This is a genomic window from Methylobacterium sp. Leaf361 (genome assembly GCF_001424445.1).
GTDB lineage: Bacteria > Pseudomonadota > Alphaproteobacteria > Rhizobiales > Beijerinckiaceae > Methylobacterium.
In genome coordinates, this window is sequence record NZ_LMPY01000021.1 from 1 (window position 1) to 52,635 (window position 52,635).

The window sequence follows — 52,635 nt, forward strand, 5'->3', positions numbered from 1 at the left end:
CAGCCACCGGGCGGGCCCCCGAAGGACGCCCCGGGATCGCTCCCGGGCCGCCGCGGACAGGTGCGGTCAGGAAGCACAAAATAGGAACATTGTCAAGGCAAACTGAGCCGCGCGCCGCGGTCGACGACGCTTCTCCGTCATCGCGAGCGCAGCGAAGCGACCCAGGGCGGCGCACCATCGGCAAGGTCGCCCTGCTGGCTCGCTTCGCTCCGCTCGCAAGGACGTCGGTGCCGAGAAACCATCGGCCGCGGGCACCGTCACATGGGCCGAGCCCTGCCGTCACTCCGGGACGCCGCGGCGCGACTTCGGGATGACGGGCAAGCCGTCGCATCTGCTATGTCGGCACTCCGACCCTCCACCGAACGCGACGCCCGTGGCCATCGACCATATCGATCTCAGCCGGATCGACCTGAACCTGCTGGTCGCCCTCGACGCGCTGCTCGACGAGCGCAGCGTCACGCGGGCCGCCGCGCGGGTCGGGATCGGCCAGTCAGCGATGAGCTCGAGCCTCGCCCGCCTGCGCCGCCTGTTCGACGACGAGCTCCTGACCCGGGCGCCGGACGGGATGCGGCCGACGCCCCGCGCCCTCAAGATCGCCGAGCCGCTGCGCGCCACCCTCCGGCAGGTGCAGGCGCTGGTGCACCGGGAGGAGCGGTTCGATCCGGCCACCGTCGCGCGCACCTTCACGGTGAGCCTGCCGGACAGCGTCGAGGCGCTGCTCGGGCCGCGGCTGATCGCGCAGCTCCGGCGGGACGCGCCCGGCATCCGGCTGCTGCTGCGCTCGGTCGACCGGACCCGGATCCTCGACGAGCTCGACGCCGACCGGGTCGACCTCGCCATCGGCCTGTTCTCGGAGGGGCAACTCCACCACAAGCAGCGCCTCCTCTACCGGGACAGCTACGTGGTGCTGTTCAACGCCGCCCTGATCGGCCTGGAGCCGCCGATCGGGCTCGACGATTACCTGCGCTTCCCCCACGTGCTGACGTCCCTGCGCGAGACCGCCCACGGGGTCGTCGACGACGCCCTCGCGCTGATCGGGCGCTCGCGCACCCTGGCGGTGACGACCCCGCGCTTCCTCGTGGTCCCGTTCATGGTCCGCGCGGCGCCGGTGATCGCCACGATGCACGCCCGGCTCGCCACCTCCTTCGCCAGCGCCCTGGCGCTGAGCGTCAGCCCCGTGCCGGTGCCCCTCGACGACGTGCCCGTGTCGATGCTGTGGCACGCCTCCTACGACCACGACCCGGCCCACCGCTGGCTGCGGGACCTCCTGGTCCGGCTGGCCCACGAGCCGCCGGCGCCGGGCATCATCTGAGCCCGGGGCTCAGAGGCAGGGATCGTCCGCGGCCTCCAGGCGGCCGCTCGCGATCGCCGCGCGGAACAGGGCGAAGTCGGCCGCATTGCGCTCCGCGTAGGCCGCGGCCCAGTCGGCGATCGCCCCGCTCAGGTCGTGGTGCTTGCCGCTGCCGCAATAGCCGGCGATCGCCGCCGCGTCCCCGGTCCGCGCATGGGCGCGCGCCAGCAGCGTCCCGTAGGCGTACGAGAAGGTCAGGAGCGGCGCGCCGGACATCCGCGCCAGCGGGATCGCGCCCTTCAGGTTCTTCATCTGGCGCACGTAGAACGGCCGGCCCGCGATGCTGGTCCAGCCGAGCAGCGGGTCGCCCACCGCCTGGAGCAGGCGCTGGCCGTAGATCACCCGCTCGCCCTCGTGCCCGGAGAACGGCGCCGGCACGCCCGGCAGGTACGGCGCGTGCGCCGGTCGGACCGCCTCCTTGACCTGCAGGAAGAGCGCGTCGGCGTCGGAATTGCCGAACAGCAGGGCGAGGTAGGCCCGGGTCCCGACGCTGCCGACGCCGACGACGCGGTGGGCGACGTCGACCACGTGGTAGCGGTCGAGCATGAAGCGCCGCTCCCGCGGCAGGGTCTCGGCGTAGCGCTCCAGGCCGGTGACGACGCCCTCGCGGGTCGCCGCGTCCACGGGCGTCAGGATCGGCGCGTCGGTCTGCAATTGCCAGGTGCCGTCGGTGCGCCGCTCGGCCACCTGGGCAAGCAGGCTGCGGTTGTTGCGACGCCGCGCCTTGTCGACCGCCCGGCGGACCACGGCCCGGGCCTCCGCGTTCATCTGCAGCCCGGCGATGTGCGGGCCGTCGGCGCGGGTCGTCTGGTACCAGACGTCGAGGGAGCCCTGCGGCGCGAGGCGCCGCATCGTGTGCTGGTAGCCGGAGACCGCCTCCATGACGGCCGCCCGCCGCTCGCCCGCCGGCAGGCCCGCGTCGTCGGTGGCGACCGCCAGCCCGGCCGCGAGGCGCTTGAGGTCCCACTCCCACGGGCCGATCGTGACCTCGTCGAAATCGTTGAGGTCGAGGACGATGTCGCGCTGCGGCGTGCCGAACAGGCCGAAATTGTCGGTGTGCGCGTCGCCGTTCATCACGACGTCGATGCCGCTGCGCGGCCCGCGCGACAGGTCCCAGGCCATGACGTGCGCGGCCCCGCGCAGGAACGCGAAGGGCGAGCTCGCCATCCGGGCGACCCGCAGCGGGATCAGGTGCGGCTGGCGGCCCGCGTGGGCGGCCTCGATCAGGGCGACCGGGTCGGGCCGGTCGGGATCGGAAGCCAGCGCGGCCTGGCCCGCGTGGGGCACCTCGGCGCGCAGCCGCTTGCCGGCCTTGCGCCGCTTGTCCCAGGCCTCGACGCCCGCGCGGAGGTCGATCCGCGGGAAATCGGCGACCGGTGCCAGCACCGAGTCCACGGCCGGGGCATCCGCCTCCCGGTCCCCCGGCGGCACGGTCTTGTCGCTCTCGATGCGATCCATCGCTATTCCATCGCGGCAGCCGGGTCGGCCCCGCCGGTGCGCTCGACCGGCCCGAAGCCGGGGCGGCGGACCGCACGTTAGCATCCGGCCGGCTCTGTGACGTCACGGGCCCGGACGGCCCTTGACCACCCTACAGGGGGGCCCTCTAACGAACCGAGTATTCGGGGGGTGTTCCTCCGTCTCGTGTCGTTCACGGCCTCGCGATCACAGTGCCGGAATCGACCCGGACGGCCGGGGAACACCGTTACATCAGCGAGACGTCGCATGCCCAAAGGTTCAGATCTCCTCGTCGCGGCCCTCGAGAACGAGGGCGTCGACCGCATCTTCGGGATTCCCGGGGAGGAGAACCTCGACGTCGTCGAATCTCTGCGCAACTCCAAGATCGAGCTGGTCCTGACCCGCCACGAGCAGGCGGCGAGCTTCATGGCCGCCACCCACGGCCGGCTCACCGGCCGCCCCGGCGTCTGCCTCTCGACGCTCGGCCCGGGCGCCCTGAACTTCTCCACCGGCGCGGCCTACGCCCATCTCGGCGCCATGCCGATGATCATCATCACCGGCCAGAAGGGCATCCTGTCCTCGCGCCAGGCCAAGTTCCAGATCGTCGACGTGATCTCGTCGATGAAGCCGATCACCAAGATGGCCCGGCAGATCGTCTCGGCCTCCTCGATCCCCACCATCGTGCGCGACGCCTTCCGGGTCGCCACCGAGGAGCGCCCCGGCCCGGTGCTGCTGGAGCTGCCCGAGGACATCGCCTCCGAGGAGGCCGAGGCCGACCTCGTCCCCTCGCACCCGATCGACATCCCGGTCGCGCATCCGACCGCGATCGCGCGCGCCGCGGACATGATCCTGAAGGCCAAGCGCCCGCTGATCATGCTGGGCGCCGCCGCGAGCCGCCCCCGCGCCACCGGCGAGCTCGGCGGCTTCGTACAGCGCACCGGCATCCCGTTCTTCACCACCCAGATGGGCAAGGGCACGGTGGCGGGCGGGACCGACCTCTACATGGGCACCGCGGCCCTCTCCGAGCGCGACTACGTCCACGAAGCAATCGACAAGGCCGACCTGATCATCGCCATCGGCCACGACACGATCGAGAAGCCGCCCTTCTTCATGGGCCAGGCCGACCAGAAGGTCGTCCACATCGGCTACATGCCGGCCAACGTCGAGCAGGTGTACTATCCGGATGCCGAGGTGGTCGGCGACCTCGGGCCGACGCTGAAGCTGCTGGCCGACAAGCTCGACGGCAAGCTCCCGAACGCGGGCGCGCTGCTGCACCTGCGCGAGCACATCCTCGGCCACATCGCCGACCGGGCCGGCGAGGACCGCTTCCCGGTGACGCCGCAGCGCCTCGTGCGGGACGTGCGCCGGGTGATCCCGGAGGACGGGATCGTGTGCCTCGACAACGGCATGTACAAGATCTGGTTCGCCCGGAACTACCGCACCTACGTCGCCAACACGCTGCTCCTCGACAACGCGCTGGCCACGATGGGCGCGGGCCTGCCCTCGGCCATGATGGCGGCGATGCTCTACCCGAAGCGGCGCGTGATGGCCGTGTGCGGCGACGGCGGGTTCATGATGAACAGCCAGGAGATGGAGACCGCCGTCCGGCTGAAGCTCAACCTCGTGGTGCTGGTGCTCGACGACTCGGCCTACGGGATGATCCGCTGGAAGCAGGCGGTCGACAAGTTCGCCGATTACGGCATGACCTTCAGCAATCCGGACTTCGTCCTCTACGCCAAGTCGTACGGGGCGACCGGCCACCGGGTCGAGTCGGTCAACGACCTCGTGCCGACGCTGGACCGGGCGTTCGCGGCGGGCGGGGTGCACCTCGTGGCGGTGCCGATCGACTACTCGGAGAACACCCGCGTGCTGGTCGACGAGCTGCGCGCCAAGGTGAAGGATTTCGAGCCGGCCGAGTGAGGCCGGTTTCGCAGATGGTCGGCACGCAAGACAGGGCAGCGCGATGAACCCGTTCACCTTCCAGACCACGCCGAACGTGCTGTTCGAGGCCGGCGCCGCGAAGAAGCTGCCCGAGATCGTCGGCAGCTTCGGGGCCAAGCGCGTCCTCCTCGTCACCGACAAGGGCGTGCGCGGCGCCGGCCTCACCCAGGCCGCCGAGGCGGCCCTGGCCGCCGCGGGCGTCACCCTCGACGTCTACGAGGACGTGGTCGCCGACCCGCCCTCGACGGTGATCGAGGCGGCGGCCAAGCGCGCCCGCGAGCTCGGGACCGACCTCGTCCTGTCGATCGGCGGCGGCTCGGCGCTCGATACCGCCAAGCTCGTGGCCTACCTCGCCAAGTCCGACGAGCCGCTCGACGCGATCTACGGCGTCGGCCTCGCCAAGGGCGACCGCCTGCCGCTGATCCTGGTGCCGACCACGGCCGGCACCGGCTCGGAGGTGACGCCGATCTCGATCGTCACGACGCCGACCACCGAGAAGAAGGGCGTCGTCGCCCCGAAGCTCCTGCCTGACTGGGCGGTGCTCGACCCGGAGCTGACGCTCGGCCTGCCGTCGCACGTCACCGCGGCGACCGGCATCGACGCCATGGTCCACGCCATCGAGGCCTTCACCAGCAAGAACAAGAAGAACCCGATCTCCGACCAGCTCGCCAAGCAGGCCCTGGCGCTGCTCTCGGCCAACATCCGGACCGCCTGCACGGACGGGAAGAACCTCGAGGCGCGCTCCGGCATGCTGCTCGGCTCGATGCTGGCCGGCATGGCCTTCGCCAACGCGCCGGTGGCGGCGGTGCACGCCCTCGCCTACCCGGTCGGCGCGATCTTCCACGTGCCGCACGGGCTCTCGAACGCCCTGGTGCTGATGGGGGTGATGCGCTTCAACCTCTCGCACGCTGAAGGACTCTACGCGGAGCTCGCGCCGATCCTCGACCCCGCCGCCGCGGACCTGCCGCGGCCCGAGGCCGCCAAGCGCTTCGTCGAGAGCCTCGACGCGATCTGCCGTGACTGCAAGGTGCCGGCCTCGCTCGCCGAGGTCGGCGTCGCCCGGCAGGACCTGGAGCGCATGGCCACCGACGCGATGAAGCAGACACGCCTCCTCGTGAACAACCCGCGCGAGGTCACCTACGACGACGCCTTCGCGATCTACGCCGAGGCGCTGGGAGAGGCGCGCCCGGCGGCGTGAGCATGACGACGGCGGTGATGCTGGGGCTGTCGCCCGATCAGTCCAGCCCACACCGTCATCGCGAGCGCAGCGAAGCGACCCAGGGCGGCGCGCCCTCGCCGAGCGTGGCGCTGCTGGATTGCTTCGCTTCGCTCGCAAAGACGGCGGGTTCGAAGACTTCAGCCCTGAGGCTGTGAGGAGAGACGCCAGCATGGACCAGTTCGACGCGTTCCGGGCGATGAGCGAGTTCTGGACCCGGGCCGGCGCGGGCTTCTTCACCCCCGGTGCCGGGCAGGCCGCGCCCGGCTTCGGCTGGCCGACCTTCCCAGGGGGCGACCTCGCGGATCTCGCCGCGGCGCAGGCCAAGCTGACCGAGGCCTGGACCGCCGCCAGCGCCCTCTCGCAGACGCTGACGCGCTCGCTCCAGGGCGGCCCCGGCGCGCCGGACCCGACCGCCGGAGCGGTGCTCGCCCGGATCTTCGATCCGCAGGCCTGGCTCGGCGGCTCGGCCGAGTTCGACGCCGCCCTGACCCGCATGGCCGAGGGCCCGCAGCTCGCCGACCTGTGGCAGACCGAGCGGCGCTACGCCGCGCTGTTCACCGCCTGGGCGAGCCTGCGGCGGGCGCAGAGCGAGCATCAGGCCGTGATGCTGCAGGCCTGGACGAAGGCGGCCGGGACCTTCGCGAAGGAGGCCAATGCCCGCGCCGAAAACGGCGAGAGCTTCGCCTCCGCCCGCGACATGATGAGCCGGTGGATCGAGACCGCCAACGCGGTCCTCCTGGAAGTCCAGCGCTCCGACGCGTTCCTGGCCTCGCAGCGGGCGGTCCTGCGGGCCTCCACGGACCTCCGGCTCGCCCAGCAGGACGTCGCGGCGTTCCTGTCCGAGTTCTACGGCCAGCCGACCCGGGCCGAGCTCGACGACGTCCACAAGAGCCTGACCGAGCTGCGCCGGGAAGTCCGGGCGCTCCGCCGCGAGCGTCGGCAGGCCGGCAAGACCGCGAGAGCCGGCGGTTCACGGGTCGGGGAGGACGCCCATGGCTGATCAGGAGAAGCCGAAGGGGCCGGCCGCCCCGCTGAATCTCACCCCGGCCGCGTTGCTGGCCGAGGTCGGCACCCTCGGCCGCCGCATCAGCGAGGGCGCCAGGCTGTTCGCCGATGTCAGCGACGCCGATGTCGAGATCGCCACCACGCCGAAGGACCTGGTCTGGAGCCAGGACAAGGTCAGCCTCTACCGCTACCGGCCGCTCGCCGAGAGCAAGGGCCTGCCGCCGGTGCTGATCGTCTACGGTCTGATCGGCCGCTACACGATGGCCGACCTTCAGGAGGACCGCTCGCTCGTCCGCAATCTCCTGAATCTCGGCCTCGACCTCTACGTGGTCGACTGGGGCAATCCGGGCCGGGCCGACCGCTACGTCACCATCGACGATTACGTGGACGGCTACCTCGCCGAGTGCGTCGCCTTCATCCAGGAGGCGGCCGGGCGGGATAAGGTCAGCCTGCTCGGCATCTGCGAGGGCGGCGTCTTCACCACCTGCTACGCGGCGCTCTACCCCGAGACCGTCAACGCGATGGTGCTGACCATCACGCCGATCGACTTCCACGCCGACACGCGGGAGAACCGGGCCGGCCACGGCTTCATCAATGTCTGGACGCGGTCGCTCACGCCCGAGGATGTCGACCGGCTGATCGAGGCGCAGGGGTCGCTGCCCGGCGCCTTCATGGGCTCGGTGTTCTCGATGATGACGCCGATGCGGACCATGACGAAGTACAACCTCGACCTGCTCGACGCCCTCGACGACAAGAAGAAGTTCCTGAACTTCCTCCGCATGGAGAAGTGGATCGCCGACCGGCCGGACCATCCCGGCGAGGCCGCCAAGCAGTGGCTGAAGGACCTCTACCAGGACAACAAGCTGGTCGAGAGCGCCTTCGAGCTCGGCGGCCGGAGGGTGGACCTGAAGGCCATCACCTGCCCGGTGCTGAACGTCTTCGCTCAGGACGACCACATCATCCCGCCGGCCACCTCGCAGGCGCTGAAGGATAAGATCGGCACCACCGACTACACCGAGATGGGGCTGCCCGGCGGCCATGTCGGCGTCTTCGTCGGCGGCAAGGCACAGAAGCTGCTGGGCTCCGGCATCGCCGACTGGCTCGGCAAGCGGGGATAACGTGCAGGCTCGGGGGAGTGCCGCATGGGCAGCCTGAAGAACAAGATCGTCAGCGCCGACGAGGCCGCCGCCATTCTGCAGGACGGCGACATGGTCGCGGTCTCGGGCTTCGTCGGGATCGGCACGCCCGACGAGCTGATCCTGGCGCTCGCCCGCCGCTTCGAATCCGGCAACGGCCCGCACGGGATCGGCCTGATGTTCGCCGCCGCCCCCGGCGACGGCAAGGAGCGCGGCCTCAACAAGCTCGCGATCCCGGGCCTCGTCCGCCGCGTCGTCGGCGGCCACTGGGCGCTCGTGCCGAAGCTCGGCGCCATGGCGGTGGCGGGCGAGATCGAGGCCTACAACCTGCCGCTCGGCGTGGTCTCGCACCTCTACCGCGAGATCGCCGCCCACACGCCGGGCCACATCACCAAGGTGGGCCTGCGCACCTTCGTCGACCCCCGTCTGGAGGGCGGCAAGCTCAACGCCGTCACGAAGGAGGACCTCGTCAGCGTGGTCGAGCTCGGCGGCGAATCCTGGCTCCACTACAAGGCCTTCCCGGTCAACGTCGCGCTGATCCGCGGCACCACGGCCGACCCGGCCGGCAACATCACCATGGAGCGCGAGGCGCTCACCCTCGACAACCTCGCGGCCGCCATGGCGGCGAAGAACTCGGGCGGCTTCGTGATCGCCCAGGTCGAGCGGCTCGCCGAGGCCGGCTCCCTCAACCCGCGCGAGGTGCAGGTGCCCGGCGTGCTGGTCGATTGCGTGGTGCTGAGCACGCCCGAGAACCACCGCCAGACCTACGGCACGCCCTACAACCACGCCTTCACGGGCCGCCAGCGCGTGCCGCTGGACCGCGTCGCCCCGATGGCGCTCGACACCCGCAAGGTCATCGCCCGGCGTTGCGCCTTCGAGCTGCCGCCGGGCGGCGTGGTCAATCTCGGCATCGGCATGCCCGAGGGCGTCGCGGCGGTCGCCGCCGAGGAGCGGGTGCTCAAGTACCTGACGCTCACCGCCGAGCCGGGCGTGATCGGCGGCCTGCCGCAGGGCGGCCTGGATTTCGGCGCCGCCCTGAACCCGGCCGCGGTGCTGCATCAGAACCAGCAATTCGATTTCTACGACGGCGGCGGCCTCGATCTCGCCTGCCTGGGCCTCGCCCAGTGCGACGCCGAGGGCAACGTCAACGTCAGCCGGTTCGGCAAGAAGCTCGCGGGCGCGGGCGGGTTCATCAACATCTCGCAGAACGCCAAGAGCCTCGTCTTCGCCGGCACCTTCACGGCCGACGGCCTCAAGGTGGCGGTGGAGGACGGCGGCATCCGGATCCTCAGCGAGGGCCGCTCGCAAAAATTCATCGCCGCGGTGGAGCAGGTGACGTTCTCGGGGGCCTACGCGGCCGAGCGCGGCCAGCCGGTGCTCTACGTGACCGAGCGCTGCGTGTTCCGCCGGACCCGGGCCGGCATGGAGCTGGTCGAGGTCGCGCCGGGCATCGACATCGCGCGCGACATCCTCGGGCAGATGGGCTTCACCCCGATCGTGCAGGATCCGCAGCCGATGGATCCGCGCCTGTTCCGCGAGTCCGTGATGGCGCTGGAGCCCTGGCTGCTGGGCCTCTCGCTGTCGGAGCGGATCAGCTACGACCCGGAGCGCAACATCCTGTTCTCGAACCTCGAAGGTTTCCAGGTCCGGACCATCGACGACGTCGAGCTGGTGCGCCGCGAATACGAGCGCGCCTGCCAGGAGATCGGCCGCAAGGTCCACCTGATCGCCAACTACGACGGGTTCGAGATCGACCCGACGGTGAGCGACGCCTACTTCTCGGCGATCGCCTATCTCGAAAACCGCTATTACGAGACCGCGTCCCGGTATACCACGAGCGCGTTCATGCGATTGAAACTCGGCGCCTCGTTGGCGAGCCGCGACCTGGCTCCCCATGTCTTCGAGACAAAAGCCGAGGCGCAGGCGAGGAATACGGCCCAGAGCGTGCCTCTCAAGCCGCGGCCCGGCATGTCCCAGCCCGACATGCCGCGGCCGCCGAAGGAACCGTTGGATGCCTGAGTTCGAGACCCCCTCCCTGAAGGACCGCGCCCTGCTGGTCGATGCCTGCCTGATCGGCGGCGCATGGTCGAAGGCCGGTTCCGGCAGCATCGACGTCACCAACCCGGCGACCGGCGCGCTGATCGCCAAGGTGCCGAATGCCGGCGCCGACGAGACCCGGCAGGCGATCAAGGCGGCGCACGAGGCCTACCCGGCGTGGCGCGCCAAGACCGCCAACGAGCGCGCCGTGCTGCTGCGCAAGCTCGCGGCGCTCGTGACCGAGCATCAGGAGGATCTGGCGCAGATCCTCACCGCCGAGCAGGGCAAGTCGCTGACCGAGTCCCGCGGCGAGGTCGCCATGTCGGCCGCCTACGTGCTGTGGTTCGCGGAAGAGGCGCGCCGCGTCTACGGCGACGTGGTCCCCTCCCCCTGGGGCGACCGCAAGATCCTCGTCACCAAGGAGCCGGTCGGCGTCGTGGCGGCGATCACGCCGTGGAACTTCCCGTCCTCGATGATCGCCCGCAAGATCGCCCCGGCTCTGGCCGCCGGCTGCCCGATCGTGATCAAGCCCGCCTCGCAGACCCCGCTCTCGGGCCTCGCCTGGGGCGTCCTGTGCGAGCGCGCCGGCTTCCCGGCCGGCACGGTCTCGATCCTCACCGGCTCGGCCCGGGCGATCGGCGCCGAGATGACCGGCAACCCGCTCGTCAAGAAGATCACGTTCACGGGCTCCACCGAGGTCGGCAAGGTGCTGCTGGAGCAGGCCGCCCACACGGTGAAGAAGGTCTCGATGGAACTCGGCGGCAACGCGCCCTTCATCGTGTTCGACGACGCCGACCTCGACAAGGCGGTGGCGGGCGCGATGCTGGCCAAATACCGCAATTCCGGCCAGACCTGCATCTGCACCAACCGCTTCCTCGTGCAGGACGGGATCTACGACGCCTTCGCGGAGAAGATGGCCGAGGCGGCCAACCGCCTGAAAGTCGGCAACGGCGTCGAGGACGGCGTCGCCCAGGGGCCGCTGATCGACATGGCCGCGGTGGAGAAGACCGAGGCCCATATCCGCGACGCCGTGGAGAAGGGCGGTCGGGTGGTGGCGGGCGGCCACCGCCACGCGCTGGGCGGCCAGTTCTTCGAGCCGACGGTGATCACCGGCGCCACCCCCGCCATGGCGGTGGCCCGGGAAGAGACCTTCGGGCCGCTGGCGCCGCTGTTCCGCTTCCGCGACGAGGCGGAGGCGATCCGCATGGCCAACGACACCGAGTACGGGCTCGCCTGCTACTTCTACACCCGCGACCTCGGCCGCACCTTCCGGGTCGCGGAGGCGCTGGAATACGGCATGGTCGGGATCAACGAGGGGATCATCACCACCGAGGTGGCGCCCTTCGGCGGCGTGAAGGAATCCGGCCTCGGCCGCGAGGGCTCGTACCAGGGCATCGAGGATTACCTGAACACCAAGTACCTGTGCGTGGGCGGCCTCGGCGCGTAGGGCCGAGGCACACGCCGGTCCGGATCGGGACCTGACGGGTTCTCCCTCCCCCCACGGCAGCGGGAGGGAGAACCGGCGGGGCCTACTTCCCGCTGGGCGCCGCGCCGCTGCCGGTGGCGCCGTTGCCCGAGCTGCTGCCGGCGGGGGCGCCGGGCGTGCTGACCCGCGGGCCGCCGCTGGTGCCGGGCGCCATGCCGACGCCGGTGGACCCGGTGCTCTCCATCGAGCCGGTCCCGGTCCCGGTGCCGCCCACCGCGCCGGACTTGTTGACGTTGCCCTGGTTGGCGCCGCCGGTCTGCGGCGCCTGAGCGAGCGCCGCGCCGGACGTGGCGAGAACGACGGACGTGGCGAGGGCGAGGATCGTCTTCGACATGGGACCTCCTGACATGACGTTGGTCTGCGGTGTCAGGCCAACCCGGGCGCGCCGGGATGGTTCGGCCGTCCTCAGCGGACGCGCGCCTCGCGCCACGCCGTCCAGGGCCAGCGCAGGGGCTCCCCGCCGGCCGCCGGCGCGATCGAGACCGTCGCGGTCCGGCCGCTCACCAACCGCGGATCCGCCGTGCCGCCGTCGAGGCTGATCCGCACCGGGATGCGCTGGGCGAGGCGCACCCACGAGAAGGTCGGGTTCACGTTCGCGAGCAGGTTGGAGGCGTCGCTGCGGCCGGTCTCGCCGATGCCGCCGGCGATGCTGGCGACGTGGCCGCGGAGCGCCCCGTCCTCGCCCATGAGCTCGACGGTCACGGGCGCGCCGACGCGGATCCGCGGCAGCTTCGTCTCCTCGAAGTAGCCCTCGACCCGGACGGTGTCGCTGTCGATCAGCGCCATGACGCCGCGTCCGGTGGTGACGTAGGCGCCCGGCCTCAGCTCCATGTTGGTGATCCGGCCGTTGACCGGGGCGCGCACCGCCGAGCGCTCCAGGTTGAGCTTGGCGAGGTCGCGATCCGCCAAGCCCTGCTCGTAGGCGGCCCGCGCCGACAGGTCGGCCGCCTTGGCGGCCTCGACCCGCTGCTGCGACACCGCCGCGTCGGAGAGCCTGCTGTAGCGGGCGTAGTCGGCCGCCTCCTGCTCGGCGGTCGCCTTGCGGCCCTCCACCATCGCCTCCGCCTGCCGCAGCCCCAAGCGGAACCGGTCCGGATCGATCCGGAACAGGATGTCGCCCTTCCGCACGACCTGATTGTCCTCCACCAGCACCTCGGTGACGAGGCCGGAGACGTCGGGGGCCACCGCCACCACGTCGGCGCGCACGCGCCCGTCCCGGGTCCAGGGGGCGTCCATGTAATAGTCCCACAGACCGAGGCCGACGATCAGCGCCGCGGTGACCATCCCGAGGGTGACCAGGAGGCGGCCGAGGGCGGAGAACAGGGCGGTCATGGCAGGGTCCGGTGGGCGAGGGTCACGACGCCGCCGAGCAGGACGACGTAGAGGGCGAGGTCGAAGAGCGGCCGGTGCCAGACGAGGCGGTAGAGGCCGGTCGCCGCGAGCAGGCGGCGCAGCGGCAGGCTGAGCGCGAAGGCGGCAGCCATCCAGAGGGCGAGGCCCGGCACGAACACGCCGCAGAGGTCGATCTCGCCCATCATGCCGCCATCTCCCGGTGGTCCAGGGCTGGCGCCGCCCGGTAGGCCGGCGCGTCGGCGAAGAGCCCGCGGCGCAGGCCGGTGAGGCCGATCAGGGCGGCGCGCCGCTCCGGCGACGGGGCCGCGCCCGCGACGGCGTCGAGCGCCTCGTCCAGCGCCGCGAGCAGCGCCGCGTCCGGCCGGTCGGTCCGGCCGCGCAGCTGGCGCGCCGCCAGCGCGAGGACCCGGTCGACGGTGCTGCGGGCCGGGCCCGTCAGCCGCCGGCGCACCCGGCGGACCTCCACGAGGTTGATGCCCACCCGGACATCGGCCAGCAGGTCGCCCACGGAGGCGGACGTGTCCGCGGGCAGGCTCGCGAGCCGCGGCGCGATCAGGCCGACGCGGTCGAGCATGAGGGCCGCGAGTTCGAGCCCGTGGCCGGTGCCGCGCCCGGCCGCGGCGGCCGCGAGGCTGCGGCGGTTGATCCCGATCAGCCGCCGCGCGCTCCAGCCGGCGCCGACCGAGCGGATCACCCGGGTCACCGCGGCGGCGATCCACATGCCCACCACCGAGGCGATCACCCCGTTGGCGAAGGGCGCGAAGTCCCCGCTGTAGCCGTTCTGGAGGGCCAGCAGGGTCGCGCCGTTCAGCGCCGCGCCCATGCCCATCGGGGCGGTGCGCGGCTGCGTTATCATCAATCCGCACAGGATCAGGGCCGGCGCGAGCGCGAGGGCCAGCATCTCGAAGGAGGTGGCGAGCGGCAGCACGGCGAACAGGTAGAGGCCCGCGCCGAGGGCGCCGACGATCGCCGAGTTGGCGAAGCTCAGGATCTGCGGCGCGGGATCGTCCTGCGCGGCGAACAGGCAGCAGGCGACCGCGCCCATCATCGGCGCCGCGGAGCCGTCCGGCCAGCCGGTGGCGATCCAGATGGCGCAGCAGGCGAGCAGGCCCGCGAACACCCCGAAGGCCGAGAACGCGGCCAGCCCGTGGTCCCGGTGGCGGATCGACCGGACGCGGGCCGTGTAGGCGAAGGCGAGCGGCGCGCGGGGCGCGGTGCCGGCCGCGAGGTGGCCGCGCAGTGCCCGCAGATCCTGGCGCAGGTCGATGACGTCGCGCAGGCGCGCCGCGAGGCTCGCGAGGAGGAGCGTGTTCCAGTCCGGCGCCCGGCCGAGGGCGGGCTCGAACCCGTCGATCCGGTCGCGCAGCCGCGCGGCGCGATCCGGATCGTCGACCTCGTCGGCGAGCCAGGCGATGAGGTCCGACAGGAAGGCCCGGACCCGCGCCGGAACAGCGCCGGCTTGCTCGAGGGCGGCGACGCGGTCCGCCACGGCGGCGACGATCGGCAGGACCATCAGCATGTGCTGACGGAGGGGCGCGAAGGCCTCGGCGGCGCGCTCCGCGCCCGTCGCCTCGTTGCGCAGGGCGAGGCCGAGGGCGTCGAGGCCGATCGCGTCCGAGGCGAGGCGCAGGCGCCGGCCCTGGCTCGGCCCAACGGCCTCCGGCGCGCGGGCGGCCGCGAGGGCGCTCCGGATCCAGGCCCGGGCCTCCGCCGACCAGTCGTTCAGCCGTCCGACGATGAGCGGGGCCGCCGATTGCGGCAGGATCAGCGTGGCGGCGAGGCTGGCGCAGACGATACCGAGGGAGATCTCCTCGGCCCGCGCCACCGCCGTGTCGAAGATCGCCCCGGGATCGTCGACGGCGGGGAAACCGATCAGCGCCGCCGTGTAGCCGGCGAGCATCGGCAGGTAGCTCGCGGGGGTCCGGTCGAGGAGGGAGACGTAGAGGCAGAGCGCGACCCAGAGCGCCACCGCGAGGCTCAGCAGGAGCGGCGCGTTCACGAGGTTCGGCACCAGCACGACGCTGACCGCCGCGCCGAGCACGGTGCCGCAGACCCGGTACGCGGCCTTCGCGCGCGTCGCGCCGGAGAGGACCTGGCTGGTGATGTAGACGGTGCCGAGGGCCCAGTAGGGCCGCGGCAGGTCGATCCAGAGCGCGAGGTACAGGGCGAGCATCGCCGCCGCGTAGGTCTTCAGCGCGAAGGCCCAGTCGCGCCATCCGGGGAGGGTCACGGCACCGGCTCCGGCTCGGGCGCGGCCCCGACGGTGGCGCGGCGCCGTTGGCGGCCGGTGGTCAGGAGGGCGTGGGTGTCGATCTGCTGATGTCGCCCGCGCGTCGTCGGACCATCGATGCCGGTCACAACCTGATCCACCGTCGCGAGGAGCCGGCGAGGTCACCGGATCAATCGGCTCGCACGCCGATAGATAGCCTCATATCGATCTCGATTGAGGGGTGCCGCGATGGGTCAGGTCTGCGTCAGATGAATGAGTCGACCAATGACTTGGGTTTGTTCTGCGGCAGGCGCATATGATCCGGTCGCTGCACGGGGCGGGTCCGGACGCGCAGCCGCGGTCTCGGCAATCCCCGAGCCGCAGGCCGGATCCCGCGATCGCGTCGTTAGGCCGAGTGGCTGTTGTGGATCTGGTCGAAGTCGAGGGACGCCGTGTCGATCACGATCTGCGTGCGGCTGATGACCTCGAGCTTGCGCAGGATCTCCGAGACGTGCGCCTTCACGGTCGAGTCGCCGACCTGGAGCTCGTGGGCGATCTGCTTGTTGAGCTTGCCCTGACGGATCATCATCAGGACCCGCAATTGCTGCGGCGTCAGCCGGGCGAGGCGCTCGGCCAGCGGCGCCTTCTTGGACCGGGGCGCGGGCGCGCCGGCCTCGGCGAGCCCGGGCGGCAGGAACAGCGCCCCGCTCATCACCTCGGTGATCGCCCGGGTGAGCGTCGCCTTGTCCATGGCCTTGGGGACGAAGCCCGCCGCCCCGTGCTGCAGGGCCTCGCGGACGATGCGCGGATCCTCGTGGCCGGAGACGACCAGGATCGGGATGCGCGGGAAGCTCGCCCGGATGGTGATCAGCCCGTCGAAGCCGGTCACGCCGCGCATGGACAGGTCGAGGAGCGTCAGGTCGATGCCGCGGTTCGCGGCCAGCACCGCGCAGGCCGCCTCGATCCCGTCGGCCTCGTGCAGCACCGCGTCCGGGTGCGCGAGGCGGATCGTGGCCGCCAGGGCGTCGCGGAACAGCGGGTGGTCATCGACGATCAGGAGATGCACGGAGACCTCGGTCCTTCGCTCGAGATCCTCACAGGATCCGCCGAATACGCGGGCGGGAGGTCCGAAGGTGATCGATGCGGTCCCGGGGCGCAAGCGGGTGTTGAGACGACAGCCCGGCCCCGGGACCTGGGCGTGCCGGCCCGCGGGGACCGGCACGCTTTCGGTTGCGGGCCCTCAGCGCGACGCCACCGTCTTCGGCAGCTTGAACGCCCAGAAGCTGCCGCCCTGGTTGATGCCGGCCGTCGACTTGGCGACCTCGCCGCCCCAGAGCGGGACCGCGCCGCCCCAGCCGGCCGCGACGCCGACCCACTGCTCGCCGTCCTGCTCCCAGGTGATCGGCGAGGAGACCACGCCGGTCCCGACCTGGAACTTCCAGACCTCCTCGCCGGTCTTGGCGTCGAAGGCCTTCAGGAAGCCCTCCGGTGTGCCGGTGAAGACGAGGTTGCCCGCCGTGGTGAGCACGCCGGCCCAGAGCGGGGCCTTGTTCTTGTACTCCCACACGACCTTGCCGGAGGCCGGGTCGATCGCCTTGAGCGAGCCGATATGGTCGTCGAAGACCGGCTTGATGGTGAAGCCGGCGCCGAGGTAGGCGGCACCCTTCTTGTAGTTCACCGGCTCGTTCCAGATATCCATGCCCCACTCGTTGGAGGGCACGTAGAACAGCTTGGTGTCGGGGCTGTAGCCGATCGGCATCCAGTTCTTGCCGCCGAGGAAGCTCGGCACCGCGAAGACCGACTTGCCCTTCTTGTCGTCGCCGGTCGCCTTGCTCGGGTCGCCGGGGCGGTTCTCCTCGTTGTAGATCGGGCGGCCGTTCTCATCGATGCCCTTGGCCCAGTTGATCTTCTCGACGAACGGCGTCGCCGAGATGAACTTCCCGTTGGTCCGGTCGAGAACGTAGAAGAAGCCGTTGCGGTCGGCGGTGGCGCCGGCCTTGATGGTCTTGCCGCCCTTGTTCAGGTCGAACGGCACGAACTCGTTGACGCCGTCGAAGTCCCAGCCGTCGTGCGGGGTGGTCTGGAAGCCCCAGACGATCTCGCCGTTGTCGGGGTTGAGGGCGAGCCGCGAGGAGGTCCACTTGTTGTCGCCCGGCCGCAGCCAGGAGTTCCACGGGCCGGGGTTGCCGGTTCCGAAGTAGATCAGGTTGGTCTCGGGATCGTAGGTGCCGCCGAGCCACGTGGCGCCGCCGCCGAACTTCCACATGTCGCCGGGCCAGCTCTCGTTGACCTTGCCGGTCATGGTCGAGGGCTTGCCGTTGAGCTCGCCCATGTGACCCTCGATCACGGGGCGCTTCCACACGACCTCGCCGGTCTCGGCGTCGCGGGCCTCGATCCGCCCGATCACGCCGAACTCGCCGCCCGACACACCGGTGATGATCTTGCCCTTCACGATGATCGGGGCGGCCGTGTAGCTGTAGCCGGCCTTGAAGTCGTCGATCTCCTTCCGCCAGACGACCTTGCCGGTCTTGGTGTTGAGCGCGACGAGCTTGGCGTCGAGCGTGCCGAAATAGACGTTGTCCTTGTAGAGCGCGGCGCCGCGGTTCACCACGTCGCAGCAGGGCAGGATGCCCTCCGGCAGGCGGGCGTCGTACTCCCACTTCTTCTCGCCGCTGCGGGAGTCGATCGCGTACATGCGCGAGTACGAGCCCGTGACGTAGATGATGCCGTCCTTGACCAGCGCCTGGCTCTCCTGGCCGCGCTGCTTCTCGCCGCCGAACGAGAACGACCACGCCGGGACGAGGCCCTTGATGTTGTCGCGGTTGAGCGTCTTCAGCGGGCTGAAGCGCTGGGCCTGCGGGCCGAGGCCGTAGGTGACCACGTCGCCGGGCGTCTTGGCGTCGTTGATGATGTCCTGCTCGGTGACCCCCTGGGCCATGGCCGGCAGGGCGCCGCCCGCCACGAGGGCGGCGACGCCCACCGCGGCGAGGAACCGGGTCCGCATTCTCATGACGTGTCCTCCGTGGTCGGCCCCGGTCCGTGTGGCCGGGGCATCCGGGTTTCGACGCGGGCCGCACGAGTCGCGGGGCGCCCCCTTGGAGGACGAAGCTATCGGGCTTCTCAGGAAAGTCTTATTGCCCATTGGTCCAATGAGCCGACACTGAATGCTGGCGAAACCGGTGTATTTTTTAGATCAAACCCAAACGTCAGCGAGCCTCTGAGAAATAGCCAACCTGATAGGTAAAACAATGTGAATTGCCGTCATCGCGAGCGCAGCGAAGCGACCCAGAGCAGCGCGACATCGCAAGACGTGGCGCCACCTGGATTGCTTCGCTGCGCTCGCAAAGACGGGTTCTTGAGTAGATCAGGCTACCGAAAAGCCAGAATTGCGATGACTGGTGACCTGGCGTTCCTCAATACCCCTTCGGCGGCGCGTAGGTGACGCCGTAGCTCTCGCAGATCGCCCTGAGCCGACCCTCCGCGTTCAGTGCCGTGATCGCGTCCCCGACCGCGTAGGCGAGGTCGCGGGAATCGGTCTTCACCGCGCCGCCGATCTCCCAGCGCGTTTTCACCAGCCCCGTCGACGGGACCGTGGCGATCGGGTTGTCGTCCTTCGGGGCCTTCGCGGCGGACAGGGCCGCCTCGATCGCCGCGCGGCTCCCGGCCAGGATCGGCGCCTCGCCGGCGAGGTAGGCCTTCGCGGCCTCCTCGAAGCTCCTGTAATGCTTCAGGTTCGGGCGGAAGCGGCCGCCCTGGGCGGTCAGCAGCATCAGGTCGGCGGCGCCCGTGCCCTCGAGCGCGACGCTCCGGTCGCCGATATCGTCGAGGCGGTCGAAGCCGTCCAGCGCGCCCTTCCGGTACGCGAAGGCAATCTCCTGCTCGAAGTACGGCGCCGTGAAGAACACCTGCTCGTTGCGCAGGGCGAGCTGCCGGTCAGTCGGCACGTGCAGCATCAGGTCGGCGAGCGGCGTGCCGGCGAGGTCGCCGCGCCACAGGGTCAGGCGCAGGTCGCCGTCGACGTTCTCGCCGGCGTCGACCACGCGCAGGTCGAGCTTCACCTTGAGCCTGTCGGCGATCGCGCGGGCGAGATCGACGTCGATCCCGCGGGGCTTGCCGGTCTCCTCCCCGGAGAACGGCGCGTTGTCGCCGTAGACCGCCACCCGCAGGGTGCCGTCGGCCACGATCTGGTCCAGGGGGCGCGCGGCCGCCTCCGGCTGGAACCGGAGGGCCGCGAGCAGGCCGCAGGCGAGGAGGAGCCGCGCGCTACTCCTCATGCTTCGACTCGATGTAGCTCCGGATCGCCCAAAGGCCCTCCTGCGAGATCACACCCTCGAAGGCCGGCATCTTGGTCACGCCGTTGATGACGGCGCCGTGCTTCATGCGCTCGACGAAGTACTCGTCGCCCTCCTTGCCCTGCGGCAGGTAGCGCAGGTCCGGGGCGAGGCCGCCGGAGATCATCTCCAGGCCGTGGCAGCGGGCGCAGTTCTGGTTGAAGCCCGAGGCGCCGATCGCGATGGCGTGCTTGTCGTTCTTGTAGGGGTTCTCGGCGACCCACTCGGCGCCCAGGGGCTTGAGGCCGTCGGTGTTGACCGGCTGGGGCTGGACGTCGCCGTGCCCGAGGGCGCCGCTGGCCGCCAGCGCCAGTCCCAGCGCCGCGAGCACGCCGCCCGCCGCCGTCTTCATCGTGCGCATCCGCCCCTCCCGTCGTCGTTGCACGACGGTTAGCAAGTACCGGACGGCGGACCCATTATGCTTTGGTACGGATCGGCCAGATTAGCGCCATCCACCACTTGTGTTGCACTGCATCGAAACCGGTTTGTGCACCTTGGTCTAATATCGGAGGGCGCAACTCCGCTCCTAGACTCCCGGCCAAAGACGAGCGCCGCGGGGCTGGAGGAGACGGGCGGGGATGGTGTCCTCCGGTGCGCGGCGGCCCGGGATGCGCGGCGGGCCATGGGCCGGCCTGCGGCGCGCCGTCGTGCTGGCGGCCGTGGCGACAATGGCGACAATGGCGACCCTGGCGCCGGTCGCGCAGGGGCGGGCCGCGCCCGCGCCGGCAGGCCCGCCCCTGACGATCCGCTACCTGGAGCGGCGGGTCGAGCGGCCGGCGCCGCTAAACAACGAGGACCCGATCCCCGACGACGAGGGCGCCAAGGGCGCGGAACTCGGCCTGCGCGATTCCAACGCCACCGGCCGGTTCCTCGGCCTCGGCTTCGACCTCGGCACCACGATCGTCGAGCCGGGCGCCGACATCCGCCAGGCCTTCCGGGACCTCGCCGACCGCCGCTTCGTGGTGCTCAACGCCCCGGCCGCCGACGTCCTCGCGCTGGCCGACCTGCCGGAGGCGAAGGGCAGCGTGCTCCTCAACATCGGCGCCCCGGACACGCGCCTGCGCGACGCCGATTGCCGAAGGAACCTGCTCCACGTTCTGCCGTCCCGCGCCATGCTGGCCGACGCGCTGGTGCAGTTCCTGGCGTTCAAGCGCTGGTCCCGGATCCTGCTGGTCACCGGGCCGGCGCCGGGCGACGCGCTCTTCGCCGAGGCCCTGCGGCGCAGCGCGAGGAAGTTCGGCGCGCGGATCGTCGCCGAGACGCGCTACGACCCGCAGGGCGGCGACGTCCGCGACACGGCCCTGCGGGAGTTCGCCCTGCCGACCCGCGGGCCCGAGCACGACGTGGTCGCGGTGGCCGACGAGGCCGGCGCGTTCGGCGCGAGCCTCAACTACAACACCGCCTCGCCCCGGCCCCTCGTCGGCACGCAGGGCCTCGCGCCGGCCGCCTGGGGGCGGCCCGTCGAGGCCTGGGCCGCCGTCCAGCTCCAGGGGCGGTTCCGGAAGCTCGCCGGCCGCGCCATGCGGCCCGTCGACTGGGCCGGCTGGATGGCGGTGCACGTCGTCGGCGAGGCGGCCGTGAAGGCGCGCAGCACCGACCCCGCGACGGTCCGCGCCGCCCTGACGGCGCCCGGCTTCGAGATCGGCGGCTTCAAGGGCCGCCCCCTGAGCTTCCGCGCCTGGGACGGGCAGCTGCGCCAGCCGGTCTTCCTGCTCTGGCCCGGGGCCGTCACCGCGACGGCGCCGATCGAGGGCTACCTCCACCACCGCACGGAACTCGACACGCTCGGCCTCGACGCGCCCGAGAGTGCCTGCCGCGCCTTCTCGGGGACGTCAGAATGACCCGGCCCGCCGCCCTCGCGCTGCTGCTCTGCCTCGCGGGCCCCGCGCGGGCGGAAGAGATCTTCGTCTCGAACGAGCGCGACAACACCGTCTCGGTGATCGACGGCGACAGCCTAGAGGTGCTGCGCACCTTCCCGGTCGGCCGTCGGCCCCGCGGGCTGACCTTCTCGCGCGACGGGCGGTCGCTCTACGTCTGCGCCAGCGACTCCGACGCCGTGCAGGTGATCGACCCGGAGACCGGGCAGGTGCGGCACGACCTGCCCTCGGGCGAGGACCCGGAGCAGTTCGCCCTGGCGCCCGACGGGCGCACCCTGTTCATCGCCAACGAGGAGAACGCCACCACCACGGTGGTGGACGCGCAGACCCGCCGGGTGCTGGCGCAGATCGACGTCGGCATCGAGCCGGAGGGCGTCGCGGTCAGCCCGGACGGCCGTACGGCCGTCACGACCTCCGAGACGACCAACATGGTCCACTGGATCGACACGCAGACCCTCGCGGCCGTGGACGCGACGCCGGTCGGGCAGCGGCCGCGCTTCGCCGCCTTCACGGCCGACGGGTCCCGGCTCTGGGCGTCCTCGGAGATCGGCGGCACCGTGTCGGTGATCGACGTCGCCACCCGCGCGGTGATCGCGACGATCGAGTTCGCCGTGAAGGGGATCGCGGCCGACCGGATCCAGCCGGTGGGCATCCAGATGGCGAAGGACGGGCGCCACGCCTTCGTGGCGCTGGGGCCGTCCGACCGGGTCGCCGTGGTGGATACCGCGACCTACCGGGTGGAGAGCTACATCCTGGTCGGCCGCCGGGTCTGGCAGCTCGCGCTCAACGCGGCGGGCACGCGGCTCTTCACCACCAACGGCGTTTCCGGCGACGTGACGGTGATCGACGCCGCGACGTTCCGGCCGATCAAGACCGTGAAGGTCGGCCGCTTCCCCTGGGGCGCGGCGGCGCGGCCGATGCCTTCGGCGCAGGCGACGGACGGGCGCGCCGCCGGTGCGGTGCCGTGACTCGTCCGCAGTCCGGAGCGCGGGTCCCCTGTCCCGTTCGGGAGAGGGACAGGGTGAGGGACGTGCGGCATCCGGGACAGGCTCTCCCGGCCCGCACGTCGACAGCGTGCTCCATCCTCGACGTCCCGATCCCTCACCCTGTCCCTCTCCCGAACGGGACAGATGCCCGGTCGCGCACTGCCGCCGTCGTCCGTGCTCGGTCCGGATGGGTGACCGACGCGGCCAGGGGCGGAGAGAGGGATAAGGCGCGGCCGCTGCGGAGCGCACCGTCTCCCAGGCCGCCCGCGCCGCGCACCGCCCTGGCCCGGGGCGCGGGCCTGCTCCTGCGCGCCGCGCTGCTCCTTCTCGCCCTGCTCCTGTCGACCCTTCCGGCCCGGGCCGGCCAGCTCGATCGCGCCGCCCTCGAGCGCCACTTCCCGCCCCCGCTGGTGGTCGGCGAGAAGGACGACAGGCTCCCGGTCTGGCCGATCCTGAAGCAGCAGGCCGGGTCCTACGAGGTCTTCGCCTACGCGTTCGAATCCGTCGACCTCGCGCCGATCCCGGGCTTCGGGGGCACGCCCCCCGACCTGCTGATCGCGCTCGCCCCCGACGGGACCTTCCGGGACGTGACGGTGCTCTCGCACCACGAGCCGGTCTTCCTCGAGGGGCTCGGCCCGGAGCCGCTCCTCGCCTTCGTCGAGCAGTATGCCGGCCTGTCGGCCCGGCAGGCGATCCGGGTCGGGCGGCCCAACGCGCGGGCCGCCGGCGCCGCGCCGCAGACCACCGTCGACGGCATCTCCATGGCCACCGCCTCGACCCGGGTGATCAACCAGTCGATCCTGGCCTCGGCACTGGCGGTCGCCCGCGCGAAGCTCGGCTTCGGGGCGGCCAATGTCGGCCTGAAGGTCGAGGCGAAGCTCGACCTCTACGAGCCCCTGACCCTGGCCGAGCTTCTTGCCCGGGGCTGGGTCCGGCGGTTGACGGTCACGAACGCGGACGCCGCCGCGGCCTTCCGGGGCACCGGCGTGGCCGATCCGTCCGAGGGTCCGGCCGACGCCGTGCTGACCGACCTCTACGTCGCCGCCCTGGACCCGCCCTCGATTGGCCGCAACCTGCTGGGGCCGTCGCGCTACGACGCGCTCATGCGCGAGCTCGGTGCCGGCAACCACGCCGTGATGGTCGTCAGCGCCGGACCGGAGGACGCGCCCGAGAACCCGGTCGGCGACCGGTTCGTGCTCGGCGCCGTCCCGGACCGGCTGGCGATCGGCCAGGCCGGCCTGATCGTGAACGCGCGCGACATGGCGGTGGAGCGCCGCGACGCCGGCCTCGCCGAGGGGCTGCCGCCCGGCCCCTGGACGATCCTGCGGATCGACCAGGCCGCCGGCTTCGACCCGTCCGCGCCCTGGGTGCTGACCGAGACGATCGTCCGCGAGCGCGGGCAGATCCTGTCGGAGAAGATCGCCCGGACCTTCACGGTCGAGACCGCCCTGCCCGCCGACCTGTTCACGCGGGCGCGTCCGGATGACGGGCCGAGCTGGACCGACCCCTGGCGGGCCCGGGCGCCCGAACTCGCGCTGATCGGGCTGATGCTCGCGGTTCTGGTGCCGGTCCTGAGCCGCCAGCGCGGGCTGGTGGCGGACCAGCGCCGCTTCCCCCTCTTCCGCCTCGGCTTCCTGGCGCTGACTCTCGGCTTCGTCGGCTGGTACGCGCAGGCGCAACTCTCGATCGTGACCCTCGTCGGCCTCGTGCGGGCCGCCACCGTGACCCACGACCTCGCCTTCCTGCTCTACGACCCGCCCTCGCTGGTGCTCTGGGCCTTCGCGCTGGCCGCCCTGGTCGCCTGGGGACGCGGCACGTTCTGCGGCTGGCTCTGCCCCTTCGGCGCGCTGCAGGAACTCGTCGCGCTGCTGGCCCGGCCGCTGCGCATCCGCCCGGTCGCGGTGCCGCCCCGCCTCGACCGGGCGCTGCGGTCGCTGAAATACGTCGTGCTCGCCGGCATCCTCGGTGCCGCCGCCGCGGGGTCGCCCCTCGCCGACACCCTGTCCGAGGTCGAGCCGTTCAAGACCGCCATCACCCTGTACTTCGTCCGGGCGTGGCCGTTCGTCGCCTACGCGGCCGGGCTGCTGGTGCTCAACCTGCTCGTCTACAAGGGCTTCTGCCGCTACCTGTGCCCGCTCGGCGCCGCCCTCGCTCTCCTCGGGCGGGTCCGCGTCCTCGACTGGATCCCGCGCCGGGCGGAGTGCGGCTCGCCGTGCCAGCTCTGCAAGGTCCGCTGCCGCTACGGCGCCATCGCGCCCTCCGGCCGGGTCGACTACGCCGAGTGCTTCCAGTGCATGGAGTGCGTGACGATCATCCACGATCCCGGGCAGTGCGTGCCGCAGGTCGTGGCGCGCAAGCGGGGCCGCCGCGCCGCGCCCCGGCCGGTGACCGTCGGATGAGCGCGCCGCCGCACTTCGCGCCGGCCCGGCGCCGACTCCTCGTCGGGGCCGCGGGGCTGGCCGCGCTCGGCGGCGTCGCGGCGTTCCGCGCCGCCGCGGCGTCGCGCGGGCTGGCGCTGCGCACCCGCGCCGGCCTCGCCTTCGGCACCACCGTGGCCCTGACCGCTGCCGGGCCCGACCCGTCCGCGGTCGAGGCCGCGCTCGACAACGGGTTCGCGGCGATGCGTGCCGTTGAGGCGGCCGCCAGCCTGTTCCGGGCCGACAGCGCCCTGGCCCGCCTCAACCGGGACGGGTCCCTCGAGGCGCCCGACCCGCACCTGCTCGCCCTGCTGCGCTTCGCCCTCGCCCTCGCGGCCGAGACCGGCGGCGCCTTCGACCCGACCGTCCAGCCGCTCTGGCCGGTCTGGGCCGGCGCGGCCGCCCGCGGCGAGCGCCCCGGGGCGGAGGCCCTGCGGGGGGCCCTGTCGCGGGTCGGCTGGCGGCGCGTGCGGGTCGCGACGGACCGGATCGTCCTGGAGCCCGGGACGGCCCTGACGCTGAACGCCTTGATCCAGGGCTACGCGGCCGACCAGGTCATGGCGGCTTTCCGGGCGCGCGGCATCGACGACGCCTTCGTGGATACCGGCGAGTTCGGCGCCGCCGGCGCGCATCCGGACGGCGCGCCCTGGCGCCTCGGTCTGGCCGATCCGCGCGATCCCGGCGCGGTCGCCGCCGTCATCGCCCCGTTCACCGGCTTCGCCGCGACCTCGGGCGACTACAACATGAGCTTCTCGGACGACCGCACCGACCACCACATCTTCGACCCGGCCACCGGCCGGTCGCCGCGCGGCCTGTCGTCGGTGACGGTCACCGCGCCGACGGGGCTCGTCGCCGACGGGCTGTCGACCGCCTGCATGGTCCTGGGCCGCGCGCGCGGCGCGGACCTCGTCGCGGCCCGTCCGGGCTGCGCCGTGCGCTTCACCGGGAAGGGCTGACACATCCGGCCCCGTCGTGCGGGGCGACGCCCGAACCGTGGCGCGCGCCCTGCCCTCGCGGGGCCGATGGCTCTACGGAGGGTCCGATCCGCGGCGCAGGCCCTGCATGCGCCCGGACCGGAGAGGACCGTCAGGAGACGCGCGTGACCGAAGCGACCGGGCCGTACTGGCCGACGGATGACTGGGCGGAGCAGGACCCGGCTGCGGCGGGGCTCGATGCCGGGCGGCTCGCGGACGCGGTGGCGTTCGCGCAGGCCCACGAGAGCGCGTGGCCGCGCAGCCTGTACTATCCCGACGGGCGCTACGTCGGGATCGTCGAGTGGAACGAGACGGGGCCCTGGAGCGCCGTCGACGGGCCGGTGCGCCCGCGCGGCGGCCCGGCGGGCGTGATCCTGAAGGGCGGCCGGCGCGTCGCCGCCTGGGGCGACACGGCCCGCCCGGACATGACCTTCTCGATCGCCAAGAGCTACCTCGCGGTGCTGGCCGGCCTCGCCCACGACGACGGCCTGATCCCCGACGTCGACGCGCCGGTGCGCGACAGCGTACCCGACCCGCTCCTCGACGGCCCGGACAACGGCGCGATCACGTGGCGCCACCTCCTGCAGCAGTCGAGCGAGTGGCAGGGGACCCTGTTCGGCAAGTCCGATCAGGTCGATCATTTCCGGCAGATCGGCCCGAGCGCCGACAACAGCCGCAAGGGCGAGGCGCGGGCGCTGCGGCGCCCCGGCACCTACTACGAGTACAACGACGTCCGGGTGAACCTGCTGTCGTACTGCCTGATGCGCCGCTTCGGCCGGGCCCTCCCGGACGTGCTCCGCGAGCGGATCATGGATCCGGTCGGCGCCTCCCGCGACTGGGCGTGGCACGGCTACGACACGGCCTGGGTCGCGGTCGACGGCGCGCGGGTCCAGTCGGTCCCCGGCGGCGGCCACTGGGGCGGCGGCCTGTTCATCGGGGCCGACGACCACGCCCGCTTCGGCCTCCTCGTCGCCCGCGGCGGCGCCTGGAACGGGCGGCAGCTCCTCTCGGAGCGCTGGATCCGCGCCATGCTGACGCCCTCTCCGACGCTGGACAGCTACGGCTATCTCTGGTGGCTGAACCGCGGCGCGGCCGCCAAGCCGCAGCTGCCGGCCTCGGCCTTCAGCGCCCTCGGGGCGGGCAACAACGTGATCTGGTGCGACCCCGAGCACGACCTCGTCGCGGTCCTGCGCTGGATCGACAAGGCGGCCCTGGACGGCTTCCTGCTGCGCCTCGTGGCGGCCCTGCGCCCTTAGGCGGGCCGGCGGCGCTAGCCGCCCCGGACGTGATCGACGAAGCTCCGGAGCAGCGGCCGCATCTGGCGGCGGCTCGGGTAGTAGAGGAAGAAGCCCGGGAAGGGCGGGCACCACGCGTCGAGGACCCGGATCAGGCGGCCGGCCGCGATGTCGGCCGCCACCTGCGCCTCGAAGAGGTAGGCGAGGCCGGCGCCGCCGCGCGCCGCTCCGGCCACCAGCCCGTCATCGTCGAGGACGAGGGTGCCGGTGACCGGGATCGACTGGGCGATCCCGTCCTTCTCGAGTTCCCAGAGGTAGAGGCCGCCGCTCGGGAAGCGGCGCCGGACGCAGACATGCCGGTGCAGGTCCTGCGGGTCCGCGGGCGTCCCGTGGCGGGCGAGATAGTCCGGCGCGGCGACGATCGCGCCGCGCTGCGGCGGGCCGAGCGGCACCGCGATCATGTCCTGGTCCAGGCTCTCGGCGAAGCGGACGCCGGCATCGAACCCCTCGGCGACGATGTCGCGGAAGCCGTCCTGCGCGCGGATCTCGATCTCGACGCCCGGATGCGCGCGGGTGAACGCGACGGCGAGCGGCACCAGCAGCATCTCGGCGGCCGACCGCGGCACCGAGATCCGCAGCGTCCCGGTGAGCCGCCGCTCCGCGGCGGTCGCCACCTCGACCGCGTCGGCGATCGCCGCGAGGGCGGGCTCGAGACCGTCGAGCAGGCGCTGGCCCGCCTCGGTCGGGGCGACGCTGCGGGTCGTCCGCGCGAGGAGGCGCACGCCGAGGCTCGCCTCCAGGCCGTTGATCGCGTGGCTCACCGCCGAGACCGAGAGCCCGAGATCGCGCGCGGCGCCGCGGAAACTCCGGCGCACCGCGACCGCGGCGAAGAGCGACAGAGCGGGGAGGTCGGCGCGTCTCACTGTTGAGCCGCATAGAACAGCCTGCGCCGCAGGTCACGGATTATCGCCGCCGGCGCCCCGTGCGAAGTCCGGCCCGCATCACGGGAGGCCCGCATGGATCATCGCCGACTCGGAACCGAACTCACCGTCTCCGCCCTCGGCCTCGGCTGCATGGGCATGAGCTACGCCTACGGCGGCCAGCCCGAGGGCGAGGCCACCGCCACGCTGCGCCGCGCCGTCGACCTCGGCATCACCCTCTTCGACACGGCCGAGATGTACGGCCCCTTCGAGAACGAGAAGCTGGTGGGCAAGGCCCTGGCGCCGGTCCGCGACCGGGTGATCATCGCCACCAAGTTCGGCTTCAAGATCTCCGAGACCGGCCAGGGTCCCGACCGGATCATCGGCGTCGACAGCCGGCCCGAGCACGTCCGGGCGGTCTGCGACGCCTCGCTCCGGCGCCTCGGCGTCGACGTCATCGACCTGTTCTACCAGCACCGGGTGGACCCGGCGGTGCCGATCGAGGACACGGTCGGCGCCATGGCCGATCTCGTGCGGGCCGGCAAGGTCCGGGCGCTCGGCCTGTCCGAGGCCGGCGCGGCCACGATCCGGCGGGCCCACGCGGTCCATCCCATCGCCGCCGTGCAGAGCGAGTACTCCCTCTGGAGCCGCGACCCCGAGGCCGAGGTGCTGCCGACCTGCCGCGAGCTCGGGATCGGCTTCGTGCCGTACAGCCCCCTGGGGCGCGGATTCCTGACCGGCGCGATCCGCGACCGCGACAGCCTCGCCGCCGACGATTACCGCCGCACGATGCCGCGCTTCGCGGCGGAGAACCTCGCGGCCAACCGGCAGCTGCTCGACACGCTCGCCGCCCTGGCGCGCGACAAGGGCGTGACGCCGGCCCAGCTCGCCATCGCCTGGGTGCTGAACCAGGGCGACTTCGTCGTGCCGATCCCGGGCGCCCGCAAGATCCGGAATCTCGAGGAGAACGCCGCGGCGGCCGGTCTCGTCCTGGCCGAGGCCGACCTGCGGGCCATCGCGGACGCGATGCCCGCCGAGGCGGTGACCGGCGACCGCTACGGCGCCGCCGGGCTGGCGATGGTCGGTCTCTGAACCGTCAGAGCGCCGCGATGGTCTCGGCCATCGCGCGCGCCCGCGGCACGAGGCTTCCCACCTCCAGGTACTCCTCGGGCGAGTGGGCCTTGCCGCCCACCGGGCCCACGGCGCAGAGCGTGGGGCAGCCGACGCTGGCGGTGAAGCCCGAATCGGCGCAGCCGCCGGCGAACTCGCCGGTGACGGGGTTGCCGCCCTCCGCGCTCACCCTTGCGTAGGTCTCGAACAGGGCCCGCGAGGCCTCGTCCTGCACGAGCGGCAGGAACTCGCCCTTGATGGTGAGATGCGCGGTCGTGTCCGGCACCGTCGATCCGGCCACGATCGCGGCGATCCGGTCCATGGCGGCCTCGCGGTCGGGCGGGGTCACGTAGCGCAGGTCGATCTCGCAGGTCGCCCGGGGCGCCACGGTGTTCACCGACTGGCCGCCGGAGACCAGGCCGACATTCACCGTGGTGCCGCGGTCGAGGTCGGTGAGCGCGTGGAGCGCGACGGTCTTGTGGGCGAGCTCCAGGATGGCGCTGCGCCCGTCGGCGTAGTTGCCGCCGGAATGGGCCGCCCTGCCGAGCACCTCGAGGTGCATGAACACCCCGCCCTTGCGGCCGGTGACGACGTTGCCGGTCGGCCGCCCCGGCTCGGAATTCAGCACCGCGCGGGCGCCCCGGGCGGTCTCCTCGATGATCGGCCGGCAGGCCGGCGAGCCGATCTCCTCGTCGCTGGTGAACAGGCCGACGAGCGGCACCAGCGCGCCGCCGGCCCGGTGGTAGGCGGCCAGCACGAAGGCGTTCATCACGAGGCCCGCCTTCATGTCGGCGACGCCCGGCCCGTAGGCGCGGCCGTCGGCGACCCGGAACGGCCGGCGGGCCGGCTCCCCCTTCGGGAAGACGGTGTCGCGGTGGCCCATGAGCACGACCGGCCGGTTGCCGCCGCCCGATCCGGCCACGCTCGCCTTCAGCGCGTCGCCGTAGCCGTCGACCGGGATCGTGGTCACCGGGATGCCGTGGCCGGCGAGGAACTCCGCGATGCGGATGCCGACCGCGTCGACGCCCGGCTTGTCGTAGGAGCCGGAATCGATGTTCACCAATTCCTCGAGGAGCGCCAGCATCGCGCCCTCCTGCCCGTCGAGCCAGCGGAGGACGTCGGTGTCATGGGCGGTCATGGGGGCCTCATACCGGGGTCAGCAGGATTGCGCAGACCGTCTTTGCGAGCGCAGCGAAGCAACCCAGCGTCGCGCAACCTCTGGCAGCATAGCGCAGACTGGAGTGCTTCGCTCCGCTCGCAAAGACGGCGCCGCGCCCGTACGATCCGCCGATCTGGTCGGCCGCGCCTACTCGACCGTGACCGATTTGGCGAGGTTGCGGGGCTGGTCGACGTCTTTCCCCATGAACACCGCCGTGTGGTAGGCGAGCAGCTGGATCGGCACCGCGTACACGATCGGCGCCACCGTCGGGTCGAGCGCCGGCATGGTGAAGGTCGCGAGCGTGTCGAGCCCGTGCTCGGCCGCGCCCTTGGCGTCGCCGATCAGCACGATGCGTCCGCCGCGGGCGGCCACCTCCTGCATGTTCGAGACGGTCTTCTCGAACACCGCGTCGTGCGGCGCGATCACGATCACCGGCACGCTCTCGTCGATCAGCGCGATCGGCCCGTGCTTCAGCTCGCCCGCCGCGTAGCCCTCGGCGTGGATGTAGCTGATCTCCTTGAGCTTCAGCGCCCCCTCCAGCGCCATCGGGTAGCTGGTGCCGCGGCCGAGATAGAGCACGTCCCGCGCCTTCGCGACCTCCCGGGCCAGACCCTCGATCGCCGCCTCGTGGGTGAGCGCCTCGGCCATCAGGCCCGGCGCCTTGATCAGGCCGTCGATCAGCCGCCGCTCGCCCGCCGCGTCGAGGGTGCCGCGGGCCCGGCCCGCCGCGATGGCGAGGCAGAGCAGCACGGTGAGCTGGCACGAGAACGCCTTGGTGGAGGCGACGCCGATCTCCGGCCCGGCCAGCGTCGGCATCACCACGGAGGATTCCCGCGCGATCGTCGAGGTCGGCACGTTGACCACGCTCAGCGTGTGCTGGCCCTGGGACTTCGCGTAGCGCAGGGAAGCCAGGGTGTCGGCGGTCTCGCCCGACTGCGAGATGACCAGCGTCAGCCCGTCCTTCTCGAGCGGCGCCTCGCGGTAGCGGGCCTCGGAGGCGACGTCGATCTCCACCGGCAGGCGCGCCACCTGCTCGAACCAGTACCGGGCGACGAGGCCCGCGTAGTAGGCCGTGCCGCAGGCGGTGATGTAGACGCGGCTGAGCTTGGCGAAGTCGAAGGGCAGCGCCTCGGGCAGCGCCACCCGCCCCTGCGCCATGTCGACGTAGTGGGCGAGCGTGCGGCCCACCACCTCGGGCTGCTCGTGGATCTCCTTGGCCATGAAGTGGCGGTACTCGCCCTTGTCGATCCGGTAGGCCTGGGTGGCGATCGTCTGCCGGGCGCGCTCGACCGTGGCGCCCGACGCGTCGCGGATCTCGGCGCCGCCCCGGGACAGGATCGCCCAGTCGCCCTCGTCGAGATACGTGATGGCGTCGGTGAACGGGGCGAGCGCCAGGGCGTCGGAGCCCAGGTAGGTCTCGCCCTCGCCGAAGCCGATGGCCAGCGGCGCGCCGTGGCGGGCCCCGATCAGCAGGTTCTCCTCGCCGGAGAAGAGGAAGCCCAGCGCGAACGCGCCGCGCAGCCGCGGCAGGGCGGCGGCTACGGCCTCCACCGGCCCCATCTGCCGGTCCATGTTGCGGCTGACGAGCTGGGCGACGACCTCGGTGTCGGTCTCGGTCTCGAAGACGACGCCGTCGGCCTCCAACTCCTGCTTGAGCTCGCGGAAATTCTCGATGATGCCGTTGTGCACGACGGCCAGGCGCTTGGTGGCGTGCGGGTGGGCGTTGGTCTCGTTGGGCCGGCCGTGGGTTGCCCAGCGGGTGTGGCCGATGCCGATCGTGCCGGTGAGCGGCTCCTGGGCGAGCCTGGCCTCCAGGTTGACCAGCTTGCCCGAGGCCCGGCGCCGCGCCAGCCGGCCGTGCTCCAGGGTGGCGATGCCGGCGGAATCGTAGCCGCGGTACTCGAGCCGCCGCAGGGCCTCGATCACCTGCCCCGCCACCGCGTCGCGCCCGACGATGCCGACGATGCCGCACATAGGAGTGTCTCTCGCTGTCGCGCCCGGATGGCCGCGCGCAGGTCGTGCGCAAGGTCCGGGCCGCCCCGCGCCGTGCGGGGCCGAGCGGGACTTCTACCGGATCGGCCCCGCGCAGGGCCAGCCCCGCCCGCGCGGCGTGTCCGGCCTCACGCCTTCCCGCGCCGCGCCTTCTCGGCCTGCAGCGCCGCGCGCTTCTCCCCGGCCCAGCCCGGCTTCACCGCCTGCCGGCCCCGGGCCACCGCCATGGCGTCGGCCGGCACGTCGTCGGTGATCACCGAGCCGGAGGCGACGTAGGCCCCCTCCCCCACCGAGACGGGGGCGACCAGGGCCGAGTTCGAGCCGATGAACGCGCCCGCGCCGATCGTGGTCCGGTGCTTGAGCACGCCGTCGTAATTGCAGGTGATCGTGCCGGCGCCGATATTGGCCTTGGCGCCGACCTCGGCGTCGCCGAGATAGGTGAGGTGCGCGGCCTTGGCGCCGGCACCCATCCGGGCGTTCTTCAGCTCGACGAAATTGCCGAGCTCCGCGCCGGCCTCCAGCACGGCGTTGCCGCGCAGCCGCACGAACGGCCCGATCTTCACGCCCGTCTCCAGGCTGGTCTCGGTGAGATGCGCGAAGGCCCGCACGGTGCAGCCCTCCGCGACCCGCACGCCGGGGCCGAACACCACGTTGGGCTCCACGATCACGTCGCGCCCCAGCACCGTGTCGTGGCTGAGGAACACTGTCTCGGGGGCGATCAGCGTGGCGCCGCCCAGCATCGCGCTGCGGCGCAGCTGCGCCTGGATCGCGGCCTCCGCGACGCTGAGCTGCACCCGGTCGTTGACGCCCTGCGCCTCGGCCTCGTCCACCGGCACGACCGTGACGGGCAGCCCGTCGGCCACCGCCAGCGCGACCGCGTCGGGCAGGTAGTACTCGCCGGCGGCGTTGTCGTTGCCGATGCGGGTGAGCAGGGCCAGGGCGTGCCGTCCGGCGAGCGCCATCAGCCCGGCATTGCACAGGGTCACGGCCCGCTCGGCCGCGCTCGCGTCCTTCTCCTCGCGGATGGCGAGCACGCGGTCGCCCTCGGTCAGCACCCGCCCGTAGCCGGAGGGTGTCGCCGTCTCGAAGGCCAGCACGGCCACCGCGGCGCCGTCGGCCAGGGGCGCGCGGAGGCGCAGGAAGGTGTCGGCCGAGACGAGCGGCGTGTCGCCGAAGGCGATCACCACATCGTCGTCGGGGTCGGCCAGGATCTCCCGGGCGGCGAGCACCGCGTGGGCGGTACCGAGGCGCTCGGCCTGCGGGAAGACTCGGGCGCCGGGGGCCGCCCGCGCGATCTCGGCGGCGACGTCGTCGCGGCCGGGTTCGGCCACCACGGCGATCCGGCCCGCGCCCGCCGCCTGGACGGCGGCCAGGACGTGGCCGAGCATGCTGCGCCCGGCGATCCGGTGCAGCACCTTCGGCAGGTCCGAGCGCATCCGCGTGCCCTTCCCGGCCGCGAGCACGATGGCGGTGAGGCTGCGCGAGGGCGTTCCGGTCGGGGTCATCGCGGGTCCAGGCATCGATCGAGGGCCAAGACGGATGGGCCGGACGGGCGCCCGGCGCAACCCCGTCCGGGCCGATCAGCGTAGCGCCAGGGCGACGTGCTGGCCCGAACCGTGGGCGAAGCGCTCCCGGCGGCGCTCGATCGAGCTCGGGATCCGCAGGGATTCCCGGTACTTCGCCACCGTGCGCCGCGCGATGTCGACGCCCTCCCCGCGCAGCTTCTGCACCAGGGCGTCGTCGGACAGCACGTCGTCCGGCGTCTCGCCGTCGACGAGCTGCTTGATGCGGTGGCGCACCGCCTCGGAGGAGTGTGCGGCGGCGCCGGCCGCCCCGGGGATCGCCGCGGTGAAGAAGTACTTCATCTCCAGGGTCCCGCGGCTCGTGCCGATGGCCTTGTTGGAGGTGACCCGCGAGACGGTCGATTCGTGCATGCCGATCGCCTCGGCCACGGTCTTGAGGTTCAGCGGCCGCAGGTGGGTGACGCCGTGGACGAAGAACCCGTCCTGCTGGCGGACGATCTCGGTGGCGACCTTCAGGATGGTGCGGGCGCGCTGCTCCAGCGAGCGGGTCAGCCAGTTGGCGTTCTGCAGCGCCTCCGACAGGAAGGCCTTGTCGCCCTCCGCGGCGGCGTTGCGCGAGACGCGGGCGTAGTAGCTCTGGTTCACCAGGACCCGGGGCAGCGCCTCGCTGTTCAGCTCGACCAGCCAGGAGCCGTCCGGCGCGGCGCGCACGAACACGTCCGGGACCAGGACCTCGACGGCGCTCGACCCGAAGGCCCGGCCGGGCTTCGGATCCAGGCGGCGGATCTCGCCCAGCATGTCGACGAGGTCCTCGTCGTCGACGCCGCAGAGCCGGCGCAGGGCCGCGAAATCGCGCTTGGCCACGAGGTCGAGCCGCGAGACCAGCGCCTGCATCGCCGGGTCGAACCGGTCGCGCTCGCGCAACTGGATCGCGAGGCACTCGGCGAGGTCGCGGGCCGCGATCCCGGGCGGGTCGAAGGTCTGGACCAGCGCCAGCATCCGGCCGACGAGGGCCGGGTCGGCGCCGAGCCGCTCGGCCACGCCCTCCACCGTCTCGCGCAGGTAGCCGGCCTCGTCGACGGCGTCGATCAGGAAGCCGCCGATCAACCGCTCGGCCGGCTCCCGGGTCGCGAGGTCGAGCTGGCCCGCGAGGTGCTCGCGCAGCGAGGTCTCGGCCGTGAGGGTCGCCTCGAAATCGGGCGCCTCGGCGTCGAAGCTGCCGCCGGAGCTGCCGTAGGGCGGCGGCGTCAGCGAGAGCATGTCGCCCCCGCCCGCCTCGCGCGCCTGGACGGAGCTCTCGTCGGGAAACACGTTGTCGAGGCGCGTGTCGAAGTCGCTCTCGATCTCGCCGCGGCTCGGGTTGAGGTCGGCCGAGAGCCACGAGTCGGGCTCCGGCGCGTCGAAGCCGTCGGCCCCCGCCTCCTCGGCATGGCTGCCCGATTCGGCGGCGTCACCCGCGGCCGGCAGGTCCGGCTCGGCGCGCTCCAGCAGCGGGTTGCGTTCCAGCTCGGCCTCGACGTAGGCCGAGAGATCGAGGTGCGAGAGTTGGAGAAGCTTGATCGCCTGCAGGAGCTGCGGCGTCATCACCAGGGCCTGGCCCTGACGCACTTCCAGCCGTTGCACCAAACTCATGCGAGGCCCCGATGCCCTTCCGGCGCGGTTCGCCAGCCGGAGCCACGCTGCTCACGGCATGGTTCTTGCTTGCTCCGTCGCACTTTCTGTAACGCGATCCGACCCGCGCGTCAAAGCGCGACCGTGCACGCCGCTGTTGGCAAGTGCTCGGCGCTGCGGGACGCGCAGCGTTCCAGTCACATCCCGATCCGCCGCCCGGCAGTCTGAGGGCAGATCTTAAAGGAAGGTTTGCGCAATCATCCGCGCGCATTTGCCAGGACATCCGAAATCCGCCGGCAAAGCTTTGTCTGGTTGCAGACGCTTCCCCCGCTAGATGCAATATCCGCTCGCTATTCCGTGTTGATCCGAGCATGGCTCGGGGGTGCGCCGCGGTTCCCGCACGAGAGCTGCTGCGCGGAGGTCGATTTCTGCGTACGCGTTTGCCGATGCCGCATCAGAACCGCCTTCTGGCCGCCCTATCCGAGGCGGATGGCGCACTGCTCGGGCCTCATCTGGAGGCGATCGACCTGCCCCTCGGCAAAGTGCTCGTCGAGCCGGCCGCCGCGATCCCGCACGCGGTCTTCATCGACACCGGCCTGTGCTCGGTGGTGTCGACCCTCGCCGAGGGCGGCCGGATCGAGGTCGGCCTGTTCGGACGCGACGGCATGGCCGCACCGGCGCTGCTGCTCGGAACCGACACGATCCCGTACCAGATTTTCATGCAGGTCGCCGGACGAGGGCGCCGGATCTCCGTGCCGGCCCTGCGCGACGCCCTGAAATCCAGCCCGTCGCTGCGCAACCTGCTGCTGCGCTACGTCCAGACCTTCCTGGTCCAAGTTGCCCAGACCGCGATCGCCAACGCGGGCGCGCCCGCCGAGGAGCGGCTCGCGCGGTGGCTCCTCATGTACCACGACCGGCAGGATGGCGACGACCTGTCGGTGACGCACGAGTTCCTGTCGATCATGCTCGGTGTGCGCCGCCCGACCGTCACGGTCGCGATCCACACCCTGGAGGGCGCCGGCCTGATCCGGGCTCGGCGCGGCCGGATCCGGGTCCTGAGCCGCACCCGCCTGGAGGAGGCTGCCGGCCAGACCTACGGCCCGGCCGAGGCCGAGTACGAGCGCCTGATCGGCCCGCTGCGGCGGCCTCAGAGCACGCTGGCGTAGGGGACTTCGGCCACCACCGCGCCGGCCTCGTCGGTGATGACGAAGGTGTCGGCGCGCCAGCCGCGCGGCGCGCCGTAGACATGCGGCAGGCGGCGCATCTCGCGCAGGATGTCGCGGGCGAGGTGCTCGGCCGCCGTCCGATCGGGCAGATCGTCGCCCTCCCGATCGGCGATCAGCGTGCCGTGCCGCCGGACGTTGAGGAAGAAGCGGGGCAGGTGACATCCCCTTCGAGGATCGGCCAGCGGGGCCTTCGGGGCGCCCGTCGAAGACCGCGTGCCGCGCCATCGGGAACGGCGTCGCGGGCCTGAGCGGCGTGTCGGATCGGCGCGAACCACGCCGCGCGGGTTACCGGCCGCCGAGTGTCCGCCGAGACGGGCGGCCCGCGCAAGGGCAGCCCGAGCGAGGGCAACCCGCGCGAGGGCGGCTGCGGCAGTTCGCGCACCGACGGGTACCGGGCGGACCGCGCCGGCCATATCGTACTTTCGGGCAGAGGGTTCGGGGCGGGATCAGTCCGGCCGCACGCGCGGCGTCTGTCCACACTCATACATTTTTCTGAGGGCGGGTGGATCGCGGCCCGCGCGGCCGCGTTCTCCGCGCGGTCGCCGCGGCGCGAGGATCCGGCGGCCCGTCGCGCGAGGCCGTGCGGCGCCCACACACAGGTTAACGACACCGCTCAGGTCGCGGCGCACGCTCCTCAGCTGGCCGTGAGGTTCTGCGCCATGCGCTACTTCACCGATTTCACCGACGACCGCGGCCTGTCCCCCGACGAGGAGGGGCTGCCCTTCGCCGATCGTCACGAGGCGTGCCTGTCGGCGACCGAGGCCCTGATCGAGGCCGTGCATGACCGGCTCCGCGTCCGGGCGGACCGGCCGGCCCCCGGAGATGCCGGCCTGGTGCTGGAGGCGCGGGTCCGCGACGCGACCGGCAGCACGGTCTTCCGCGCCCGCCTCACCCTCGACCTGGACTGGCAGCCCGCCGACGGCTGAGCGCGGGCCCTACCAGCCGCAATTGGGGATCGGCGGCTGCGCCTTGGCCATGGCCGACTTCTCGATCGGCACCATCGCGCCCCAGGCGTATTTCTGGGCGTGGGGCGTGACGTTGGCGAAGAGGCAGCCGAGCTGGAAGTGGGTCGCGCCCATCTCGCCCGCGAAGCCCATGCAGTCCAGGAAGGTCCAGGTCTTCGGCACCGGGGTCATGGACCGCCAGCGCGGCATCGCCACGGGCGAGCAGACTTTGACCGCCCCGGTGCCGTCGTCGGCGTTGAGCGCGTCCCCCTGGCTCTGCGCCGCGGAGGGGGCGAGGCCGAGCAGGAGGATTGCCGCGAGAATCGCTCGGCCGGGGATCAGGGCGTGTCGGCTCATCGGGTCAGCGCATCGTCCACCACAGGGCCGCGAGGATCGCGAAGCCGAGAACGTTGTAGAGGATCGCCCAGATCCAGACACCCAGGACGGCGCGGCTCGGCTGCCGCGGTCGCGACCGGCCGGGGCGCAGGCGGTTCCGGTCCTCCGGTGTCGGCCAGATCGCCGCCCGGGGTGCCTTGAGGAGCCGCGTCAGCGCCTCCGGGAGGTGCGGGCCGTGCGGTGTCTCGCCGGTCATGGCAGTCTCCGATGCGACGATGGCCCGGGCCGGGTCGCGCCCGCCCGGCGCCGGACCTGTCCGGGTGACCCGAGATCCGGCGGCAGTGCCGCTCACAGCACCGTGCCGGGTGCCTGCGGGTAGTATTGGTAGGCCCAGGTCTCCGAGAGCAGCCTCTCCCCGGATCTCAGCTGCAGACGCATCTCCACCGGATCCGGACCCTCGGCGTAGACCTTGAGAAAGACCCGCCAGGGGCTCGGCTTGCCGTAGGGCGCCCAGGTGGCGCCGACTTCCTCGACGCTGCCGCGCGACAGGGTGAGCGCGACCGTGGCCTTCTCGGGATCGAGGCCCGACAGGGCCGCGCCCTCGAATTCCAGCACGAACTGCCGCACGAGGTTGGCCCGGCCCGGGCGTCTGTCGGCATCCGCGAGCCACGCGGCCTTGGTGGCCCGGGTCGCGACGCACCGGGCGAGGTCGGTGGCGACCGGCTCCTTGACGGTCCAGCGCAGCCGGTAGGCGAAGCTGCGGTCCGACCCGGCCTGCGGCGCGTCGTCCGGCACCCAGAGGGCGACGATGTTGTCGTCGGTCTCCTGATGGGTCGGGATCTCCACGAGCTGGACGCTGCCGCGGCCCCAGTTGCCCTGCGGCTCGACCCAGATGTCGGGCCGGTTCTCCTCGAAGCCGTCGTCGATGTAGTTCTCGTAGGCGCGGTCGCGCTGGAGCAGGCCGAAGCCCTTCGGCGACCGGTCGGCGAAGGCGCTGACGCTGAGGCGGGGCGGGTTGTTGAGCGGCCGCCAGATCAGCTCGTCGGCGCCGGTCTGCATCAGCAGCCCGTCGGAATCGTGCACCTCGGGCCGCCAGTCGCTCGCGAGGAAGCGGCTCATGCCCTCCGAGTACCACAGCATCGAGGTCAGGGGCGCCATGCCGAACCGCTCGACCGCCTTGCGCATGTAGACCGTGCAGGCGACGTCGATGACGACGTGCGGCTCCTTCCGGGCGACGAACCGGTAGGCACCGGTGAGGCTCCGGCCCTCGAGGAGCGCCAGCACGGTCACGGCGCCGTCCGCGGCCGGGCTGACGTAGAAGCGCGTGAAGACCGGGAATTCCTCGGTCTTCCCGGGCCCGGGCGCCGTGTCGATCGCGATGCCCCGGGCCGAGGCCCCGTACTGGGCTCCGTCCCCGGCGGCGCGGAAGTACGAAGCGCCCAGGAAGGCCAGCCAGTCGCCGTCGTCGCCCGGCTGCCCGGCGGGCGCCTTCTGGAACCGGAACCCCGCGAAGCCCGCCCCGTCCGGAACGTCCTTGGCCGGGTTGCCCGGCGGGTAGGTGAACAGGTCGTGGCTGTAGAGCACCTCGCGGGCCTGCCCGCCCTCCAGGGCGTAGACCTTCACGGGATGGCGGAAGAAGTTGCCGAGGTGGAAGAAGGTCACCGGGTACGGGCTGTCGGCGAACAGGGCGTGGCCCGGCGGGTAGCGGATCTCCTGGAGCGGCCCGTAGGTCAGGGCGTCGAGGGCCGCCGAGGCGGGCGCCTCCGGCGGCGGCGCGTAGGGCCGGTCCCGCAGCGTCCGGGCGAGATCCTTCAGCCGGTCGAGGTCCATGGGCTCGGGCGGTGCGAGGCGCGGCCCGCCGCCGGCGGCCCGGGCGAGGCCGGGATACGGCGCGAGGGCGAGGAGCCCGATGGCGGTCAGGACGCGGCGCGTGATCAAGCTGGAACCCCCGGATTCGGTCGGGCCTCGCGACCCGCGCCGCCCTCTAGCCACGCCGGCGCGGCGGCGCAATTTCCCGGCCGCGGCTCAGCTCCGCGGACCGCAGTTGCCGGTGCTGCCGTCGGTCGTCCAGAGGTTGGCGCCGCCGCCCGGCGGGCACTGCCCCGGCAGCGCCAGGGTGATCAGCTTCGCGAAGGTGTTGGCCTCGTCCTCGCCGTAGCCGATCTCGCCGACCATGCGGCCGGTCCTGTCGAACAGCGCCACGGTGGCGGAATGCTCCATCGTGTAGTCGCCGTCCTTGGTCGGCACGCGCTTGTAGGCGACGTGGTAGGCGTCGGCCATCCGGGCGACCTGCTGCGGCGTGCCGACGAAGCCGCGGATCCGCGGGTCGAACGAGGCCAGGTACGCCCGCAGGGTGTCGGGCGTGTCCCGCTCCGGGTCGAGGGTGACGAAGACGACGTTGAGGCGGTCCGCGTCGCGGCCCATCCGGCCGAGGGCCGACGCCAGGGTCGCGAGCGTGGTCGGGCAGACGTCCGGGCAGTGGGTGAAGCCGAAGAACAGGACGGACGGCTTGCCGCGGAGATCGGCCTGGGTCACCGGGCGGCCGTCGAGATCCGCCATCGTGAACGGGCCGCCGACCTTCCGGGAATGGCTGAACCGCGATCCCTGCTGGAGGACGATCGCCCCGGTGCCGGTAGCGATCACGGCGACGAGGGCGACGGAGGTGATGAGGGCGAGAGGGCTCGGTGCCATGCTGTGACCTGCGACGGCGCGTCGGGGTGGCCGGTATCGATGCCGCCAATATGGGGTCCGTGTCGACAGGCGTGAGGCCGCGGCCTCCCGTGCGGGGCCGGCCTGGAGAGGCGACGACGTCAGGAACACGCCTGGGAGCGGCCGGTTGGCCAAGGTACGGGCGCTCGCGCCATCCGGCGCCGGGACACTCGGGCCGCGGGCCCGACCGTCCCCTCCGCGACCGTGCACGGGAGCCGCCCCAGATGGCCCAGCAGATCCCCGTCGACCCGCAGGCCCGGGCCGACGATCCCCGCCGCGACGCCGAGCGGGACGACGCCACCCACGCCATCGCCGATGACGTCGCCTATCAGCGCCACGTCCTGGTCAACGTCGTGTTCGTGGGGCCCCCCGGCGCGGGCGACCGGGGTTGGGTCCTGATCGACGCCGGCGTGATGGGCGCGAAGCGCGGGATCGAGGCCGCGGCCCGGGCCCGCTTCGGCGAAGGCGCCCGGCCGGCCGCGATCGTCCTGACCCATGGCCATTTCGACCATGTCGGCGTCCTGGAGGACCTCGCGGAGGACTGGGACGTCCCGGTCTACGTGCACGCCCTGGAGCGGCCCTATCTCGACGGCAGCGCCGCCTACCCGACGCCGGATCCGAGCGTCGGCGGCGGACTCCTCGGCCGCCTGTCGCCGCTGTTCCCGACGAGCCCGGTCGACGTCTCCGGGCGGCTTCGCCTCCTGCCGGAGGACGGTTCGGTGCCGCCCCTGCCCGGCTGGCGCTGGATCCACACGCCCGGCCACGCGCCGGGCCACGTCTCGCTCTGGCGCGAATCCGACCGGACGCTGATCGCGGGCGACGCCTTCATCACCATGGCGCAGGAATCCGCCTACGCGGTCGCGACGCAGGCGCCGGAGCTGCACGGGCCGCCGATGTACCTGACGATCGACTGGCCGGCGGCGCGCGCGTCGGTGCGGGCGCTCGCCGCGCTCGCCCCGGAGCGGGTCATCACCGGACACGGCCGGCCGCTGCAGGGGCCCGAGATGCGCTGCGCCCTCGACGCCCTGGCGGCGGACTTCGACCGGGTCGCGGTTCCGGAGACGGGCCGGTTCGTGGATCACCCGCTCGGGGCCGCCGACGGCTCCGCCTACAGGGCGCCGCGCTGACCGGCGTGATGCGGCCGCGCGAGCGGAATCCCGCGCCTCACGAGGCCCGCGCGAGATCCTGGAACGGGGCCGGGGATCGCGCGGCGGCGAGCACGCCGTCCATCTCGGCCTTCGGCATGGCGTGGCCGAACAGGTAGCCCTGGCCGAAATGGCAGCCCTGTTCGGAGAGCCAGTCGAGGCTGGCGTCGGTCTCGATCCCCTCGGCGGTGGTGGAGAGGCCGAGGCTCGCCCCGAGCTTGATGATGGCGTCGACGAGCTTCGCCCGCTCGTCGCTCATCGTGATGGCGTCGACGTAGCTGCGGTCGATCTTCAGCTTGTCGAACTTCAGTTCGCGCAGGTGGTACAGGCTGGAATAGCCGGTTCCGAAATCGTCCAGCGCGATGCGCACGCCGAGTTCGCGCAGCGACAGCAGGGTCGTCCGGGTCGCCTCCAGGTCCTGGATCAGGGCGCTCTCGGTGATCTCGACCTCCAGGCGCTGCGGCGGGAAGCCGGTCTCGGTCAGGATCCCGAGGATGCGCTGGGCGAGCCACGCGTCCTGGAACTGCTGCGGGGCGATGTTCACCGCGAGGATCAGGTGCGGCGGCCAGGCCCGGGCATCCAGGCAGGCGCGGCGGATCAGGCTGTAGCTGAGATCCGCGATGATCCCGGTTTCCTCGGCCACCGGGATGAACTCGCTCGGGCCCACCACCCCGCGCGTCGGGTGGCGCCAGCGCGCCAGGACCTCGACCCCGACGATCTCCTTCTCGGGGAGCGACACCACCGGCTGGTAGAAGGGCTCGATCGCGCCCGTCTCGATGGCGAGGCGAAGTTCCGTCTCCATGCGGGCGCGGGCGCGCAGCTCCGCGTCCATGGCGCTGCGGAAGAAGCGGACATTGCCGCGCCCGTCCTTCTTGCCCTGGTACATGGCGAGGTCGGCCGCGTGCAGGATCGCGTCGGCGTCCCCGTGCTCGGCCGACACCGCGGCGACGCCGACCGTGGCCCCGACCTTCAGGTCGTTCTGGCTCCACGTCACCGGCTCGGCGATGCGCGCGATGACCGCCTGTGCGAGGCGCCGCAGCGCCTCGCTCTCGTAGCGGAGCGGGACCAGCATGGCGAACTCGTCGCCGCCCAGACGGGCCGCCAGGCCGCCCGACGGCACGAGCTGCTGGAGACGCTCGGCCACGGCGCACAGGACCGCGTTCCCGGCCGCGTGGCCGTAGAGGTCGTTGACCGGCTTGAACCGGTCGAGGTCGATGAGGAGCACCGCCGCGTCGGCGGCGCCCGGCGCGTGCGCCCGTTCCACGGCGTCGATGAAGCGGCGACGGTTCGCCAGACCGGTCAGCCCGTCGTGCCGGGCGATCGCCTCGGCCTGCGCGGCGGCGGCGGCGCGCTCGAGCATGAGCCGCCGGAGGATGATCGATTTGCGGATGCTGGCGCCCCACTGCGCCACGCCCATGCAGGCGGCGAGCAGCAGCAGGTCCGTGAGGTTGTAGGTGGCGACGACGCTGTTCAGATACGCGAAGGTCCCGAGCGTGACGCCGACGAACCAGATCCCGACGCCGATCACGAGGAGGCACAGGGTCTCGTACAGTTCGCCGCGGCCCCAGGCTCTCGACGTCTCGATCGGCATGGTCAGGACCCGGTTTCCAACGTCAGAGCGAAGCATGCCGTCCGCTCACGCGCTGTAGATCAGCTCCGGACGCGGCAGCTTCTCTACATCTTTACGGGTCTTTGTCTTGGTTTAATTTGGATTAAATCGCGCCGCCACGCTGCGCGCGGCTCGGGGGCGCCGGTATGTCCCGTCGCGGGAAGAGATGGACAGGGCCGCGCCGTCACGCCTCGTCGACGGCGTCCGGACGCTGCGCGGCCGCGCGGCTCTCTTGGAGGGTGGCGGCGGCCTTGACGATCGACAGGATCCCGCCGCGGGTCGTCTCGTCGGTGATGCTGGTGAAGGCCAGGACGAGTTCCATGACCTTCGGATCCTCGAACAGGGCCGCGGGTCCGACGCGTCCGCCGCCGTTGTCCCGCGGATCCGCGAAGAACGTGTCCACCGGCACCCTCAGCAGGTCGGCGATGGCCTGAAGACGCCCTGCGCCGATGCGGTTGCGCCCCTTCTCGTACTTCTGAACCTGCTGGAAGCTGACGCCGATGGCCTGACCGAGATCGGTCTGGCTCAGGCCCTGTGCCACGCGGAGTGCCGCGATGCGGCCGCCGATCGAGCGATCGGTCTCGGTGGCGGACTTGGGCTTCGGGGAGGACGACATCGAACGGAAACCTTCAGCATGCTGGATGAGTGGCACTTACCCAGAGTCGCGGAAAAAAACACAACCGAAAACTGCTTAGCGCACCAATAAGTTGCGCAATTCCTAGTTGCACTGGACGCATGGCTTGGCTGTTGGTTGTACGCCCAGGGACGGTGAAACCGCAATGGTCAACTGTATCCGTCACGCAGCGCACAGACGGTTTCCCTCCTGCGCCTGTCTTCGCCGGCTACGGCAGCCTTTCAGTCGCCGTGCGCGACGATACATCGGAGATCGGTCGAAGGGGTGGTAAAGTACCGAGGCCTCCGATCGTCGTGGCGGACGGTGACGGATATGTGATGCGGCCGGCATTGTGGTGGGACTGCGGCCGCGGGTCTCCATCAAGACATCGGCGATGCAATTCACCGGCGCGAATGTCGCGGCCGGCGGGACACACACCCCTGTTTCCGACATCGGGCCGCGTCTATCGCCGGCCTAAACACTTTAAGTCCCGGTCGAGAAAATCTATGAAATGATGTATTCACCGGCCAGGCTCGACGGTAGAGTCGGTCTCCCATCACAGCGCCCTCGTCGATGACCGACCTTCTCGTCACCCTCCAGGAGCCAGCCGAACCCGCCGGGCAGGCCGGGCCGGGATCCGAGACGTCGGCCCTGCGCGCGCATATCGCGCGGATTCTGCGCAGGCTGCCTCCCGCCAAGGCGACGAAGACGACCTGACCTCGACCGCCGGGAACGGCGCCGCGACCTGCCCGGACGGATCATCCGCTCGGGACGGGCGCCCGGTCCGGACGCCCCTTCTAGGCGACGGCCTCCAGCGGCTGCGGCCGGGCGCGGACGCGATCGAGGATGTCGAGGGTGCGGATGCTGTCCGCGAGCGGCATGATCGGGCTCTCGCGGGCGCCGGCGAGCAGGCAGCGATGCACCTCGTCGATCTGATGCCGCAGCCCGAACCCGAGGTACGGCGTCGGGATCAGCGCGACGCGGCGGAAGTCCAGCGGCTGCAGGAGGCGCTTCGCGAAGGCCAGTCGGCCGACGGCCTGGCGGCGCGGCGGGGCACGGTCGGCGGGCGCCGGCGCGGCCGCGGTGCGCACGCGCGTGAGGAAGGGCGGGCACAGGAACTGCCGGTGCAGGTGGATGCGGCCGTGCGTGCCGACGATCACGGCGGCGTTGTCGGCCTCTCCGGTCGAGCCGCAGCTCAGGGTCGCGGTCCTGGCGTTCCAGCCGAGCGCGAGCGCGGCCTGCTGCGCCGCCGCACCGCCCCGATCGAGGCCGACGCCCGAGACCTCGGTGGGTGCGCCGAACAGGTGGAGCGCCAGCGACACGGGGTAGACCCCGAGATCGAGGATCACCCCGCCTTCGGCCGGATCGTCCGTCCGTCCGGGCGGGTTCGGCGCGCGGGGGAAGAACAGGCGGGCGTCGAGATGCAGGGGATCGCCGATCTCGCCCGCCTCCAGCATCGCCTTGGCCCGCACGACGCCGGGCGTGAAGCGCATCCACATCGCCTCCATGCAGAAGACGCCCTTCCGCCGCGCCGCCTCCGCGATGCGCCGCGCCTGCCCGCCCGAGAGCGCGATCGGCTTCTCGATCAGGACCGACTTGCCGGCCTCGATGCAGGCCAGCGCGCTGTTCATGTGGTCGCTGTTGGGCGTGGCGATGTAGACGACGTCGATATCCGGCCGCGCGGCCAGGGCCTCGACGCCGGCGACGGCGGCCGGCGCGCCGGACGCCTGGGGGAAGGCCGCGGCGAAGGCCTGGGCGCTCCCCGTGCTCCGCGCCCCGACGGCGGTGAGGCGCGCGTCCGGCCGCCCGAGAAGGTCGCTGACGAAGCGCTGGGCGATGACCCCGGTGCCGAGGACGCCCCACGAGACGGTCTGTGCCATGGCTAGAACCTGGATCTCAGCTGGATCACGGCGCCGCCGCCGGCATTCTGCATGGCGAGCGCGATCTCGGTGATGTGCAGCACGAACCGCGCCGGGAGCGGCGCCGGAACGCCCGCCCGGATCGCCGCGGCCTGGGCCGCGGGTCCGCGGGCGAAATCCATCTGCGACGGGTAGCTGGGCAGCTTGCCCCCGAAGCGGGGAGTCGGCAGCTTCCGACCGAGGAAGATCCGCCCGGGCAGGTAGCGCTGGATCCGGTGCAGCAGCCGGCCGAGCCGCCCGGGCGCCTCGCCGCTCGGCGAACGGAGATAGACCGGGCCCTGGCTGGCCCACGAATCGGTCACGGTCAGGACGCCCCGGTCGCCGATGATGTGGAGGGATCGGTCCTGCGGCGCGACGAGGCCGCAGGTGATCCGCGCGACGACGCCGGATCGGAACTCCAGGCACGCCGTCGAGAAGTCGTTGGCGACCGAGTCCGGGGGCTGGCCGGTGCCCTTGTCCGGGTACAGGCGCGACGCGAAGGCAGTCATGCGCTCGACCGGGCCGAACATCAGGCTCATCCAGGTCAGGTAGTAGCCGGCGTGCTCCAGGGTGCAGCCGACCCGGTACTCGTCCTCGGCCGGCCAGGGGGCGCCGGTCACGCTCCGCCATTCATGCACCGGCTCCCGGAACACCGGCCCGTCCTCCAGCTCGGCGTAGACGAGCCGGACCGACCCGACCTGGCCGGACGCGACGGCCTCCCGCACGGTCGCGCCCGCCTCGCCCAGGATGCTCGCGGGCGCGCCGCTCAGCGAGAGGCCCTTCGCCTCGGCGAGTTCCACCAGCGCTTCGGCCTGGGCGTACTCCATGGCGAGCGGCTTCTCGGAGTAGACGTGCTTGCCGGCCTCCAGGGCGGCCTTGGTCACGACGTAGTGACTGTGCGGATTGGTCAGATTCAGGATGAGGCCGATCTCCGGCTCGGCGAGCAGGGCCTCGAGGCTGTCGAAGGCGCGGGCGTTGTAGTGACGGCAGAAGACGGCGCGCCGCTCCGGGTCCCGGTCGTAGACGCCGGCGAGGCGCAGTTCGGGGTGGTTCACGAGGGTCGTCATGTAGAAGTCGGCGACGTAACCGCAGCCGACGATCCCGATCTGCATCTCTGTCCCTGAAGGTCATCCGCACCGGATTCGGGTCGTAGCGGCAGCGCTCCGTTCCGCGCCTTCATCAATTGGGCGTAGGATCGACGCGCCGAGAGCTCAGCGACGCTCTCCGGCGCCCGAATTCGGCGCCCATGTCTCGGCAGTACACGGCGCTCGGGCCGCAGGCGCTGACGCTATTCAGTCGAACGCGCGTTTAACGCTCCGTTTACCGTACGGTCCGACAGTTCCGGTGCAACCGGAGCCCCGTGGACAGCCATGCTCGATGTCGCCTTCTGGTGGTGTGTGGCCGTGGCTTTGACCGGATCGGTCGGCCTCGTCGGCCTGGCCGTCGTCGCCGGCCGGAGCGGCCGCTCGCAGCCGCGCGGCCTCAAGCTTACCCGGACCGAGCCCCTCGTGCTCCGTCACTTCGGGCGCGCGTAGGTCGGCATTCGACCGGCACCGGCCGAGTATCCGGCGTCTCAGATCTTTAAGTTCGCGGTCGGGTCGGGTTCCCGCCGGGAAGATCCGTCGTGCCCAGGTCGCGCGAGGATCCCTGACCCTTAACCGGTTCACCCCGGTCGACGTAGCCGTCGGGCACCACCGCCTGGGATCCCTTCGATGGAAGGCGGGTCGGGATCGGGCCGGTCGCGGTCACCGGAACGGACGTAACCGAGGTCGTCGACGGCAGGATCGCGTGCCTCCGAGTGCCGCTCGACCCGCCGACCGGTCGGGCTTGCCACGGTGCGACATCACGGTTTCCGCGGGTTCGATCTCAGGTGAGCCGCTTCCCTTCGCGGCGCCGGACGCTGCCGGTGTCAGGTCAGGGACCTCGATCGAGGTCCGGCCGCCTCACGATCTCACCCGGAGCACGATCTTGCCTCCGAGCCGGCCCTCCTCGGAGCGCGCGTGGGCGCTGGCGACCTCGTCGAGGGGAAACTCCAGGCCGACTCGCGGCACCACGAGGCCGCGCTCGAGGAGGCGCGTGACGGCGTCGAGCTTGCGGCCGTCCTGGCGTGAGAAGACGAAGTGATAGGTGGCGTTCCGGCCCCAGGCGCCGATGAGGTTCTGAGGCGTCGCGGTGTCGACCAGGGTGACGACGCGCCCGTCCTCGCGGAGGATGTGCGGGGAGCGCGCGAGCGTGTCGCGGCCGATCGTGTCCAGGACGACGTCGACGCCCCTGCCCTCGGTCAGGCGATCGACGGCGTCCACATAGTCCTCGCGCTCGAAATCGATGACGGCGGAGGCGCCGAGGCGCTCGACGCGCGCCACGTCGCTGCCGCGCGCCGTCGCCAGGACCCGTGCCCCGATGGCCTTCGCGACCTGGACGGCGATCGCCCCGACGCCCCCGGCACCGCCGTGGACGAGGACGGTCTCTGTGACCTGCAATCGGGCCCGCTCGACCAGCCCTTCCCAGACGGTCACGCCGACGAGGCTGACGCTCGCAGCCTCGGAATGGGTGAGGTTGACCGGCTTGCGCGCGACGATGCCGGCATCCGCCACGTGGTACTCGGCGTACGATCCCGGACCGTCGAAGATCCGCGGCGTGTAATAGACCTCATCCCCCGCGCGGAACTCGGTCACGTCGGATCCGACCTGGTCGACGACGCCGGACACGTCGTGCCCGATGATGGCCGGCAGCGCGACCTGATCGGTGTAGTCGCCGCGGCGGATCTGGCAGTCGAGCGGGTTGATCGACGTGGCATGCACGGCCACGCGGACCTGCCGGGGTCCCGGCCGAGGGTCCGGCAGCTCCCGGAGCTCGAAGCTGTCCGGCCCGCCGAACTTCGTCAACACCATCGCCTTCAAGAGAGCCTCCCGTCCTGACCGGCCAACCTTGTGTCAGCCGGGCTGCGGGATGACGAACGCGTTCTCCTCACGGGGTCGATGAGCTACGTTCAGCCATGACGATGCGGAGATCGCTTCCCCCCCTCGCGGCGCTCCGGGCCTTCGAGGCGGCCGGGCGCCGCCTGAGCTTCCGCGCTGCCGCCGACGAGCTGGGTGTCACGGCGACCGCCATCAGTCATCAGATCCGGCTTCTCGAGCAGACCCTGGGGCTGCGTCTCTTCCACCGCGAGACGCGCCGGGTCCGGCTGACCGCCGAGGGCACCGTTCTCCTGCCCGTGCTGCGCGACGGTTTCGACGCGTTCGCCCGAGCCATCGATGAAATCCGCGGCCGGCACGCGGCCGGCGTTCTCACGCTCTCGGCCCCGACCGCCTTCGTCGCGAAGTGGCTCGTGCCCCGGCTCGCCGACTTCCGGGCCGCGCATCCCGGTTGCGATCTGCGACTGCACGCGTCCGACAGCCTGGTCGACTTCGCCCGCGACGGCGTGGACGTCGCCGTCCGATACGGGCCCGGTCCCTATCCCGGCCTCGACGCGCACAGGCTGGTGGTCGACCGGGTCGCACCCGCTTGCAGTCCGCGTCTCGCCATTCGATCCGAGAGCGATCTGGCCCGCCACCCCCTGCTGCACTTCGAGTGGCCCGACCTGACCGACGAGACGCCGACCTGGCCGGCCTGGCTGCGGAAGGCCGGGATCACCGATATCGATGGCGGTGCGGGTATCCGCTTCAGCGACGAAGGTCACGTCATCCAGGCCGCGATCGCCGGTCAGGGCATAGCGCTGGTCTCGGTCGTACTGACCGCCGACGACTTGGCGAGCGGCACGCTGATTCAACCCTTCGGGCCCGTCCTCGACGCGCACCCCTACTGGGTCGTCCACCCGCGACATCCGGCCCAGGCGGGACGCGTCGGGATGCTGATCGACTGGCTGCGCAACGCAGCCATCCGGTGACGCAGGACCATGTGGCGAGGTCTGTATGAAGGTTCGCGAGCGGCCATCCGTCGGCGGTTCGGCAATCTTTGTTCGGGGCGGGACCCGGCATCTCGACCATGATGCGGCGACCGTCCGAAGCGTTGGCCCAAACTCCCTGCTCGATCGCAGTGCTCGTCGAGGAGCGAAATTTTCGCCGATCGCCGGTAAATCTCGGCGTCATAGCAAGCCTAAACCGAGTGTCCGGTAAAACCGAAGCTTAAGTCAGAATGACAGGCGATGCTGTGTCGTAAAGGCGCGGATGAAGACCGTCGACGGGACCTGTTGCAAGCCCGCCAAGGCGGTCAACGACGAAGGAGTGCGAATCTGAGATCTTTCGCGATCGATCGCCATCGTGGACGGCCGTTGTGAACCGCCCGATAGGTTCCGCCGGCGACACGTGCCGATAGGCCCTGGAGTGCCTCCAGGCGCGTCTCAGTTCGATAGATCGCTTCGCGCTTCTCGAGCTGGTCAAGCGCGCTGCGAAAGAAAGCGGCCGCCCTTGCCCGATCGAAGAGTGGAAAATGCTCAGCCGTCGCTTCCGGAAGCCGCTCGACGATATCGATCATGGCGGTCGTGGCTTCCCTGTAGGGATCCAAGCCCCCAGCTACCGTCCTCCGACCCGCGCTCCGCTCGCGCTCACCGTTTCCGAACAGATTATGGGCGTGCTGCCGATAGCGGACCAGGGGTACATCGATCTCGACGGTCAGACCGACGACTTGCGCCAGGAACATTACCCAACGGTCGTGAGCGATCATCTCGCTGGGGACAATGAAATCGATGAAACGGTCATCGACATCCCACAGATCCAAGAGTTCCCGTCGAAAGACGATCGAAAATCCGAAGAACGTCAACCACGGATCGTAGGTGAGCGGTTTTCTGAGGCCGGTACGATGAATGCCTTGCCGAAAGACGCCAAGCTCGCGATTGCTGGAGTCGATAGTGATGGCCGTATGGGCGATCATCGAGACGCTGCGATCGTCCAGATAGGGCGAGCAAAATTCGATCTTCTTCGTGTCCCAGATATCGTCCTGATCGCAGAAGGCGACGAATTTTCCACGCGCCAACCGCGCGGCTCTCAAGAAATTGCTTCGAAAGCCGAGCGCGGGCACGTTCTCATGGATTTTGAACTCGATTGCGCTGCCGCAAGAGAAATTTCGGACAATTTCTAGCGTGTCATCCGTAGATGCATCGTCGGAAACGATGATCTCAAGAGGATGTACTGTTTGCCCGACGAGGGTTTCAAGCTGTTCGCGGATAAATCTCGATCCGTTATGCGTGGCAAGAACAACAGAAACACCATGTTCATATCGCATGATGATGTCCTGACGAAACGGATTGCTATCTTCCGCGGTCGGAGCAACAATCAGACCATCTCTCGGTCACGGGTGGCCTCTCGAGTTCTTGCTATCGGGTTAGCGCGTATTCATTTGGGGCCACAGTCTTAATCAAACGGATTTGGATGCAAATAAATGAACGGAGCTGTGGCGGCCGAAGCAGATATTCTGCTCCCTTCTCTTGGTAAGATGCCGGCCAAGAACGTCTTTCTTAAGCTCGAGAGTGGCGCTTTGCGCCGACGCGGAGGCTGTTGATTTATCATCTTAGTCGTCGGTACTGTCTATAGCCTTCGCCACAAAAAGCAAGAGCGCTAATGAAGTTCTTGTTCTGCACGTTCCGATCATTGACCTGTACCTGCCGGGGGCCGGAAGGGATATCGACGCGGCCGGATGACGGCGTGCGCTCCGACAGATCTGCGACGCCGAAGCTGACCGGCGAGAATCCACGCCACGTTGCCGATTCGCAAGCTACCCAACCCAGGCGTTCGGAGAGCGGTCGTTGCCTGCCGAAAGCCGCCACTTATCGATCGTCCAGCAACCTCGGATTGAAGGCGCGGTTGGCATCCCACTAAGGAATCCCATTCGCCCCGTGGTCTCGGTAGCCGGATCGAGCGAGAAGGCGATCATGATAGGCCGAGACGGCGGGATAGCTCGGGCGCTCCATTGGCGTCATGCGCCAACGGTTTACGGACAAGCCGAGAACGACATCCGCCAACGTGAAGGCTCCTCCGGTCACATAAGCTCCGGTTGAGGAGAGATGGTGGTCAAGGATCCCCATATTCGCGTTCCAGGCCTCGACCCCCGCCACTATCCGGTCTGGATCGGCGTAGGCCGGATCACGACGAACGAGGCCGAGGAAAGCCGCCCGCCAAGACGCGTTCAACTCGGTCGCTTGCCAGTCCATCCATTGTTCAACCAGAGCGCGTCCACGCGGGTCAGCAGGGAGCAGATCCGTCCGAGCGGCGCTCGCAGCGAGGTAGCGGCAGATCGTATTTGACTCCCACAAGGCCCCGGCCGCGTCTTCAATCACGGGCACGAGGCCGTTCGGGTTGCGAGCCAGAAATTCCGGGGTATCCGTTGCTTGGAAGCCGCTGCCGTAGTCCTGGCGATCGTAATCCAATCCGATCTCGGCACAGGTCCAAAGCACCTTGCGAACATTGATCGAACTGGCCTTGCCGAGAATGCGGATCATGGGAGCGGGTTAGTCAGCGCTGGAATGATGAAGAGACGACCACAGAGGGCGTGGTTGCATCTTCCACCCGCGGAGTTAACCGCCCTTGTCTCAGGTGCGCAAAGCGGATGCAGCGAGCGACCTCGAGAGGATCTCGAGCGATGTCCACGGCTATGCCCGCTTCGATGCGTCCACAATCCAGATGCGGTCGGGCCGTTTCCCTGAAGAGTTTCGGTCGCCGCGAGGCGTACGAAAGTCTTGGATGAACGAACCCGCGGGATGGCGGGCGGGCCTATGGGGATTTGGGCTGGGCGTCGCCCCCAGTGGCGGAGCGACGGCGGGCAAACCTCGCCAGTGGCGTGCTTGGAAGTCCCCGGATTGGCAAGGCCTCAGCGCTTGGCGAAGCGAACCGGGGT

At 71.3% G+C, this 52,635-nt stretch carries 47 protein-coding genes; 20 read left to right on the forward strand and 27 right to left on the reverse strand.

Annotated features, from left to right (window positions below; translation table 11 throughout):
- Nucleotides 1–373 precede the first annotated feature (373 nt).
- On the forward strand, nucleotides 374–1,312 hold the full coding sequence (locus tag ASG32_RS15410; RefSeq protein ID WP_056527693.1) for a LysR family transcriptional regulator: 939 nt from the start codon (nucleotides 374–376) through the stop codon (nucleotides 1,310–1,312).
- 9 nt (nucleotides 1,313–1,321) lie between these two features.
- Here ASG32_RS15410 and ASG32_RS15415 read toward each other — a convergent pair whose 3' ends face one another.
- Nucleotides 1,322–2,809, reverse strand: a complete 1,488-nt coding sequence (locus ASG32_RS15415) for a DUF2252 domain-containing protein (protein WP_082557905.1) — start codon at nucleotides 2,807–2,809, stop codon at nucleotides 1,322–1,324.
- 264 nt (nucleotides 2,810–3,073) lie between these two features.
- Between ASG32_RS15415 and ASG32_RS15420 the strand changes: the two genes are divergently transcribed.
- From ASG32_RS15420 to ASG32_RS15445, 7 genes are read left to right on the forward strand one after another with little or no spacing between them, the layout of a single operon-like run.
- Nucleotides 3,074–4,726 (forward strand): acetolactate synthase large subunit, encoded by a 1,653-nt coding sequence (locus tag ASG32_RS15420; RefSeq protein ID WP_020095074.1) that lies wholly within the window; start codon nucleotides 3,074–3,076, stop codon nucleotides 4,724–4,726.
- 43 nt (nucleotides 4,727–4,769) lie between these two features.
- On the forward strand, nucleotides 4,770–5,945 hold the full coding sequence (locus ASG32_RS15425; protein ID WP_020095073.1) for an iron-containing alcohol dehydrogenase: 1,176 nt from the start codon (nucleotides 4,770–4,772) through the stop codon (nucleotides 5,943–5,945).
- Nucleotides 5,942–6,121: a hypothetical protein gene (locus tag ASG32_RS33915; protein WP_157861978.1), complete on the forward strand. Its 180-nt coding sequence runs from the start codon at nucleotides 5,942–5,944 to the stop codon at nucleotides 6,119–6,121. Before ASG32_RS15425 ends, ASG32_RS33915 begins: the two co-directional genes overlap by 4 nt.
- Before the next feature lie 14 nt (nucleotides 6,122–6,135).
- On the forward strand, nucleotides 6,136–6,966 hold the full coding sequence (locus ASG32_RS15430) for a poly(R)-hydroxyalkanoic acid synthase subunit PhaE (RefSeq protein ID WP_056527696.1): 831 nt from the start codon (nucleotides 6,136–6,138) through the stop codon (nucleotides 6,964–6,966).
- Nucleotides 6,959–8,089 (forward strand): class III poly(R)-hydroxyalkanoic acid synthase subunit PhaC, encoded by a 1,131-nt coding sequence (gene phaC, locus ASG32_RS15435; RefSeq protein WP_056527699.1) that lies wholly within the window; start codon nucleotides 6,959–6,961, stop codon nucleotides 8,087–8,089. Before ASG32_RS15430 ends, phaC begins: the two co-directional genes overlap by 8 nt.
- 24 nt (nucleotides 8,090–8,113) lie before the next feature.
- A complete protein-coding gene (locus tag ASG32_RS15440; RefSeq protein WP_056527703.1) occupies nucleotides 8,114–10,126 on the forward strand; it encodes an acyl CoA:acetate/3-ketoacid CoA transferase in 2,013 nt (670 codons plus the stop codon).
- On the forward strand, nucleotides 10,119–11,591 hold the full coding sequence (locus ASG32_RS15445) for an NAD-dependent succinate-semialdehyde dehydrogenase (RefSeq protein WP_020095068.1): 1,473 nt from the start codon (nucleotides 10,119–10,121) through the stop codon (nucleotides 11,589–11,591). The genes ASG32_RS15440 and ASG32_RS15445 overlap by 8 nt, the downstream gene beginning before the upstream one ends.
- Nucleotides 11,592–11,673: 82 nt before the next feature.
- Here the strand turns inward: ASG32_RS15445 and ASG32_RS15450 are convergent, their stop codons facing one another.
- The 9 genes from ASG32_RS15450 to pedF all read right to left on the reverse strand — a co-directional run bounded on the left by ASG32_RS15450 (nucleotide 11,674) and on the right by pedF (nucleotide 19,875).
- Nucleotides 11,674–11,964, reverse strand: a complete 291-nt coding sequence (locus ASG32_RS15450) for a hypothetical protein (protein ID WP_056527705.1) — start codon at nucleotides 11,962–11,964, stop codon at nucleotides 11,674–11,676.
- Between the two features lie 71 nt (nucleotides 11,965–12,035).
- Complete coding sequence (locus ASG32_RS15455; RefSeq protein WP_056527708.1) at nucleotides 12,036–12,962, reverse strand: HlyD family secretion protein; 927 nt, start codon at nucleotides 12,960–12,962, stop codon at nucleotides 12,036–12,038.
- Nucleotides 12,959–13,168 carry a DUF1656 domain-containing protein gene (locus tag ASG32_RS15460; protein WP_056527710.1) on the reverse strand — a complete coding sequence of 70 codons (210 nt, stop codon included), beginning with the start codon at nucleotides 13,166–13,168 and terminating at the stop codon, nucleotides 12,959–12,961. The genes ASG32_RS15455 and ASG32_RS15460 overlap by 4 nt, the downstream gene beginning before the upstream one ends.
- Entirely contained in the window at nucleotides 13,165–15,213 is a 2,049-nt protein-coding gene (locus tag ASG32_RS15465; protein WP_056527713.1) for an FUSC family protein, read from the reverse strand. The genes ASG32_RS15460 and ASG32_RS15465 overlap by 4 nt, the downstream gene beginning before the upstream one ends.
- Entirely contained in the window at nucleotides 15,210–15,341 is a 132-nt protein-coding gene (locus ASG32_RS35610; protein WP_280141583.1) for a hypothetical protein, read from the reverse strand. The genes ASG32_RS15465 and ASG32_RS35610 overlap by 4 nt, the downstream gene beginning before the upstream one ends.
- Nucleotides 15,342–15,598: 257 nt before the next feature.
- Complete coding sequence (locus ASG32_RS15470; protein ID WP_056527716.1) at nucleotides 15,599–16,258, reverse strand: response regulator transcription factor; 660 nt, start codon at nucleotides 16,256–16,258, stop codon at nucleotides 15,599–15,601.
- A 174-nt stretch (nucleotides 16,259–16,432) separates the two neighbouring features.
- Nucleotides 16,433–18,202: a PQQ-dependent methanol/ethanol family dehydrogenase gene (locus ASG32_RS15475; RefSeq protein WP_056527719.1), complete on the reverse strand. Its 1,770-nt coding sequence runs from the start codon at nucleotides 18,200–18,202 to the stop codon at nucleotides 16,433–16,435.
- A gap of 403 nt (nucleotides 18,203–18,605) precedes the next feature.
- On the reverse strand, nucleotides 18,606–19,466 hold the full coding sequence (locus ASG32_RS15480; RefSeq protein ID WP_056527722.1) for a transporter substrate-binding domain-containing protein: 861 nt from the start codon (nucleotides 19,464–19,466) through the stop codon (nucleotides 18,606–18,608).
- Nucleotides 19,456–19,875: a cytochrome c-550 PedF gene (gene pedF, locus ASG32_RS15485; RefSeq protein WP_056527800.1), complete on the reverse strand. Its 420-nt coding sequence runs from the start codon at nucleotides 19,873–19,875 to the stop codon at nucleotides 19,456–19,458. The genes ASG32_RS15480 and pedF overlap by 11 nt, the downstream gene beginning before the upstream one ends.
- Before the next feature lie 226 nt (nucleotides 19,876–20,101).
- Here pedF and ASG32_RS15490 point away from each other — a divergent pair, with 226 nt between their 5' ends.
- The 5 genes from ASG32_RS15490 to ASG32_RS15510 all read left to right on the forward strand — a co-directional run bounded on the left by ASG32_RS15490 (nucleotide 20,102) and on the right by ASG32_RS15510 (nucleotide 27,033).
- A complete protein-coding gene (locus ASG32_RS15490) occupies nucleotides 20,102–21,364 on the forward strand; it encodes an ABC transporter substrate-binding protein (protein WP_056527726.1) in 1,263 nt (420 codons plus the stop codon).
- A complete protein-coding gene (locus ASG32_RS15495; RefSeq protein WP_056527729.1) occupies nucleotides 21,361–22,368 on the forward strand; it encodes a YVTN family beta-propeller repeat protein in 1,008 nt (335 codons plus the stop codon). The genes ASG32_RS15490 and ASG32_RS15495 overlap by 4 nt, the downstream gene beginning before the upstream one ends.
- Nucleotides 22,369–22,685: 317 nt before the next feature.
- Nucleotides 22,686–24,785, forward strand: a complete 2,100-nt coding sequence (locus tag ASG32_RS15500) for a 4Fe-4S binding protein (RefSeq protein ID WP_199866126.1) — start codon at nucleotides 22,686–22,688, stop codon at nucleotides 24,783–24,785.
- Nucleotides 24,782–25,759 carry an FAD:protein FMN transferase gene (locus ASG32_RS15505; protein WP_056527732.1) on the forward strand — a complete coding sequence of 326 codons (978 nt, stop codon included), beginning with the start codon at nucleotides 24,782–24,784 and terminating at the stop codon, nucleotides 25,757–25,759. Before ASG32_RS15500 ends, ASG32_RS15505 begins: the two co-directional genes overlap by 4 nt.
- Nucleotides 25,760–25,902: 143 nt before the next feature.
- Entirely contained in the window at nucleotides 25,903–27,033 is a 1,131-nt protein-coding gene (locus tag ASG32_RS15510) for a serine hydrolase (RefSeq protein WP_056527735.1), read from the forward strand.
- Nucleotides 27,034–27,047: 14 nt separating this feature from the next.
- On the opposite strand, the gene ASG32_RS15515 is transcribed toward ASG32_RS15510, so the two are convergent.
- Nucleotides 27,048–27,935 carry a LysR family transcriptional regulator gene (locus tag ASG32_RS15515; protein WP_056527738.1) on the reverse strand — a complete coding sequence of 296 codons (888 nt, stop codon included), beginning with the start codon at nucleotides 27,933–27,935 and terminating at the stop codon, nucleotides 27,048–27,050.
- A gap of 93 nt (nucleotides 27,936–28,028) precedes the next feature.
- On the opposite strand from ASG32_RS15515, the gene ASG32_RS15520 reads away from it, so the two are divergent.
- Entirely contained in the window at nucleotides 28,029–29,024 is a 996-nt protein-coding gene (locus tag ASG32_RS15520) for an aldo/keto reductase (RefSeq protein WP_056527741.1), read from the forward strand.
- Nucleotides 29,025–29,028: 4 nt separating this feature from the next.
- Here the strand turns inward: ASG32_RS15520 and ASG32_RS15525 are convergent, their stop codons facing one another.
- From ASG32_RS15525 to rpoN, 4 genes are all read right to left on the reverse strand, one after another.
- Nucleotides 29,029–30,180: a M20 family metallopeptidase gene (locus tag ASG32_RS15525; protein WP_056527744.1), complete on the reverse strand. Its 1,152-nt coding sequence runs from the start codon at nucleotides 30,178–30,180 to the stop codon at nucleotides 29,029–29,031.
- Between the two features lie 168 nt (nucleotides 30,181–30,348).
- Nucleotides 30,349–32,175 (reverse strand): glutamine--fructose-6-phosphate transaminase (isomerizing), encoded by a 1,827-nt coding sequence (gene glmS, locus ASG32_RS15530; protein ID WP_056527748.1) that lies wholly within the window; start codon nucleotides 32,173–32,175, stop codon nucleotides 30,349–30,351.
- A gap of 146 nt (nucleotides 32,176–32,321) precedes the next feature.
- Nucleotides 32,322–33,698 carry a bifunctional UDP-N-acetylglucosamine diphosphorylase/glucosamine-1-phosphate N-acetyltransferase GlmU gene (gene glmU / locus ASG32_RS15535; RefSeq protein ID WP_056527751.1) on the reverse strand — a complete coding sequence of 459 codons (1,377 nt, stop codon included), beginning with the start codon at nucleotides 33,696–33,698 and terminating at the stop codon, nucleotides 32,322–32,324.
- Nucleotides 33,699–33,773: 75 nt separating this feature from the next.
- Nucleotides 33,774–35,348, reverse strand: coding sequence for an RNA polymerase factor sigma-54 (gene rpoN, locus ASG32_RS15540; protein ID WP_056527753.1), 1,575 nt, complete (start codon nucleotides 35,346–35,348; stop codon nucleotides 33,774–33,776).
- Between the two features lie 425 nt (nucleotides 35,349–35,773).
- On the opposite strand from rpoN, the gene ASG32_RS15545 reads away from it, so the two are divergent.
- Complete coding sequence (locus tag ASG32_RS15545) at nucleotides 35,774–36,493, forward strand: Crp/Fnr family transcriptional regulator (RefSeq protein ID WP_056527756.1); 720 nt, start codon at nucleotides 35,774–35,776, stop codon at nucleotides 36,491–36,493.
- Here the strand turns inward: ASG32_RS15545 and ASG32_RS15550 are convergent.
- Nucleotides 36,475–36,966, reverse strand: a complete 492-nt coding sequence (locus ASG32_RS15550; protein WP_157861979.1) for a hypothetical protein — start codon at nucleotides 36,964–36,966, stop codon at nucleotides 36,475–36,477. The two genes, ASG32_RS15545 and ASG32_RS15550, sit on opposite strands and share 19 nt — an antisense overlap.
- 246 nt (nucleotides 36,967–37,212) lie before the next feature.
- Between ASG32_RS15550 and ASG32_RS15555 the strand changes: the two genes are divergently transcribed.
- Nucleotides 37,213–37,479, forward strand: coding sequence for a hypothetical protein (locus ASG32_RS15555; protein WP_056527762.1), 267 nt, complete (start codon nucleotides 37,213–37,215; stop codon nucleotides 37,477–37,479).
- Nucleotides 37,480–37,488: 9 nt separating this feature from the next.
- Here ASG32_RS15555 and ASG32_RS15560 read toward each other — a convergent pair whose 3' ends face one another.
- From ASG32_RS15560 to ASG32_RS15575, 4 genes are all read right to left on the reverse strand, one after another.
- Nucleotides 37,489–37,854: a hypothetical protein gene (locus tag ASG32_RS15560; protein ID WP_056527765.1), complete on the reverse strand. Its 366-nt coding sequence runs from the start codon at nucleotides 37,852–37,854 to the stop codon at nucleotides 37,489–37,491.
- A 4-nt stretch (nucleotides 37,855–37,858) separates the two neighbouring features.
- Nucleotides 37,859–38,089, reverse strand: a complete 231-nt coding sequence (locus ASG32_RS15565) for a hypothetical protein (RefSeq protein WP_056527769.1) — start codon at nucleotides 38,087–38,089, stop codon at nucleotides 37,859–37,861.
- 92 nt (nucleotides 38,090–38,181) lie between these two features.
- Entirely contained in the window at nucleotides 38,182–39,771 is a 1,590-nt protein-coding gene (locus ASG32_RS15570; protein ID WP_056527772.1) for a glucan biosynthesis protein, read from the reverse strand.
- 87 nt (nucleotides 39,772–39,858) lie between these two features.
- A complete protein-coding gene (locus tag ASG32_RS15575) occupies nucleotides 39,859–40,524 on the reverse strand; it encodes an SCO family protein (RefSeq protein ID WP_056527775.1) in 666 nt (221 codons plus the stop codon).
- Between the two features lie 242 nt (nucleotides 40,525–40,766).
- Between ASG32_RS15575 and ASG32_RS15580 the strand changes: the two genes are divergently transcribed.
- Nucleotides 40,767–41,669, forward strand: a complete 903-nt coding sequence (locus tag ASG32_RS15580) for an MBL fold metallo-hydrolase (protein WP_056527778.1) — start codon at nucleotides 40,767–40,769, stop codon at nucleotides 41,667–41,669.
- A gap of 37 nt (nucleotides 41,670–41,706) precedes the next feature.
- Here the strand turns inward: ASG32_RS15580 and ASG32_RS15585 are convergent, their stop codons facing one another.
- Both ASG32_RS15585 and ASG32_RS15590 read right to left on the reverse strand, forming a co-directional pair.
- The gene (locus ASG32_RS15585) at nucleotides 41,707–43,314 is read right to left on the reverse strand and encodes an EAL domain-containing protein (protein WP_244491987.1); all 1,608 of its coding nucleotides are present in this window, start codon (nucleotides 43,312–43,314) and stop codon (nucleotides 41,707–41,709) included.
- A gap of 166 nt (nucleotides 43,315–43,480) precedes the next feature.
- Nucleotides 43,481–43,912, reverse strand: coding sequence for a helix-turn-helix transcriptional regulator (locus ASG32_RS15590; RefSeq protein ID WP_056527784.1), 432 nt, complete (start codon nucleotides 43,910–43,912; stop codon nucleotides 43,481–43,483).
- Nucleotides 43,913–44,482: 570 nt separating this feature from the next.
- Here ASG32_RS15590 and ASG32_RS33920 point away from each other — a divergent pair.
- A complete protein-coding gene (locus ASG32_RS33920) occupies nucleotides 44,483–44,626 on the forward strand; it encodes a hypothetical protein (protein WP_020095037.1) in 144 nt (47 codons plus the stop codon).
- Between the two features lie 80 nt (nucleotides 44,627–44,706).
- Here ASG32_RS33920 and ASG32_RS15595 read toward each other — a convergent pair whose 3' ends face one another.
- Nucleotides 44,707–45,789, reverse strand: coding sequence for a Gfo/Idh/MocA family oxidoreductase (locus ASG32_RS15595; protein WP_056527786.1), 1,083 nt, complete (start codon nucleotides 45,787–45,789; stop codon nucleotides 44,707–44,709).
- 2 nt (nucleotides 45,790–45,791) lie between these two features.
- Nucleotides 45,792–46,919 (reverse strand): Gfo/Idh/MocA family oxidoreductase, encoded by a 1,128-nt coding sequence (locus ASG32_RS15600; protein WP_056527789.1) that lies wholly within the window; start codon nucleotides 46,917–46,919, stop codon nucleotides 45,792–45,794.
- A gap of 258 nt (nucleotides 46,920–47,177) precedes the next feature.
- On the opposite strand from ASG32_RS15600, the gene ASG32_RS34515 reads away from it, so the two are divergent.
- Nucleotides 47,178–47,342, forward strand: coding sequence for a hypothetical protein (locus tag ASG32_RS34515; RefSeq protein ID WP_165923078.1), 165 nt, complete (start codon nucleotides 47,178–47,180; stop codon nucleotides 47,340–47,342).
- Between the two features lie 408 nt (nucleotides 47,343–47,750).
- Here ASG32_RS34515 and ASG32_RS15605 read toward each other — a convergent pair whose 3' ends face one another.
- Nucleotides 47,751–48,707: a zinc-dependent alcohol dehydrogenase family protein gene (locus ASG32_RS15605; protein WP_082557906.1), complete on the reverse strand. Its 957-nt coding sequence runs from the start codon at nucleotides 48,705–48,707 to the stop codon at nucleotides 47,751–47,753.
- 95 nt (nucleotides 48,708–48,802) lie between these two features.
- On the opposite strand from ASG32_RS15605, the gene gcvA reads away from it, so the two are divergent.
- The gene (gcvA, locus tag ASG32_RS15610; RefSeq protein ID WP_056527791.1) at nucleotides 48,803–49,693 is read left to right on the forward strand and encodes a transcriptional regulator GcvA; all 891 of its coding nucleotides are present in this window, start codon (nucleotides 48,803–48,805) and stop codon (nucleotides 49,691–49,693) included.
- Between the two features lie 323 nt (nucleotides 49,694–50,016).
- Here gcvA and ASG32_RS15615 read toward each other — a convergent pair whose 3' ends face one another.
- Nucleotides 50,017–51,027, reverse strand: a complete 1,011-nt coding sequence (locus ASG32_RS15615) for a glycosyltransferase (RefSeq protein ID WP_082557907.1) — start codon at nucleotides 51,025–51,027, stop codon at nucleotides 50,017–50,019.
- 589 nt (nucleotides 51,028–51,616) lie between these two features.
- Nucleotides 51,617–52,240 (reverse strand): glutathione S-transferase, encoded by a 624-nt coding sequence (locus ASG32_RS32625; protein ID WP_082557908.1) that lies wholly within the window; start codon nucleotides 52,238–52,240, stop codon nucleotides 51,617–51,619.
- Nucleotides 52,241–52,635 lie beyond the last annotated feature (395 nt).

Bases quoted from the DNA above. Each gene is read 5' to 3' on its own strand.
- ASG32_RS15415 (WP_082557905.1), bottom strand. From the start codon at position 2,809: ATGGATCGCATCGAGAGCGACAAGACCGTGCCGCCGGGGGACCGGGAG.
- ASG32_RS15420 (WP_020095074.1), top strand. From the start codon at position 3,074: ATGCCCAAAGGTTCAGATCTCCTCGTCGCGGCCCTCGAGAACGAGGGC.
- ASG32_RS15425 (WP_020095073.1), top strand. From the start codon at position 4,770: ATGAACCCGTTCACCTTCCAGACCACGCCGAACGTGCTGTTCGAGGCC.
- ASG32_RS15430 (WP_056527696.1), top strand. From the start codon at position 6,136: ATGGACCAGTTCGACGCGTTCCGGGCGATGAGCGAGTTCTGGACCCGG.
- phaC (WP_056527699.1), top strand. From the start codon at position 6,959: ATGGCTGATCAGGAGAAGCCGAAGGGGCCGGCCGCCCCGCTGAATCTC.
- ASG32_RS15440 (WP_056527703.1), top strand. From the start codon at position 8,114: ATGGGCAGCCTGAAGAACAAGATCGTCAGCGCCGACGAGGCCGCCGCC.
- ASG32_RS15445 (WP_020095068.1), top strand. From the start codon at position 10,119: ATGCCTGAGTTCGAGACCCCCTCCCTGAAGGACCGCGCCCTGCTGGTC.
- ASG32_RS15450 (WP_056527705.1), bottom strand. From the start codon at position 11,964: ATGTCGAAGACGATCCTCGCCCTCGCCACGTCCGTCGTTCTCGCCACG.
- ASG32_RS15455 (WP_056527708.1), bottom strand. From the start codon at position 12,962: ATGACCGCCCTGTTCTCCGCCCTCGGCCGCCTCCTGGTCACCCTCGGG.
- ASG32_RS15460 (WP_056527710.1), bottom strand. From the start codon at position 13,168: ATGATGGGCGAGATCGACCTCTGCGGCGTGTTCGTGCCGGGCCTCGCC.
- ASG32_RS15475 (WP_056527719.1), bottom strand. From the start codon at position 18,202: ATGAGAATGCGGACCCGGTTCCTCGCCGCGGTGGGCGTCGCCGCCCTC.
- ASG32_RS15480 (WP_056527722.1), bottom strand. From the start codon at position 19,466: ATGAGGAGTAGCGCGCGGCTCCTCCTCGCCTGCGGCCTGCTCGCGGCC.
- pedF (WP_056527800.1), bottom strand. From the start codon at position 19,875: ATGAAGACGGCGGCGGGCGGCGTGCTCGCGGCGCTGGGACTGGCGCTG.
- ASG32_RS15490 (WP_056527726.1), top strand. From the start codon at position 20,102: ATGGTGTCCTCCGGTGCGCGGCGGCCCGGGATGCGCGGCGGGCCATGG.
- ASG32_RS15495 (WP_056527729.1), top strand. From the start codon at position 21,361: ATGACCCGGCCCGCCGCCCTCGCGCTGCTGCTCTGCCTCGCGGGCCCC.
- ASG32_RS15505 (WP_056527732.1), top strand. From the start codon at position 24,782: ATGAGCGCGCCGCCGCACTTCGCGCCGGCCCGGCGCCGACTCCTCGTC.
- ASG32_RS15520 (WP_056527741.1), top strand. From the start codon at position 28,029: ATGGATCATCGCCGACTCGGAACCGAACTCACCGTCTCCGCCCTCGGC.
- ASG32_RS15525 (WP_056527744.1), bottom strand. From the start codon at position 30,180: ATGACCGCCCATGACACCGACGTCCTCCGCTGGCTCGACGGGCAGGAG.
- glmS (WP_056527748.1), bottom strand. From the start codon at position 32,175: ATGTGCGGCATCGTCGGCATCGTCGGGCGCGACGCGGTGGCGGGGCAG.
- glmU (WP_056527751.1), bottom strand. From the start codon at position 33,698: ATGACCCCGACCGGAACGCCCTCGCGCAGCCTCACCGCCATCGTGCTC.
- rpoN (WP_056527753.1), bottom strand. From the start codon at position 35,348: ATGAGTTTGGTGCAACGGCTGGAAGTGCGTCAGGGCCAGGCCCTGGTG.
- ASG32_RS15545 (WP_056527756.1), top strand. From the start codon at position 35,774: ATGCCGCATCAGAACCGCCTTCTGGCCGCCCTATCCGAGGCGGATGGC.
- ASG32_RS15550 (WP_157861979.1), bottom strand. From the start codon at position 36,966: ATGGCCGGCGCGGTCCGCCCGGTACCCGTCGGTGCGCGAACTGCCGCA.
- ASG32_RS15555 (WP_056527762.1), top strand. From the start codon at position 37,213: ATGCGCTACTTCACCGATTTCACCGACGACCGCGGCCTGTCCCCCGAC.
- ASG32_RS15560 (WP_056527765.1), bottom strand. From the start codon at position 37,854: ATGAGCCGACACGCCCTGATCCCCGGCCGAGCGATTCTCGCGGCAATC.
- ASG32_RS15565 (WP_056527769.1), bottom strand. From the start codon at position 38,089: ATGACCGGCGAGACACCGCACGGCCCGCACCTCCCGGAGGCGCTGACG.
- ASG32_RS15575 (WP_056527775.1), bottom strand. From the start codon at position 40,524: ATGGCACCGAGCCCTCTCGCCCTCATCACCTCCGTCGCCCTCGTCGCC.
- ASG32_RS15580 (WP_056527778.1), top strand. From the start codon at position 40,767: ATGGCCCAGCAGATCCCCGTCGACCCGCAGGCCCGGGCCGACGATCCC.
- ASG32_RS15585 (WP_244491987.1), bottom strand. From the start codon at position 43,314: ATGCTTCGCTCTGACGTTGGAAACCGGGTCCTGACCATGCCGATCGAG.
- ASG32_RS15590 (WP_056527784.1), bottom strand. From the start codon at position 43,912: ATGTCGTCCTCCCCGAAGCCCAAGTCCGCCACCGAGACCGATCGCTCG.
- ASG32_RS33920 (WP_020095037.1), top strand. From the start codon at position 44,483: ATGACCGACCTTCTCGTCACCCTCCAGGAGCCAGCCGAACCCGCCGGG.
- ASG32_RS15595 (WP_056527786.1), bottom strand. From the start codon at position 45,789: ATGGCACAGACCGTCTCGTGGGGCGTCCTCGGCACCGGGGTCATCGCC.
- ASG32_RS15600 (WP_056527789.1), bottom strand. From the start codon at position 46,919: ATGCAGATCGGGATCGTCGGCTGCGGTTACGTCGCCGACTTCTACATG.
- ASG32_RS34515 (WP_165923078.1), top strand. From the start codon at position 47,178: ATGCTCGATGTCGCCTTCTGGTGGTGTGTGGCCGTGGCTTTGACCGGA.
- gcvA (WP_056527791.1), top strand. From the start codon at position 48,803: ATGACGATGCGGAGATCGCTTCCCCCCCTCGCGGCGCTCCGGGCCTTC.
- ASG32_RS15615 (WP_082557907.1), bottom strand. From the start codon at position 51,027: ATGCGATATGAACATGGTGTTTCTGTTGTTCTTGCCACGCATAACGGA.
- ASG32_RS32625 (WP_082557908.1), bottom strand. From the start codon at position 52,240: ATGATCCGCATTCTCGGCAAGGCCAGTTCGATCAATGTTCGCAAGGTG.